This window comes from Allobosea sp. FBZP-16, from assembly GCF_002831785.1.
GTDB lineage: Bacteria > Pseudomonadota > Alphaproteobacteria > Rhizobiales > Beijerinckiaceae > Allobosea > Allobosea lupini.
Map to the genome: position 1 here is coordinate 1 of NZ_LNCQ01000007.1, position 55323 is coordinate 55323.

A 55323-nucleotide genomic window follows, 5' to 3' on the forward strand; every position below is an offset into this window, starting at 1 on the left:
ACCGGGCCGCCGACCACCGCGCCGCCGACAGCACCCGCGGTCGCGCCGCCGACGATGCCGCTGGCCGCGCCGCCCTGGGCGCCGTCCGGGTTCTGGGCGAAGGCCGCAGCCGGGACGATGGCAAGGGCGGTGACGAGAGCAAGCTTCTTGAACATATCCGTTCTCCTTCCAGAGTGGGAACCTCGGGGAGGGAAACGGGAAGCTCTGCCTCAGGTTCCGCGCAGGCGGTCACGAGGTGTGAACAATCGTGACAAGCGTTAGGGGTTTGCCAGCTCGAACAAGGCGTTGGCGTCGATCACGAGCTCGATGCCGGCCGCTTGAAAATCGTGAACCTGGGTGCGTCGGGTGGCGCGGCCGGGATTGTCGAACAGCTCGTTCACCGTCGCTTCCTCCGACAGGAACAGGAAGTCGGCGTGGCTGCCGTGCTCGGGATAGGCGTCGATCGCGTGCCAGGTGCCTCGGTGGAACAGCACGCCTTCGCCGTCGAGCCGGAAGGCGCGCAGCGTCTCGGGCGCCGGCGGTGTGTCGGAGGGCTCGGCGACGACGATGATGGCGGGCGGTCCGCCAAGCGGCTGGCGCGCCTCGGTGACGTGCAGATGCCGCTCGATCAGAGCGACCACGAAGGGACGTGCATGGTAGCGCACGATCTGCAGCCGCGGCCGGCTTTCGGCGGCGAAGGGCTGGATCCAGATGTCGTAGCCCTCGCGGCCAGTGTCGCGCTCTCCCGATGGAGACAGGACACGACCGTAGGGAGCGAAGGCTTCGGCGGAGAGCGGGGAGATGGGCAGGGCAACGCGGCGCATGCCGCATCCTAGTGCGCCAGGGCCAAAAGAAAACGGCGGGCCGTGAAGCCCGCCGTCGATAAGCCTTGTCGTCTACCGATTCACTGCTTCGGCGCGGCGGACAGCACCGGCGAGAGCTTGTCGGCATCGCGCTTGATCAGCGCGGCGAAGCCGGCCGGGGTGCGCTCTTCCTTGGTCGGCAGCACGGTACCGAGATCGAGCAGGCGCTTCTTGACAGTCTCGTCGTTCAGCGCCTTGTCGAGCGCGTCGACCAGCTTGTCGACGGCCTCCTTCGGCAGGCCCTTCGGAGCGGCGATGCCGTTCCACGCTTCGATCTGGTACTCTGGGAGCCCGGCTTCCTTGGTGGTCGGCACGTCCGGCAGGGCAGGCGAGCGCTCCGCCGAAGCGACCGCATAGGCCTTGATCGTGCCGGCCTTGATCTGCTCGGCGACGCTGACGATCTGGTCGCACATGAAATCGACCTGGCCGGAAACGAGGTCGTTCAGCGCCGGACCCGTGCCGCGATAGGCGACCGAGTTCAGCTTCGGCACGCCGAGCTGGCCCTTGAGCAGGGTGCAGGTCGTCCAGGATACCGAGCCCACGCCGGCATGGGCTTCGTTCACCTTGTCGGAGTTCGCCTTCACATATGAGACGAACTCCTTGAGGTCCTTCGGCGCGAAGGCCTTCTTGGCGACGATCAGGATCGGCGTGCCGCCGGCGAGGCCGATCGTCTGCATGCCGTTGATCGGGTCGTACTTCAGGCCGGGATAGGTCGCCGGAGCCGCCGAGAAGGTACCGAGGTGCCCCATCGCGATGGTGTAGCCATCCGGCGCCGCGGTCACCGCACGGGTGATGCCGGTGGTGCCACCGGCGCCGGCGACGTTCTCGACCACGATCTGTTGGCCGAGCGTCTTCGACATGTTCTCGCTGACGATGCGGGCGATGATGTCGGTCGGGCCGCCGGCGGCGAAGGGCACGATCATGGTGATCGGGCGCTCCGGATATTTGGACTGGGCCTGCGCCGGCAGCGCCAAGGCGAGCGCTGCGGCGAGACCGAGGGCGAGTGTTTTCATGGGTAGTCCTCCCTGACGCGATACAATGAAGATGGTGGAACGGAGTTGAGCGACAACCCCGTCATTCGGTGAAGACCTCGTCGCGCTTCTTCGACATCGACGGCAGCAGCGCGATGACGAGGATGGCGACGGCGACCAGCAGCAGGCCGGCCGAGATCGGCCGCTCGATGAAGGTCATGAACGAGCCGCGCGAGATGATCAGCGCCTGGCGCAGCTTCTCTTCCATCAGCTTGCCGAGCACGAAGCCGAGCAGCATCGGGGCCGGCTCGAAGCCGAGCTTGATCAGGAGATAGCCGAACAGGCCGAACAGCGCGGTGAAGGCGACGTCGACAGGCTGGTTGTTCACCGAGTAGATGCCGATCGAGCAGAAGATCAGGATCGCCGGGAACATCAGGCGATAGGGCACCTGCAGCAGCTTCACCCAGACGCCGACCAGCGGCAGGTTGATGATCAGCAGCATCAGGTTGCCGATCCACATCGAGGCGATCATGCCCCAGAACAGGTCGGGGTTCTTGGTCATGACCTGCGGGCCGGGGATGATGCCGTGGATCGTCATCGCGCCGACCATCAGCGCCATCACCGCATTCGGCGGGATGCCGAGGGTCAGCAGCGGGATGAAGGCGGTCTGCGCGCCGGCGTTGTTGGCCGATTCTGGCCCGGCGACGCCCTCGATCGCGCCCTTGCCGAAGCGCGAGGGATCCTTGGCGAGCTTCTTCTCGATCGTATAGCTCGCGAACGGCCCGAGCACCGCGCCGTTGCCCGGCAGAATGCCGAGGATGCCGCCGATGAAGGTGCCGCGCAGGCATGGCGCCGCCGACTGCTTGATGTCGTTCCAGTCGGGCAGCAGCTTGCCGATCTTCGACTTGACCACGTCGCGCGCTTCCGGATTCTCGAGGTTACGCAACACCTCGGCGAAGCCGAACACGCCCATGGCGAGCACGGCGAAGTCGACGCCGTCGGAGAGCGGCGGGAAGCCGAAGGTCATGCGCTCCTGGCCGGTCTCGAGGTCGGTGCCGACGGTCGAGAGCAGCAGGCCGAGCATGATCATGCAGAAGGCCTTGAGGATCGAGCCGCGCGCCAGCACGACCGCGAAGCACAGGCCCATCACCATCAGCGAGAAGTATTCGGCGGGGCCGAACAGCAAGGCGAGCCGGGTCAGCGGCGCGCCGAGCGCGGCGATGATCACGGTCGCGACGCAGCCGGCGAAGAAGGAGCCGATCGCGGCGGTGCCGAGCGCGACGCCGGCGCGGCCCTGCTTGGCCATCTGATGGCCGTCGAGCGTGGTGACGACGGCGGTGGCCTCGCCGGGGATGTTGACCAGGATCGCGGTGGTCGAGCCGCCATACTGGGCGCCGTAGTAGATGCCGGCGAGCATGATCAGCGCGCCGACCGGGTCGAGGCCGAAGGTGATCGGCAGCAGCATCGCGATGGTGGCGACCGGGCCGACACCCGGCAGAACGCCGATCAGCGTGCCGACCAGGCAACCGACGAAGCAGAGCGCGATGTTCTTCAGCGTCAGCGCGACGCCGAAACCCAGCGAGAGGTGGGCGAGCATTTCACTCATGGATCAGATCCCCAGCAGCCAGGGCGCCAGCGGGATCGGCAGACCCAGCGCGTATTTGAACATCAGGGCGCAGCCCGCCGTCATCGCGATCGCGAAGATCACGAGCTCCTTGAGCTTCACATCCTCCGCCGCAAGGCCGGAGATGATCACGACGAGCGGACCGGAGACCAGCATGCCGAGCTGCGGCACCTTGAGCGGGCCGATCTCGAAGCCGCGGATGGTCAGGCCGAAGACGACCGCCGCGCCGAGCACGAAGATGACGCCGCGCCAGGACCAGCCGGCCAGCTTCTCGCCATTGTAGCGCAGCGAGTTGAAGGCGAGCACCGCGCCCAGGCCGGCGCAGATCCAGGCGAAGGCCTTGGGCAGCATGCCCGGGCCGATCTGGCGGAGCGTCCCGGTCGGAAGGTCGCTCGACAGGATGAGCGCCAGCGCAGCGAGCGCGATCATGAACAGGCCGGCGGCCAGGTCCTGTGTCGAGCGGATACGCCAACCTCGCGCCGCGTCGATCTTGTTCAGACTCATCAATGTCCTCCGGCTCGGGTGGTTGCTGTGCGTGCGGCAGGCTTCCTGCCGCGCCCGGTTACGCTGAACGGCAGGACGTTGCCGTCGTCGATCAGGGTCACGCTCTCGCGCAGAATGGCGAGGAAATCATCGCGGGCGACGAGTTTCTGGTGCGGCCGCCAGGCGACGCCGACGAGGGCGCCGGGCGGCGGCGGGTCGAGCAGCGCGCCGCGCAGGCGCCGCATGGTGACGCCCGGGAAGCTCAGCCGCGAGACCCAGTCAGGCGCGAGCGCCATGCCGAGCCCGGCCGCGACCGCGGACATCATCGCCGGCTTCTCGGTCGCCTCGATGGTGACGTTGGGCACCGCGCCGACGCTCTCGAAATAGGCCATGACGAGATCGTAGGCGAAGGGGCGGATACGCTTCGAGGGCACCACGAAAGGCTCGCCGACAAGGTCCTGCATGGTCAGGTGCTCGCGCGCTGCGAGCGGGTGGTTCTCGCTCAGCACCACGATCGGCCGCTCGACGCGCAGAATCTCGAAGGCGCAGTCGGTCGGCTTGCGCGGCGGGCGCAGCAGAGCGAGATCGAGCTTGCCGGCCTCCAGCATCTGCACCAGCGGCGCCGTCATCGCCTCGACGAACTTGATCTCGATGCGGGGATGGCGCGAGCGGAACGTCACCAGCGCTTCCGGCACGAAGCTCGACGAGGCCGCGTCGATCGCGCCGACACGCAGGACCTTGCTCGAGGCCAGCGACGCTTCGCGCACCGAGCGCGATGCGCGTTCCATCCGGACGAGGATGGCCTTGGCTTCCTCGAGCATGATCAGGCCGGCGCGCGTGAGCGCGACCTGCCGGGTGGTGCGCGTCAGCAGGCTGACGCCGAGCTCGTCCTCGAGCGCGCTGATCTGGCGTGAAAGGGCTGGTGGTGCGAGGCCGAGCCGCTCGGCCGCCCGGCCGAAGTGCAGCTCTTCCGCCACCGCGATGAAACATCGCAGTTGCCGCAGGTCCATGGTTGTCGCGCTCCCCTCTGGCGTATCGCTTTTTGTGATATCTGCCAGTTGTTTCGGTTATGCCCTTTAGCGCTATCCGCCGGTTTTGCGACCCTAGAGCAATTCATAATTTATTGGCAACAAAGCTTGCTGCAACGGGAAGGGTGTCCACAGGGGGGAACGCCGCTCGCATGCTTGAGCCGAGCGCAATGAATTGATTTTACAGGAGTTTATGGACGCCGGCCGAAGCTGGTCAAGCTGTCGGCAGGTTCGCCCGCCGCCTGCTCCATAACCCGGCCACGCGGCCGTCGATCAGGGCAAGCCCGACAAAGATCGCCGCCATACCGGCGAAATGGCGGGGCAGAAGCTCTTCGCCAAGAAGCCCGGAGCCGAGCAGTATGGCGCTGACCGGGATCAGGAAGGTCACCAGCATGACGTTGCTGGGCCCGGCTGTGCGCATGATCCTGAAGAAGAGGATGTAGGCCAGCGCCGTCGAGATCAGGGCGAGGCCGACCGCCGCAAGGATCGCCTGCTGCGAGGGCACCGGCAGCGTCCACGGCGGATGCAGGAAAAAGACGATCGGGACGATCATCACCGTCGAGGCCGTGAGCTGCCCCGTGGCGGCGACGAGCGGCGGCATGCCGCGGAAGCGCCGTCCGAACAGGCCGGAAAAGGCATAGGACACCGCGGCGAGGACGCAGGCGAGCTGCGCCGCCAGGTTGGAGCCGAGGCCTCCGAGTGCATCGGGACCCATCAGGATGCCGACGCCGACGAGACCAGCCAGGACGCCGCCGAGCTTCAGCCCGGTCGCCTTCTCATTGGCGAAGCAGTGCATCACCAGCACCGAGAAGATCGGCGTCGTCGCGTTCAGGATCGAGGCGAGGCCACTGGCGATCTGCTGCTGGCCCCAGAGAAACAGGCTGAACGGGATGAGGTTGTTGAGGATGCCCATCCCGAAGAAGGCCAGCCAGACGCTGCGGCCGACCGCCATCGAGTGCCCGGTGATCCGCACCACCAGCAGCAGCGCCAGCGCCGCCAGACCGACGCGCACCTGCACGACGGCGAAGGGTGGCCATTCCGCCACGGTGAGCTTGTTGAAGAAGAACGAGCCACCCCACAGGATCGAGAGGGCGACGAGCAGGAGCCATTCGGTCGGGCCCATGCGGAGCGAGGGAGCAGAGGCTGGCTGTGTCATGGCGCAATCAGTCCTCGCAGGGCCGGTCATCCTGCGTCAGTAGGTGGCCGGGCAGGACCCGGCCACCCGATTTCCGCCAGAGCGTTATGCCGGCTCCGCATCGCGCGCCGCCCACATCGCCTTGAAGGCGGGGCGCTGGTGCAGCTTGTCGAGCCAGGCCTTGACGTTCGGCGCGGCATCGAAGAGCTGCGTTGCCGGCTTGGCGTAGCGGATGACCTCGCCGACATTGATGTCGGCGACGGTGAAGCGCCCGCCCATGACATAGCCGCCGCCGTCCGCCAGGGCCTTGTCGAGCACGGCGAATGGCGCGGCCAGCGCCTCGAGCGCCTTGCTGACGATGGCCGGGTCACGCTTCTCCGGCGGATAGGCGGCGAGATGATAGGTCAGGTTGAGCGCGTTCGTCTCGCATTCGGTCGCGGCCCAGAGTGCCCACATCGCGGCGAGCCCCTCCTCCTGGACGTCCTTCGGCGCGACCGGGCCGCCATGCTTGCGGGCGAGGTAGAGGTTGATCGCCAGCGATTCGTGCATGACGAAGCCGTCATCGTCGATCGACGGGATATGACCGTTCGGATTGACCTCGAGAAACTCGGCGCTGCGGGTATGCACGGGGGCATCGGCCGCCTTCGGATCGGGCAGGCGATAGGCCTGGATCACCGGCACATGCTTGAAGGTGATGCCGAGCTCGTTGGCGAGCCAGACATTGCGCGTCGCGCGCGAGCGATAGCAGCCATAGATGGTCAGGGACATGGGCGTTTCCGGCAGACGGGGATGGGCTCCGAATCCAGCGGATGCGGAGAAGAAAATTCTACGAAGCTCAGCCGAGCTGACGCAAGGTCTCGCGCGCGATGATCAGGCGCTGGATCTCGGAGGTTCCTTCGTAGATCCGGGTGATGCGGGCGTCGCGCGCATAGCGCTCGACCGGGAAGTCGCGGCAATAGCCGGCACCGCCATGGATCTGGATCGCCGTATCGGTGCAGCGATGTGCCGCCTCCGAGGCGAAGAGCTTGGCCATCGAGGCCTCCTTGGCGAAGGGTTCGCCACGATCCTTCTTCGCGGCGGCATCGAGGATCAGGAGGCGCGCCGCGTGCAGGTCGAGCTCGCGGTCGGCGATCATCCACTGCAGGCCCTGGAAGTCGGAGATCGCCTGCCCGAACTGCTTGCGCTCGCGGGCATAGGACTTGGCGGCGTCCATCGCGGCGCGAGCGATGCCGAGCGAGACGGAAGCGACGCCGATGCGCCCGCCGGCGAGTTCGCCGACGGCGACGCGGAAGCCGTCGTTCTCCTTGCCCATCAGGTTGGCGGCGGGGATGCGCGCGGCGTCGAAATGGATGGTGTTGGTCGCCGAGCCGGTCTGGCCCATCTTCTTTTCGGCCTTGCCGATGCTGACGCCGGGCGTATCGGCCGGCACCAGGAAGACCGAGATGCCCTTGCCCTTCGGCGCCTCGGGATTGGTCACGCCCCAGACGACGAAGAGTCCGGCATATTCGCCGGAGGTGATGTAGATCTTCTGGCCATCGAGGACGTAGCTATCGCCGTCGCGCCGGGCGCGCAGCTTCATGCCGGCGGGGTCGGAGCCCGCCCCTGACTCGGTGAGGCAGAAGGCCCCGGCCGGATAGGTGCCATCAGCCAGCTTCGGCAGATAGGTCGATTTCTGCGCCTCGTTGCCGACGGCCTGGATGACTTCGCCGACCATGTTGGTCACCGACGTCGTGACCGCAGTCGAGGCGCAGGCGGCGGCGAGTTCCTCCAGCGCCAGGGCGAAAGAAACGGTGCCGGCCTCGGTTCCGCCGAACAGGCCCTTGACGTTGAGCGCCATGAAGCCGTTTTCGGCGAGCAGCTTGAGGTTGGCAAGGAACTCGGCTCGGCCCTCGCCGCGGTCGAGCTGCTCGGCCAATGGCGCCAGCCGGTCCGCCGCGAGCTTGCGCGCGCTCTCGCGGATGAGTTCTTCTTCTTCGCTGAGCGCGAACTGCATGCGGATGCTCACCGATCGGGGGCAGGGGCGCGAAGTCTAGAGCGAGCTGCGCCGTGCGCCAATGCGCGGCTCCGCTTTCCCCGGCGTGCGCATTGAGGCGCTGTCCGCGCAGTTGAGGCTCAGCTTGCCAGCACCCGTTGCGGCGGGAAGGTGACCTCGACCAGCGTCCCTTCCTTCTTGACGCTGGTGATGGAGAGCGCCGCGCGGTTGGCTTCGACCAGCGCCTTGGTCAGGGGCAGGCCGAGGCCGGTCCCACCCGATCTGCGCGTCGTCGGCACCTGCCGGAACGGCTCCAGCGCCAATTTAATCTCGTCATCGTCCATGCCGATGCCGGTGTCGCGGACCCGCAGGATCGCCTCGCCCTGATCGCCGAGCGCGGTCGAGACGATCACCTGTCCGCCGGCATCTGTGAACTTCACCGCATTGGAGAGCAGGTTGATCACGATCTGGCGCAGCGAACGCTCGTCGGCGACCACCGGCGGCAGCTTCGGCGCGAGACCGGAACGCAGCACGACACGGCCGCGCTGGGCTTCCGGCTGCAGCAGATTGACGGCCGAGAGCGCGATCTCGTTCAGGTTGACGCTGACGAAGTCGAGGTCGAGCTTGCCGGCCTCGATCTTGGCAAGGTCGAGCAGATCGTTGACCAGGCTGATGACGTAGCCGCCCGACAGGTGGATGTCGCGCAGATACTCCTTGTAGCGCTCGTTCTCGATCGGGCCGAAGCGCTCCTCCGCCATCACCTCGGCGAAGCCGATGATGGCGTTGAGCGGCGTGCGGATCTCGTGGCTGATCTTGGCCAGCACGTCCGATTTCTGCGCGCTCGCCTTCTCGGCGCTCTTGCGCGCTTCGACCAGCTCGCCCTCGGTCTTCTTCCAGGCGGTGATGTCGCGCAGGACCGCGCAGAACTTGCTGTCCGGCCCTTCGGCGATGCGGCCCATGGTCATGAATAGCGGGATGCGCCCGCCCTGGCGCACGCGGCCGATGACCTCGCGGCCATCATTCATCAGCGAGGCGACGCCGCCGCCGATCAGCCCATCGAGATAGTCGAGGGCGGGCGAATGACTCTCCGGCGCGAAGAGCAGCGTGAAGAGCTCGCCGGCAACCTCGCGCTGGTCATAGCCGAACAGCGCCTCGGCGCTCTTGTTGAGCGACAGAATGCGCCCGCGCCCGTCGACGGTGACGACGCCATCCGTCGCGGTGTCGAGCATCGCAGACAGCTCGGATACGCGAGCGTCGTTGGCCTGTCCCTCCAGCCGCAGCTGCTCGACGCGGGACGTGGCCTCTTCTTCCTCCGCCGCGAACTCGGCCGCGAGCTCCTGCTCTTCCGCCTCCTCGGGCGTCAGCATCCTGAGGTCGCCGCCCGGCACGCTGTTGCGGAAGGCCATCAGCGTCGCGGGCTCGCCCTGCCAGCTCACGCTGGAGAGCCGGCCGTCGACGCTGATCAGCCCGCCCTTGCGGTCGACCAGGATCATCGCGCCGTCGCTGCTGCGGCTCACGCCCCTGATCAGCGTGCTGATGCCGCCCGCCGCCGAGAGATCGTCGAGATCGGCATAATCCAGCAGGTCGAGCAGGGTGCGGTTTGCGTAGAGTGCCGTCTCGTCGCGATTGACCAGCACGGCGATCGGGAGTCGGTCCAGAATCTCCGCATGGGCGTTGGCGACGCGGGGGCGCCCTTCCGGAGCCGAGGGCTGCACCGGCGCAGCAGTCGAGGGAATCGCGGCAGACGATTCGTCCTTGGCGTCGTTCGCCTCCTTCTCTCGCACGCGCAGTTGCGCCGCGACCGGCAGACGCGGGCCGCCTGGCTCGTCTTCTTCGCCGGCGATGCGGGCGCCGAGCGCCTTGGCGATCTCGCGGAAGGCATTGCGTTCGGCCGAGGAGAGCAGGGTCTTGGACGGCTCGAGCACCGGGCGAACGGCGGCCAGATGGCCATTGCGCAGCGGCACGACATTGGCCGGCGGCGCTTCGGCAGCCGGCGGCGGTTCGCTGACCTTGGCAGCCTCGCCTCCGTCTTCGGCTTGCTCTGTCGTGGCATCGTCATCCGACGCTTCGGTCTCGGCTGGCGCGTCTTGCGCTTCCACGGTTTCGTCCGGCTCGGAGGACGCCTCGGCGGGCGCCTCCGGATCAGTCGGCACGCCATCGGTCTCGTCGTCGCCGGCCTCTGCCCGGGCCGGCTCGATCGGCGCCGCCTCGGCGGTTTCGATCGAAGGAACTGCGGGCGTGGGGGCTTCCGCAATGGCTGCGATCGGCGGTTCTGCCGCCGGGATATCAGCTTCCGGAACTAAGGAAGCGACGTTCGCTTCAGGCGTTTCGCGCCGCGGAAAAGTCTCGTTGGCGGGCGAGCGGGCGAGGCCGAAGCCGCGGAAGCCGGCGGGATTGCGCTCACTATCGAACAGCGGGAAGCCGGACAGCTCGACGCGTGCGCCTTCGTCTGGGGAAACGCGCCAGAGCACGGCCCGGCCGCTCCAGGTCGAGGAGGTCGCGAGGCGTGTCGCCAGGTCGCCCTCGAGATCGACGACGTCGCTGGCGAGCAGCGCGGACCAGTTGCGTCCCTGCGTTGCGCTCGCGACCTTCTGGCCGACCAGCGCCGCGAAGTCCTGCGACAGGCTGACCAGCGTCCCGTCGAGGTCGCTTTCCCACAGGAAGCGTAGATTGGCGCGGCGCGGCTGCTCGGGTGATTCGCCGGTGGTGCCTGCCACGACAGGCGCCGCCGAGGGCGCGGCAGGAGAGGGGGCAGCAACCGCCGCCGGCTCGTCCCTCGGCACGGTGATGCCGAGGCGGCGCAATTCGGAGGCGGTGACGCCGATCGCCAGCGCCAGGCCGGAGCCGGTCTCGATGCGCTTGCAGCCGCAGGTCACGAGCCCTGCGAGAGAGGCGCCGAGCCGCAATCGTTCCAGCCTCAGCGCCGTCGGTGAGGCGAGCCCGCCGGCAAGCAGCCGTAAACGCTCACGAGTCGCCGCGGGAAGCTTGGCGGCTCCGCCGAACGCGTCGAGCAGGGCCCGGCCGCCGGCGTTGGCGAAGGCCGGGGCGTCGCCGTCGGCGGGCCAGAGCAGCAGCGCGCCGTCACGGGCAAAGCCCGCGAGCGCGGGATCCAGCGCCAGGGCGCCGGTGAGGCCGTTCCAATCCTGTCCGGATTCGCTCATCCTGCTCCGCTCTGCTGCTGGCGACTCCAGCCCGCGCGAATATGCCTAACAAATCTTTAATAACTGCGCGAGCGGGGTGAATCCATGCGGGAACCCGGCCTCTCCCCTGACGTTTCAAAACAGCGTTAATATGCCGCCGCCGCCGTCTCGGTGGCGGCATTGTCATTGCACTGCAATAATGATATTGCAGTGCACAATAGGAGCGCGGCGCCGGAGACGGCGCGGACGCTTGGCTCGGTCGCAGGAGGACCTACCATGGACGGCAAGCTTCCCTACGAAGTTCCCACCGAGATGCGCGATTTCGCCGAAAAGAGCGTCGATCAGGCGCGCAAGGCCTTCGACGGCTTCATCGGTGCCGCCCAGAAGGCGGTCGACAGCGCCCATGGCTCGGCCGAGTCGGCCCGCGTCAACGTGCAGGACATGACCAAGAAGGCGATGTCCTATGCCGAGAACAATATCGCGGCCGCCTTCGATCTCGCCGACAAGCTGGTCAAATCCAAGGACATGAACGAGGTGCTCCAGCACCAGTCCGAATTCCTGAAGGCGCAGGTCGCCGCGCTGCAGGCGCAGCTCAAGGAAGTCGGCGCGAGCGTGCAGGATGCGGCCAAGAAGACGGCCGAGACCGCCGCCAAGGCGACCAAGCTGAAGTGAGGCCTTGAGCGCCGCGAGCGCGGAGCAGGCTTTCACGACCAAGCGGCCGGGCCGGTGCGTGACTCTTTGTTGGGGCGAGACTCGCCCTGCCGGAGTTCGCTCGTGCCCGGCTCCGTCTATCGCGCAGGCATGTCCTGCCGAAACCGTGAAGGAGAGATCCGATGGCTAAGCAGACGATCCCCGGCAAGGCGCCGGTCAGCCTCGCGCCGGTCAAGGCGCTGAGCGAGCCGAAGCCGGTTGCGCCGGCCGTGCAGGCTGCGCCCGTCAAGGCTCCGGAGGTCAGGCCGCTGGAATCCAAGCCGGTGGAAATCAAGCCTGTGGCCGAGGTGACGCCCGTTGCCGATCCGGTCGCGGTTGCGCCCGCTCCCAAGGTCGAATCGAAGTCCGCTGCCGCTGCTCCCAAGCCCGCTGCTCCCAAGCCCGCTGCTCCCAAGCCTGCTGCTACCGAGCCCGCCGTCCCGCAGCCGGTGGTGAAGCCCGCCCCGGTCGTTGCCGCCGCGCCCGCAGCGAAGCCTGTCGCAAAGCCTGCGGCCGAGCCCACCAAGCGTGTCGCCCCGCAGAAGACCAAGATTGCGAGGCCCTCCGCCAAGGTCGCTGCTCCGGCCCTCAAGCCCGCGCGTGCCAAGGTCGCTGCCGAGCCGGTCAAGGCGCAGCCCGCTCCCGCCAAGGTCGAACCCGCTGCTGTAAAGCCGGTGGCTCCCGTTGCGGCCAAGGTCACTGAAGCCGTTCAGCCAGCCAAGCCCGTTGCGGCGCCTGTGGCGATCGCCCCCGTTGTCGCCAAGCCGGTCGAGGCGCGGAAGCCGGCTCCCATCGCCGCTTTCTCGGCAGCCGTCTGGATCGAGCCGGCCCTGGCACTCACCCGCGCCTTCGGCGTCGTCCAGGCCAAGGTTCTCGACCATGCCTGCGCCGAGCTCAAGGCGACGCTGGGCGAGGTCGAGACCCTGGCGCGCACGCAGAGCACTGCAGATGCGGTCGCGCTCCAGACCAAGGCCTTCCGCCGCAGCTACGAATCCTTCGCCGCCCATCTCGGCGATCTCGCCGCGACGGCGCGCCAGGAACTGCCCCGCCGCTGATTTTGAAGGCCGGCGCGGTTTTCCACGCCCGGCCCTGTATTTGCCGTTGCATTCGGCGAGGCGTGGCACTAGGTTCCGCGCCGTCGCCGGATCGGTTCCAAGGTCGCGACTTCGGCGCGAGCCGTGCAGCCATAGCTCAGTTGGTTAGAGCGCTAGATTGTGGATCTAGAGGTCCCCCGTTCAAGCCGGGGTGGCTGTACCATCGCGATATCCCCGGATTATCGTTCTGAATAGGACCGGCGTAGTTCCGACCCGGTTGCGTCCTGGTGTGGCCAGCCGGACGCTCGATTGCCATGCCCTCGCTCATGGCTTCCGCAGTCCTCCACGAAACATTCGGCATGGGCCCGGGCGGTTGGGCTTTGCTCCATCAATCCGACTGCAACCTATAGTAGATTATTGTACTGGATAATATCCAGACAGAGCGCAAAAACTCTGGGCGCGAGCCTTGGCCCCGTTCCGCGTAATGCTTTGCTAACGATCTTCATTAAACGTCATTGACGTTGCGGCATTAACTTTGCGGTCAAGGGGCGGCCTGAATGAATCTTTTCAAAAAGAGCGGGACACAAGCGACTGCCGAGGCGATGTCGATTCGACGTTGGCAGGCCGTCATCGAATTTGATCTCGACGGCAAGATCATCGAGGCAAACGATCTGTTCCTGCAGGCTGTCGGTTACCAGCGTTCCGAGATCATCGGGCAGCATCACTCCATGTTCGTGCCGCCCGAGGAGAGGGCTACGGAAGCCTATCGCAGCTTCTGGCAGGATCTGAGCGGGGGCAAGGCGTTCCAGGCGCAGTTCGCGCGCGTTGCCAAGAGCGGCAAGCGGGTCTGGCTTCAGGCGACCTACACGCCGATCTGCGGAACCGACGGCAAGCGGCCGTTCAAGGTGATCAAGTACGCCAACGACATCACCGGCATCAAGGAAGCGGTGTCGAATGCTGAAGGTCAGCTCGCGGCGATCAGGAAGGCGCAGGCGGTCATCGAGTTCGATCTGACGGGCAAGGTTCTCGACGCCAACGAGAACTTCCTGAGGGCGCTGGGCTATACGATTGGTGAAGTCAAGGGACAGCACCATTCGATGTTCGCGCAGCCGCTCGAGCGCGACACCGAGGCTTACGCCCGGTTCTGGCAAAAGCTCGCATGCGGCGAATACGACGAGAACCAGTATCTGCGGATCGGCAAGGGCGGCCGCAAGGTCTGGATCCAGGCGAGCTACAACCCGATCCTCGATTCGCTGGGTAAGCCCTACAAGGTCGTCAAATACGCCACCGACATCACGGCCAGCAAGCTCGCCACCGCGGCGCTCGAGGCAGCGGTGGAGCAGACGCGCTCCGTCATCGTGGCCACGCAGGCGAAGGATTTGACGCAGCGCGTGCCGCTGGATGGCAAGTCCGGAGAGATCGGCGAACTCTGCAACGGCATCAATGAGCTTCTGGATACGTTCTCGAACGTGATTCAGACCGTCACCGGAATTTCCGAGCGCATCTCCGTCGGATCGCGTCGCATTGGTTCGGACAGCAAGGATCTTGCTCAGCGCACGGAAGAACAGGCCGCATCCCTCGAAGAGACCGCCGCGACCACGGAGGAGCTCGCGGCTTCCGTGAAGCAGAGCTTCGAGCGCGCTCGCGAGGCGGCTGAACTCGGGGCCGTGGCCAATGGCGTCGCCAACCGAGGCGGAGCCATCGTGGGCGATGCGGTGATCGCGATGGAGCGGATCGAGAAGGCGTCCGGCGATATCGGCGAGATCATCCGCGTCATCGACGACATCGCGTTCCAGACCAATCTGCTCGCCTTGAATGCGGCCGTCGAGGCGGCGAGGGCGGGGGATGCCGGCAAGGGCTTCGCAGTCGTCGCATCGGAGGTGCGCACGCTGGCGCAGCGCTCCAGCGATGCGGCCAACGACATCAAGAAGCTGATCACCAATTCCACTGCCGAGGTTGCAGGAGGCGTCAGGCTCGTCCAGCAGGCTGGGTCGGCGCTGGGAGAGATCGTCACCTCCTCGACCAGCGTCTCTGCCGCGTTGGATGAGATCAAGAGCGCCTCGCGCGAGCAGGCGAACGGGATCGAGGAAGTGGCGAAGGTTGTCGCCCATATGGACGAGATGACCCAGCGCAATTCGTCGATGGCCGATCAGAGTGCGAGCGTCGCAGCAGAGCTGCAATTGGCAACCGACTCGCTGCAGGGGCTCGTGGGCGGCTTCCGCGTCGCGGGCGTGGCGACGAAAGGCGATCGCACGGTCGAAGGCGTGGCTCAGTTGCGGCAAGCGGCCGCCCAGATGGCGCGCCCGGCTTCCGCCCCGGTGTCCCGTCAGGCAGGTTCAAGTCAACGCCGGGTCTCCAATGGCTCTGCGGCGGGCTGGGAAGAGTTCTAAGCCGGCGACTGCACGCGCCGGCAGATCGGCGAGCGCAACCGACTTCTGACCGTGTCGGGCTCACAGGGCGCGCTGGCGACAGTGCGCCCTGGTCCGGTCATGCCGCTCCCGGGCATTTGCACATGCTGCCCCGCAGCCTCTAGCCTGCGGCCGGATCGCGCGGCGTTGCGCGCTCCAGCCTCGGGAGCCGCCCATGCCCAGCAAGATCGATCTTCTCAATCCCGCTTCGCTCTCTCCGCCGACCGGCTATTCGCACCTCGCGATCGTCGAGGCCGGCAAGCAGGTGCATGTCTCCGGCCAGGTCGCTTACGACCCGATGGGCAAGGTGGTCGGGGAGGGTGATATCGCCGCCCAGGCCGAGCAGGTCTACGCCAACCTCGCCGCCGCCCTGGGCGCCGCCGGCACCGACTTCTCGAAAGTGTTCAAGCTGGTGACCTACGTCGTCGGGCTCAGCACCGAGAAGGCGGTCGCCGTACGCAAGGTGCGGATGAAGTATCTCGGCGATGGTCCCTATCCGGCGAGCACCATGGTCGGCGTCACCGCGCTCGTCGATCCGCGCCTGCTGATCGAGATCGAGGCGATCGCGGCGCTGGATTGAGGCGTCGTCCGCAGGGCTTGCGGCGGCACGCGCCGCTCGCCATATCTCAGTCACGCGGTTGGGTTCGCCTTTCGCGTGCGGGGTGCTGCGCAAGCGGGCTCCGATAGTTCCAGAGGCGCCTTTTCAAGGGCTTCGTGATGACGCGTCCGCCTAGCCTGTCGCATCCCTTCCTGCTCGGCTTCGACGATATCGAGCGGGCACTCGACCGTGTCGCCAAAGGCGCCGGCGATGGCTATCCGCCCTATAATATCGAGCGCATGCCGCGCACGGAGGATGAGCCCGACAAGCTCAGGATCACGCTCGCCGTGGCCGGGTTCTCGCGCGACCAGCTCGAGATCACGCTGGAGGAAAACCAGCTGACCATCCGCGGCCGGCAGGTCGACGACAAGACGCGGCATTTCCTGCATCGCGGCATCGCCGCGCGGCAGTTCCAGCGCTCCTTCCTGCTCGCCGACGGCATGCAGGTCCTGGGGGCTGATCTCTCGAACGGGCTGCTCGCCATCGATCTGGCCCGTCCGGAACCGGAACGGCTCGTCAGGCGTATCGATATCATGAGCCGCGACTAGGCCCCTGAGGGCTACAGAAGGTCTTTACGAGAAAGGCATGCGGTTTGCCTTCCGTTCATGATCAAGGATGCACAATCAAACGGCCTCGCACTGCTCTGAAGGAGGGCGCGATGACTGAGACCAGAAACAACCCTCTGACCACGGCCGAATTCGCCGCTCTCGGCAACGGCCAGGTCGCCTATCTCAAGCCGATCATGTCGGATGAGCTGGCCCGCATCTTTCCGCAGGCACCGGATATCGAACCCGGCCTGCAGCTCTTCGCGCTGCTTGCAGCCGACGGCGCGCCGATCCTGGTGACCGATTCCCGCGAGGCCGCGACGGCCAATGCCTGGGAGCACGATCTCCGGATGGTCAGCCTGCACTGACCCGAAACGTCTATGCCGTCGTGGGCGCGATGCCCTCGACGGCGGCGACGAGGCGCGCGATGTCCTCCGGCGTCGACAGGCGATGGTCGCCGTCCTTGACAAGGGTCAGCACGACCGGATCGTGCGGCAAGTGCTCGACCAGCTTGAGCGCCTGGCCATAGGGCACGTCGGGGTCCTTCATCCCCTGCAGGATATGGATGGGGCAGCCGGTTTCGAGCGGGTGCCCGAACAGGAGATGGTTCCGTCCGTCCTCGATCAGCGCCCGCGTGATCGGCATCGGTTCGGGAGAATACTCCGACGGCCGCTGCCAGACGCCGTCCCTGAGGATCGTTTCGCGGATCACCTCCGGCATCTGCGCCCACATCAGCTCTTCGGTGAAGTCGACCGCCGGCGCGATCAGGACGAGGCCGGCGGGCTGCAGGTCCGGTGCGGTGTTGCGCAGTTTCAGCGTCGTCAGCAGCGCGACCCAGCCGCCCATGGACGAACCGACCAGGACGGCAGGACCTTGCGTTTGGGCGGCGAGGACAGCCTGCGCATCCTCGATCCAGTGCGACATCGTCCACCGCGCGAACTCGCCGCCCGATTCGCCATGGCCGGCATAGTCGAAGCGGATGAAGGCGCGCCCGGTGCGCTCCGCCCAGGCGGCCAGCGCCTCGGCCTTGGTCGCGCGCATGTCTGAACGCAAGCCGCCGAGCCAGACCACCGGCGGGCCCTTGCCGGCTTGCGTCAGCACTGCGATCTCCCGGCGTTCCGCGCCGGAGCCGACGCTCAGAAATTGCGGCTGGGGCCTCGTCACTTTAATCTCTCCTGTGATGAACCGGGCGAAAGCAGGTATAACCCTGCTGCAATCCCGCCCGATTTTGTGATCATCACGACCCCGATAGCATCGGCGAGTCGCCAAGCAGAAGGCCCTTTCGAATAGTGAGCATCTCCCTGCGTTCCGGCGCGCACCTCTCCCTGCCGTCGACCGAGACGCATCCGCTGGCCGGGCGCACCGTGCTGCAGATCATCCCGGAGCTGGAAGCCGGCGGCGCCGAGCGCACTGCGGTCGACATCGCCGCTGGGCTGACCGAGGTCGGCGCGCGGGCGCTGGTCGCGACGGAGGGTGGGCGGCTCGTCGCCGAGCTGCAGGCCAAGGGCGGCATCTGGCTGCCGTTTCCGGCGGCGGCCAAGAACCCCGTCTCGATGCTGCTCAACGTGCGGACCTTCGCCCTGCTCTGCAAGCGCGAGCGGGTCGAGCTCGTTCACGCCCGTTCGCGGGCGCCGGCCTGGGTCGCGCTGGCGGCGACGCGGGCGCTGAAGCTCCCCTTTGTCACCACCTATCACGGCTCCTACAATGCCCGCTCGGTGGTGAAGAACCTGTACAATTCGGTGATGGCGCGCAGCGACGTCGTCATCGCCAACTCCGGCTACACCGCCGACCTGATCCGCGCCCGCCACCCCTTCGCCCGCGACCGCATCCGCGTCGTCCATCGCGGTACCGATTTCTCCGCCTTCGCGCCGTCGGCGGTGAGCCCGGAGCGGATCAGCGCCCTGCGCAGCGCCTGGGGCGTCGAGCCGCATCAGCGCATCGTGCTGCTGCCTGGCCGGCTCACCGGCTGGAAAGGCCAGAAGGTGCTGATCGAGGCGGCGCGCCAATTGCGTGATGCCGGCGATGAGGACACCGCCTTCATTCTCGCCGGCGACGCTCAAGGCCGCGATGGCTATGTCCGCGAGCTCGACGACGCCATTGCCAGGGCCGGGCTCGAGGGCCGGGTCCGCCGCGTCGGCCATTGCTCGGACATGCCGGCCGCCTTCCTGGCGGCGGCCGTGGTGGCGGTCCCCTCGACGGAGCCGGAAGCCTTCGGCCGTGTCGCAGTAGAGGCGCAGGCCATGGGCACGCCGGTCGTCGTCTCCAACCTCGGCGCCGTGCCGGAGACGGTGCTGGCCCCGCCCCAGGTCGCGCCGCAGGAACGATCCGGCTGGCATGTCCCGCCCGATGATGCGGCGGCGCTCGCGCAAGCCCTGCGCGAGGCGCTGGCGCTGCGCCCCTCCGCCCGCGATGCGCTGGCGCGCCGCGCCCGGCTGCATGTCGAGCGCCACTTCTCATTGGCCTCGATGGTCAATGACACACTCGATGTCTATTGCGCCCTGCTCGGGCGCTGAAACCGGCCTGATCCATTGACAACGCTTCGCGTTGTGCAATGTGTCTCACCAACGGCGCGATGCGCGCCATTCACAGGAGAATACAGCCATTCGTCGTCCATTCCGTGCCGCACCAGCCCCCGTCAAGGACGGTCCTCGCGCCAACCGCGACATCCGTGGCGTCCGCGACGTCCAGCTCATCGACGATACCGGCGCCAATCGTGGCGTGGTCTCGTTCTTCGAGGCGCTCAAGATTGCCGAGGACGCCGGTCTCGATCTGGTCGAGATCGCCCCCAATTCTGTGCCTCCGGTCTGCAAGATCCTCGACTACGGCCGCTTCCGCTTTCTCGAGCAGAAGAAGGCGTCCGAGGCGCGCAAGAAGCAGCGCACCATCGAGATCAAGGAAATCAAGCTTCGCCCCGGCATCGACAAGCACGACTACGACGTGAAGATGAAGGCGATGCACGGCTTCTTCGAGGAGGGCGACAAGGTGAAGGTCACCTTGCGCTTCCGCGGCCGCGAGATGGCGCACCAGGACCTCGGCGTGAAGGTGCTGGAGCGCGTCAAGGTCGATACCGTCGACGTCGCCAAGGTCGAGAGCGACTGGCAGCTCGAAGGCCGCCAGATGGTCATGGTGCTCGCGCCTCGATAAGGCGCGGGCGTCACGAAGACGTGAAAAAGGGCGCACTGCCGGTGCGCCCTTTTTCGTTCAGCCCAGCAGGCGTTTCAACTTGCGGACCGCGCTGTCCGGCGTTGTCAGCACCGGCTTGCCCGTCATCTCCGCCACCGCCGATGCGGCCCGTGCCAGGCTGAACTGCGCCAGAGCGATTGCGTCGCACCCCGCCAGATCGCTAGCCGCCAACGCCGCCAGCCGGTCGTGCTCGGCCCCGTCGCCGCGATCGAGCGCGGCGAGCGCGCCCTCCGCCAGCTTCGGCGTGACAGTCAGCGATCCCGGAAATTCCGGCGGCATCGACTGCAGCGTCGGCCCGAAGCTGGCGAGCAGGCCGATCCGGCCACCGATCGCCATGGCTTCCTCGATCATCGCCTCGTTCGGCTTCAGCACGGGCAGGGGAGCCAGCGCGCGCTGCACCGCCTCGATGCAGGGGCCGAAGGCCGAGCAGGTGAAGAGGATGCCGTCGGCGCCGGTCGCCCGCGCATAGCTGGCGAGGCTGAGGAAGCGCCCGGTCATCGCCTCGGTGATCCGCCCGTCGCGGGAGAGATCGGCCGAGAGGCTGTCGTCGAGCAGGTTCATCAGCGTGACTTCTGGCCACAGCCGCGCGAACGCCGCCTCGATCGGAGGCGGCGAATGGCGCAGCGCATGGATCAGCGCGATCCGCATCAGCGAATGGGATGCGGGTATTGCAGCCCGCCCTTGGAGGCGAGGTCGTTCAGCCCCCGCTTCAACTGCAGCTTCGAGCCCCCACCGACATTGCGCTCGAAGCTCTCGCCGTAATTGCCGATGTGCTTGATGACGCGATAGGCCCAGTCATTGCTCAGGCCGAGGCCCTCGCCGAACTTGCCTTCGACGCCGAGCAGCCGCTTGATCTCGGGATTGCCCGATTTCAGCTGCTCGTCGACATTGGCCTTGGTCACGCCGAGCTCCTCGGCGTTGAGCATGGCGTAGTGCACCCATTTCACCAGCGCGACCCAGCTCTCGTCGCCCCGCTTCACCGCCGGGCCGAGCGGCTCGCGCGAGATCAGCGTCGGCAGGATGACGAAATCGTCGGGCTTGGAGAATTTCAGGCGCTCGGCGGCGAGGCCCGAGGTGTCGGTGGTGAAGGCGTCGCAGCGCCCGGCCTCCAGCGCCTTCACGCCCTCCTCGTTGGTGGCGAAGCCGATGATCTCGTATTTGAGTTTGTTGGCGCGGAAGAAGTCGGCGAGGTTGAGCTCGGTCGTCGTGCCTTGCGTCACGCAGATCGAGGCGCCTTCCAGCCCCTTCGCCTCGGTGACTCCGAGCGACTTGCGCACCATGAAGCCCTGGCCGTCGAAATAGTTGATGATCGGCCAGGACATGCCGGCCGAGGTGTCGCGCGACATCGTGTAGGTCGCGTTGCGGGCGAGCATGTCGACCTCGCCGGACTGGACCACGACGAAGCGCATCTGCGGCGTCGTCGGCACGAACTTGACCTTGTTGGGGTCGTTGAAGATCGCGGCAGCGACGGCGCGGCAGAGATCGATGTCGAGCCCGTCCCAGCGCCCGTCCGCCCCCTGGATGCCGAAGCCGGGCAGGGCGATATGGTTGCCGCACATCAGTTCGCCGCGCGCCTTGACGCGGTCGAGCGTGCTGGTCTGGGCGCTGGCAGCGCCGGTGAAGCCGAGCGCGGCGAGCCCGGCAAAAGCCAAATGTTTCAGTCGTTTCATGATCGTTCCCCTGTTGTGGAAGCACCGGGCTCTTGTCGGCCCGGATCCTGGTTGAGCCTTTAGGCCGGTTGGGCCGAGGCCAAACTCGCATCGAGCGCGTCGCCCAGCCGCTCGACGATGGTGTCGACGGTCGCCGCGTCGATGATGAAGGGCGGCGCCAGCAGGACATGGTCGCCGGCGGTGCCGTCGGCCGTGCCGCCCATCGGGTAGACCAGCAGGCCGCGCTCCTGTGCCGCCTGCTTGATCCTGGCGTTGAGTTTGAGCGCCGGGTCGAAGGGCGTCTTGGTCGAGCGGTCGGCGACGATCTCGACGCCCCAGAAATGGCCGCGCCCCCGGATGTCGCCGACATGGTGGTGATTGCCGAAGCGCTCGCGCAGGCGCTGCTCCAGCCGCGCTCCTTGCCTGCGGACATTGGCGAGCAGGTCGTCGCGCTCGATCACCTGCTGCACCGCCAGCGCGGTGGCGCAGGCGAGGGGATGGCCCACATAGGTCTGGCTGTGCGGGAAGACGCCCGAGCCCTGCCGGACCGTCTCGACGATCCGCTTCGAGGCCAGCATCGCGCCGATCGGCGCATAGCCGCCGCCGAGCCCCTTGGCTATCGCCATCAGATCGGGGGCGATGCCCTCCTGCTCGCAGGCATGCAGTGTCCCGGTGCGGCCCATGCCGCTCATGACTTCGTCGAGGATCAGCAGCACGCCGTGGCGGTCGCAGATCTCGCGGATACGCCTGAAATAGCCGGGCGCGGCCGGCACTGCGCCGAGCGTCGCGCCGACCACCGTCTCGGCGACGAAGGCGCAGACCGTCTCAGGTTCGAGCTCCAGGATCTTGTCCTCGAGCTCGTCGGCGACGCGTAGCCCATACTCTTCGCTGGTCTCGTCGGACCGGCGGCCGCGATACTCATAGCAGGGCGAGATATGGTGCCCCTGCATCAGCATCTGCTCGAAGGGTGCGCGGTCCTTCATCCGCCCACCGACCGAAAGCGCGCCGAGCGTGATGCCGTGATAGCTCTGCCGGCGCGAGATGAAGTTGACGCGACGCGTCTCACCCTTCTCGACGAAATAATGCCGGGCCAGCTTCAGGCAGGCCTCGATCGCTTCCGAGCCCGAACTGCAGAAATAGACTGAACCCATGCCGGCAGGCGCCCGTGCGATCAGATGGTCGGCGAGCTCTTCGGCCGCGTCGGTGGTGAAGAAGCTGGTATGGGCGTAGGCGAGCTTGTCGATCTGCGCATGCATCGCCGCCAGCACGTCGGGATGGCCATGGCCGAGACAGGACACCGCGGCGCCGCCCGAAGCGTCGATATGCTCGCGCCCGTCGCGGTCGCGCAGCACCATGCCCTCGCCGCCGGCCGCGGTCGGATAGGTCTTGCTCAGCATGCGATGCAGGATGTGGCTCATCGATGGCCTCGCCTGGTGGATCGGGGAGTGAGGAAGGTGCCGGCCGCGTCGAGCGCGGCTTCGTGGCGAGCAATCGCGTCGAGCGCGGCCTTGCCCTTGCGCGCCGTCATCAGCGCCGCCAGGCATTCGACTGCGGCGAAGGCCGGCGTCATCGTGTGGAAGAAGGAGGGCGTCTCGGTCCGCACCAGCAGTGCCACATCGGCGATGGCGGCGAGCGGAGAGAGAGCGCTGTCGGTCAGCGCTATAACCTTTGCGCCGCGCTCCCGCGCTATCTCCGCAGCCTGCACGGTCTGGCGCGTATAGGGCGCGACCGAGACGGCGAAGAGCGCATCGCCCGGCCCGATCCGGCGCAGCGCGTCGATGCCGCGCCCGCCGGCGCCGTCGGCCAGCACCGAGCTCGCCCCGATCAGATCGCGGATGTAGTCGAGCATGAAGGCGGCCGGAAAGGCCGAGCGCAGGCCGAAGCAGAACACCGTCTGCGCCTCGCTCAAGAGGTCGGCGGCCTGCTCGAAACGGGCGAGCGCCTGTGGTTCGCGCAATGCCTTGAGATGTTGGGCCAGTGCCGCGAACATGTCCTGCGCGATCGCGCTTGGACCCTCGTCGCCATGGCGCTGCATCAATTCGCCGGCGCGGCCGGCAAAGCCCTCCGGCCGCCGCCGCAAGGCTGCCGCATGGACGGCGCGCAACTCGTCATAGCCCTTGAGGCCGAAGCGCTGCGCCAGCCGGGTGAGGGTGGCGGGCGACAGACCGGCGCGCTTGGCCTGCTCGCGCGTCGTCAGCAGCGCGACATCGGCCGGATGGTCCAGTACCCAGCGTGCCGCCGCCTGCAATTGCTGCGGCAGCTGTTCGAAGCTCTCGGTGAGGCTTGCCGTCAGGCCGGATTTGTCCATGCGCCCGAGCTTAGCAGGGGTGCGCACACTATGAAACATATTATTTGATATGACAGATATGAAACAATCGTTTCACATCTTGCGACGCCACCCGCGACCGCCGAGTTCGGCTCAGCTCCGAGCCAGGAGCCCGTCGAGCATCAGGTTGAAGGCATCGATCGCCTTGCGCGAGATCGCTTCCGGCTCAGGGGCGTTCGCGATCCACTGCGCCGCATATTGCGTCGCCCCCGCGATCAATCTCGCGGCTGCCTCGGGATCGATAGAGGCAATGACGCCGGTCTCGGCCAGCTTCGTCAGGCTTTCCGTCATGGAGCGGATACACTCGCTCAGCGTCGGCCAGTCCCAGGGATCGCCGAGGACGGCTGGGCCGTCGCGCAGCATGATGCGCTGGATTTCGGGATCGAGCGCCAGCTCGATATAGGCGGTGCATTCGTCGCGGAAGCCGGTCCAGGGGTCGCCGGCCTTCGCCGAGACCGCCTGCATATGGGCGTTCATCTCGCCGTCGATCTCGGTGATCACCGCGACCAGTAGGCCCTTCTTGTCGCCGAAATGATGATAGAGCGCGCCGCGCGTCAGCCCGGCCGAGGCGGTGAGATCGTCCATCGAGGTCTGCGCATAGCCGACCGTGCCGAAGGCGGCGCGCGCCGCGGCGATCAGCTTGGTCCGCGTCTCGACGATCATCTGGCTGCGCGGCTTGCGCATCGTCCATGTTCCTTTCGCATACGGTGCGTATGTGAATTGACATACGTTGCGTATGTAATTACTCATGTCACATACGCAACGTATGTCAATTACGCTTTGATGTGACGGAGACGTCCATGCCTAATCCCTATCGCGAAATTTTCCGGGCTCCCGGCTCGATCGGCTTTTCAGCCGCCGGCTTCATCGCCCGCATGCCATTTTCGATGGTGACGATCGGCATCGTCACCATGCTCTCCCAGGCGCGTGGGCAATACTGGCTCGCCGGTGGCGTCGCCGCGACCTTTGCTCTCGCCAATGCGCTGATCGCGCCGCAGATCTCGCGCCTGGTCGACCGCCACGGCCAGAGCAAGGTGCTGATCCCTGCCACACTCGCGACCGTCGTCGCGCTGACCGGACTGATGCTGGCGACGCGCCTGGAGGCGCCGAACTGGGTGCTCTTCCTGTTTGCCGGCCTCGCCGGATTGACGCCCAGCATGATGGCGATGGTGCGCGCCCGCTGGACCGAGATATATCGAGACACGCCGCATTTGCGCACTGCCTTCGCTTTCGAGTCGGTGGTGGACGAGGTCATCTTCATGCTCGGCCCGGTGATCGCGATCGGCCTCAGCGTGGTCTGGTTCCCGGAGGCCGGGCCGCTCGCGGCGACGATCCTGCTCGCCGTCGGCATGGCTCTGTTCGTGGCGCAGCGCGCCACCGAACCGCCGGTGCATGCCCATGAGGCCGGTGCCCGCGGCTCCGCCATCCGGCTGGTGCCGGTGCAGATCATCGCGCTGCTGATGGTCGCGCTCGGCGTCGTCTTCGGCACGGCCGAGGTCACCGCGGTCGCCTTCGCCGAGGCGCAGGGCAACAAGGCAGCGGCGAGCCTCGCGCTCGCGGCCTATGCCGCCGGCTCTTTCATCACCGGCCTCGTCTTCGGCGCGCTGCGCCTGCGTATGTCGCTCGCCATGCAATTGCTGCTCGCGATCGGGCTTGCCGCGGCGACGACGCTGCCGCTGCTGATCGTCTCGTCGCTCTGGATGCTGGGCATCGTGCTGTTCATCGCCGGCGCCTCGATCTCGCCGACCGTCATCGTCGCGATGGCGCTGGTCGAGCGGCATGTGCCGGCCGCGAAGCTCACCGAGGGGATCACCTGGGTGATGACCGGCATGGGCATCGGCATGGCGGCCGGCTCGGCCGCCTCCGGCTGGCTGATCGACGTCTATGGCGCGAGCGCCGGCTTCTACGTCTCGGTCGCCGGCGGGTTCTCGGCGCTGGCGATCGTCACGATCGGGTTCTGCCTGATCGCCGAGCCGCGGCGCGAGCCTGAGCCGGCCCTTGCCTGATTGGATAAGGAAGGCCGCGCTTGCAAGGGCGCGGCTTTTCTGTCATAGGCGCCACCTTCGATCGCCCGGCTGATAAGGGCTGCCGTGGCGGTCGTTCTTTGCTTCCCAAAGCAAAATTGAAGCGGCGCATTGTTCGCGCTCGCGACCTATGAGGAGCTGAAATGCCCAAGATGAAGACTAAATCGGCCGCCAAGAAGCGGTTCAAGGTCACCGGAACCGGCAAGGTGCTCTACGCCCAGGCCGGCAAGCGTCACGGGATGATCAAGCGGACCAACAAGCAGCTCCGCAATCACCGTGGGACGAACGTTCTTTTCGAAGGCGATGCCGCCAACGTGAAGAAGTACTTCCTCCCCAACGGCTGACGTCCCCTAACTTTTCCGGAGATCAAACATGGCTCGCGTGAAACGGGGCGTTACGTCCCACGCCAAGCACAAGAAGACATTCAAGGCCGCCAAGGGCTTTTACGGCCGCCGCAAGAACACGATCCGCGCCGCCAAGGCGGCCGTCGATCGGTCGATGCAGTACGCCTATCGCGACCGCAAGAACAAGAAGCGGACCTTCCGCGCGCTTTGGATCCAGCGCCTGAACGCGGCGGTGCGCGAGCACGGCCTGACCTATTCGGTCTTCATCGGCGGGCTCGCGAAGGCGGGCCTCGAGCTCGACCGCAAGACCCTGTCGGCGCTGGCCATCGACGACGCCGCCGCCTTCGCCGCGGTGGTCGAGACGGTCAAGGGCGCACTGGGCACCGAGGCCCAGGCCGCCTGAGCGGTCTGACCCGATCGGAATGCAAGAGGCCGGCGGAAACGCCGGCCTTTTTCGTTTCCGTTACCTTTCTGGTCATCCCGGACAAGCCGCGAAGCGGCGCCGATCCAGGATCCATTCCGGAGCCTTTCCAAGAAAGGTTCAGGAATGGGTCCTGGGTCTTCGCTGCGCTCCGCCCGGGACGACCGCGGTGAGATGTGACGGGCTTTACGTCTGCACGTTGTCCACCGCCTTCGGCGCCCAGCTCTCGCCGGCACCCTCGACGATGCGCTGATAGGCGTCCTCGGGGCTGTCGGCGTAGCAGAACAGCTTCAGATCCTCCGGCCGGATGAAGCCGGCCTCGGCCATCCGCGCGAGATTGATCAGCCCCTGCCAGTAGGCGCTGTCGTAGAGCACGATCGGCACCGGCGGCATCTTGCCGGTCTGCACCAGTGTCATGATCTCGAAGAGCTCGTCGAGCGTGCCGAAGCCGCCGGGAAAGACCACCAGCGCCGCCGCCCGCATCGCAAGGTGCATCTTGCGCATTGCGAAATAGTGGAAGCGAAAGGTCAGGTCCGGCGTCGACCAGGCGTTCGGCTCCTGCTCGTGCGGCAGGGTGATGTTGAAGCCGATCGAGACCGCGCCGGCCTCGGTGGCGCCGCGGTTGGCGGCCTCCATGATGCCGGGCCCCCCGCCGGTGGCGATGACATGGCGCTTGCCGCTCTCCTTGCCGTCGAGCGCGCCGCCGCGCTCCGAGGCGATTTTGCCGAACTCCCGCGCCGCCTCGTACCAGGGATTGCCCTCGCGCACCCGTGCCGAGCCGAAGACGACGATGGTCGAGACGATGCCGCGGGCGCGCAAGGCATCCTCGGCCTTCTGGTATTCGAGCATGAAGCGCGTCCCGCGCATCGAATCGCCGAGCAGAAAATCCTGATCGAGCGCGGCGAGCCGGTAGGAGGGCGAATTCTTCTGGGCGGTGTTGTCGGGCATGGTGGCCTCCCGGCTGGCGCGTCGTCGGTTGGACCGGCTCTGGTCGAACGGATCGGGCTCGCGCCGACTCAATCGGCTCTATCTGGCCCAACTCGGCACGATCACGACAGGTATTTGCGCAGCACGGCCGCCATGCGCTCCGGTGACGTTTTGTGCGGCAGCAGGGTCAGGAAGCGGCCGTCGGGACCCATCAGATAGGTCAGGGAGCCATGGTCGATCGTGTATTCGCCGTGACCGTGATGGGCCTGCGTCAGCTTGCGACGGTGGACCTTGTAAGCTTTTGCCGTGGCTGCGACCTCGGCCTCGCTGCCGGACAGCCCGATCAGGCGCGGATGGACGTTCGCGACATAGGTCGCCATCACGGCCGGCGTGTCGTTCGCCGGGTCGACGCTGATGAACAGCGGCGCGATCCTGTCTGCGGCCGGCCCGAGCGCGTCGAGCGCTTGCGCGATCACCGGCAGGTCGACCGGGCAAGTGTCGGCGCAGCGGCTGAAGCCGAAATAGACAAGCATGAAGCGGCCGCGGAAGTCGACGTCGGTCACGCGCTTGCCGGTGTGGTCGAGCAGCGAGAACGCGCCGCCGAACTGCGTCGCCAGCGGGTCGCGCGCAGGAGGGGAAGCGGGGGCCGCCTTGTGGTCATGGCCGAGAGCCGGCACGGCCAGCATGATGGCGAGGCCGGCGAGCAGGTCTCGGCGGGCGAGCTGGCGGTTCACGGCTTCGGTTTCGGCTGGAGACCCTTGATGCCGAACGGGCCGTCCGCGGCGATGATCCGGTTGGCGTCGGGATCGGCCCGCCACCACTCCTCGGCCTTGCCGTTCTTCGCCTCCCACCCGGCCTTGAAGCGTTCGGCCGCGATCCAGTCCTGGCCGGGATTCTCGCGAATGCGCTGCACGAAGAACAGGGTCACCGCCGGGTTCTCGATCAGCAGGCCGTCTGCCTCGACCTCGCGACCGCAATAGGGTGAAAGATCCGCGGTCGCCCCGGCGAAGTCGATGTTCGATTTCGCCACGAGGCGAAACGTGCCATCGGCGAGCACGAGCCCGAGTTGCCGTCTGCCGCCGCCGCAATCGGGCGCGCAGCGGCCCTTGAGCTGACAGAGCGCATCGATGACGCGGCCCTTCAGCACCGCCTGCTTCTCATGCGGGATGTTCCAGGGCTCGGCGGAGACGGCAGGTCCCGCCGCCAGGCCGGCCGCGACGATCAGTGCGTTGACGCCGCCTCGCATGGCTTCAGTTCCCGAACGGCTGGATGCCGTGTTCCTCATGCGTCATCGTGATGACGCCCTTGTCGTCGGCGATGCGGTCGACCAGCAGGTATTTCACGCCGTCGCGTTCCAGCAATTCGCCGTCGACCGTGACCTCGTGCGTCGCCAGTTTCGCCACGCGCGGATTGCCGGCGCTCTCCTCGTCGTCGCCGATCTTCAGGATCAGATAGAGATTGCCGCCGGCGTCGCGGATCGCGACCGGGATGCCGCCGAGCGCGCACCAGATCGCGCATTGATGATGGGCTGTGCCCTTGGCGAACATCAGCCCGCTGATCGTGCACCAGCTGTCGCTGATCTCGCCGGTGACGGTGACGCGCTGGCCGCTTTGCTGGGCGGATGCCGGCACCGCGGCTGCGAGCAGCCCGGCAAAAGCCGTGGACAGGAGTGCGCGACGCCGGACTTGAGACAAGATTGTCATCTTCGCACGCGATCCCGCAATTCGGGTGGCATTTCCGTGCCGGCGAGATGCTTTGCCAGCACGATTGCCCCTAGCCTCTCCGCCGCCGACACCATAGAAGATGCCTCGCAAACGGACCAGAGCAGGCATGAACGACATCGACACCCTTCGCGATTCACTTGTCGGTGAGATCGAGGCGGCGAGCGACGAGGCGACGCTCGAGCAATTGCGCATCGCGGCGCTCGGCAAGTCCGGCTCGGTCTCGGGCCTGCTGAAGACGCTCGGCACGATGACGCCGGAGGAGCGCAAGGAGCAGGGCCCGCGCATCAACGGCCTGCGCGACACGGTCCAGCAGGCGATCGCCGCCCGCAAGGACGCGCTCGGCGAGGCGGCGCTGGAAGCGCGGCTCGCGAGCGAGCGGCTCGACATCTCGCTGCCGGTACGCGAGGGGCCGGAGGCGCGCGGGCGCATCCACCCGATCAGCCAGGTCATCGACGAGATCACCGCGATCTTCGGCGATATGGGTTTCTCGGTCGCCGAAGGTCCGGATGTCGAGACCGACGACCTCAACTTCACCAAGCTCAACTTCCCGGTCGGCCATCCCGCCCGCGAGATGCACGACACCTTCTTCTTCGCGCCCGATGCCAATGGCGAGCGCAAGCTGCTGCGCACCCATACCTCGCCGGTCCAGGTGCGAACGATGATGTCGCAGGAGCCGCCGATCCGGGTGATCTGCCCGGGCCGGACCTACCGCATGGATTCCGACCAGACCCACACGCCGATGTTCCATCAGGTCGAGGGCCTCGTCATCGACAAGAAGACCCATTTCGGTCACATGAAATGGGTGCTGGAGGAGTTCTGCAAGGCGTTCTTCGAGGTCGAGGGCGTCAAGATGCGCTTCCGCCCGTCCTTCTTCCCGTTCACCGAGCCGTCGGCCGAGGTCGACATACAGTGCTCGCGCAAGGATGGCGAGATCCGCTTCGGCGAGGGGGAGGATTGGCTCGAGATCCTCGGCTGCGGCATGGTCCATCCGAACGTTCTGAGGAATTGCGGGCTCGACCCGGACGTCTATCAGGGCTTCGCCTGGGGCATGGGCATCGATCGCATCGCCATGCTGAAATACGGCATGCCGGACCTGCGGCCGTTCTTCGAGGCGGATGTCCGCTGGCTGTCGCATTACGGCTTCCGTCCGCTCGACCTGCCGACCCTGACCGGCGGTCTGACCTCTTAAACCTCATCCTGAGGGGAGACGCATGAACGGCGCGCAATGGGCTGGGCTGATCGCGGCGCTGATGGTCGCCGCCAATCTGCTGTGCTTGGCCGTCGCCTTCGTGCGCCTGCGTCGCAAGCAGGCACCGTCACGCCTGCAGAAGCTCGCGCCGCCGGTGACGATCGTGCGCCCGGTCTGCGGCATCGAGACCTTCAGCCGGGAGACGCTGACCTCGGGCCTGGAACTCGACTATCCCCACTACGAGACGATCTTCTGCGTCGCCGACGGCCATGACCCGATCGTGCCATTGATCGAGGAGCTGATCGGGATCTACGGGGCCGATCGCGTCCGCCTGATCGTCGGCGATGTCGCGGTCAGCGCCAATCCCAAGCTCAACAACTGCGTCAAGGGCTGGGAAGCGGCGCGTCATGACTGGGTGATCCTCGCCGATTCCAACGTGTTGATGCCGAAGGACTATGTCCAGCGGCTGATGGCCTCCTGGCGCGAGGACACCGGCCTCGTCTGCTCGACGCCGGCCGGCTCGCGGCCGGGCTGCTTCGGCGCCGAGGTCGAGTGCGCCTTCCTCAATACCTTTCAGGCGCGCTGGCAATATGCCGGCGAGGCGCTCGGTTTCGGCTTCGCCCAGGGCAAGTCGATGCTCTGGAACAAGCCCTTTCTCGACGCCAATGGCGGCATCGCCGCGCTCGCAGCGGAAATCGCCGAGGATGCGGCGGCGACCAAGCTGGTGCGCAAGGCCGGCAAGCATGTCCATCTCGTCGGCCAGCCCTTCGAGCAGCCGCTTGGACCGCGCAATCTGCGCGATGTCGTCCAGCGCCAGTTCCGCTGGGCGCGCCTGCGCCGCGTCACCTTCCTGCCCTTCTTCGCACCGGAGATCCTGGTCGGGCCGCTGGTGCCGGCCGTTCTCGCCGGCTTCGGCGCGCCGGGCTTCGGCTTTCCCGCCTGGCTGGGTGTGCTGGCCGTGCTCGCGTTCTGGTATGCCGGCGAGATCGTGCTGGCCAGGAGCGTCGGCTGGTTCCTGAACTGGCGGACGCCGCTCGCCTACCTGGCGCGCGATCTCGCTTTCCCCGGCATCTGGGCCTATGCCTTCGTCGCGCGCGAAGTCAGCTGGCGCGGCAATGCCATGAAGATCAAGGCCGATGGCGAGGACGAGCTCAATCAAGCCGTCCCGGCACTCTCGGCAGTCACGATGCGTAGCGACGGAAGACCATGAAGTTCACCCTCTCCTGGCTCAAAGAGCATCTCGACACCACCGAATCGCTCGACACCATCACCGAGACGCTCACGCGTGTCGGTCTTGAGGTCGAGGGCGTCGAGGACAAGGCCAAGGCGCTCTCGGCCTTCACCATCGCCTATGTCATCGAGGCCAAGCAGCATCCGAACGCCGACCGGCTGCGCGTCTGCATGGTCGACACCGGCTCGGGCGAGCCGGTCCAGGTCGTCTGCGGCGCGCCCAATGCCCGCACCGGCATGAAGAGCGTGTTCTCTCCGCCCGGCACCTATATCCCCGGCAAGGACATCACCCTCGGCAAGGGCGTGATCCGCGGCGTCGAGTCGAACGGCATGCTCTGTTCGGCCGCCGAGCTGCAGATCTCCGAGGATCACGACGGCATCATCGACTTGGCCGAGGATGCGCCGGTCGGCCAGCCCTACGCGACCTATGCCGGCCTCGACGACGCCGTGATCGAGATCGCGGTGACGCCGAACCGCGCCGATGCGCTAGGGGTCGCCGGCATCGCCCGCGACCTCGCCGCCGCCGGCCTCGGCACGATCAAGACCCCGCCGGTCCAGCCGGTGCGCGGCTCCTTCCCGTGCCCGGTCGTGCTCAAGCTCGATTTCGCCGAGGAAGACCGCAATCTCTGCCCGGTCTTCGCGCTCCGGCTGGTGCGCGGCGTCAAGAACGGCCCGTCGCCGGAATGGCTGCAGGCGCGCCTGCGCGCCATCGGCCTGCGGCCCATCAACGCGCTGGTCGACATCACCAACTTCATGACCTTCGATCGCAACCGGCCGCTGCACGTCTTCGACGCCGCCAAGGTCAAGGGCGACCTCGTCGTCCGCCGCGCCAGGGATGGCGAGGAGGTGCTGGCGCTCGACGGGCGGACCTATGGGTTGACCTCCGACATGGTCGCGATCGCCGACGACAACGGCGTCGAATCGATTGCCGGCGTGATGGGCGGCGAGCATTCCGGCTGCGACGAGAGCACCACCGACGTGCTGATCGAGAGCGCGGTCTGGAACACGCTCAACATCGCCCGCACCGGCCGCACCCTTGGCATCAACTCCGACGCGCGGTACCGCAACGAACGCGGCATCGATCCGGACTTCACCCGTCCCGGCCTCGACATGGCCACGCAGTTGATCATGACGCTCTGCGGCGGCGAACCCTCCGAGGTGGTCGTCGCCGGCGAGCTGCCCGAGAGCCCCCGTGCGATCGACTTCCCCTGGTCCGAGGTCAAGCGCTTGACCGGGCTCGACCTGCCTGTGGTCGAGATGCAGCTGGCGCTGACCTCGCTCGGCTTCCACGTCTCCGGCGCCGGTGATCGCGTCAAGGTCGCGCCGCCGTCCTGGCGCGCCGATGTCGAGGGCAAGGCCGATCTCGTCGAGGAGATCCTGCGCATCGCCGGGCTCGATCGCGTCGCCCCGGCGCCGCTGCCGCGGATCAAGGGCGAGGTGATCAAGCCGGTGCTGACCGTGCTGCAGAAGCGTACCCGCGCGGCCAAGCGCCTGCTCGCCAGCCGCGGGCTGGTCGAGGCGGTGACCTGGTCCTTCATCTCGCATGATGCCGCCAAGCTCTTCGGCGGCGGCTCGCGCGAACTCGTGCTCGCCAATCCGATCGCGGCCGATCTCTCCGACATGCGCCCCTCGCTGCTGCCGGGGCTGATCCGCGCAGGCCAGGCCAATGCCGATCGCGGCTTCGGCGACATCGCTTTGTTCGAGGTCGGCCAGGTCTTCCAGAGTGACGAGCCGGAAGGCCAGCTAATTGCCGCCGCCGGCCTGCGCCGCGGCACCGCGAAACTGGAGGGGGCTGGCCGTCATTGGGACGGCGCTGCGAAGTCCGTCGACGCCTTCGACGCCAAGGCCGATGTGCTCGGCCTGCTCTCCGGGCTCGGCATTGCCGTCGGTGGCCTGCAGGTCGTCGCCGGTGGTCCGGCCTGGGCCCATCCCGGCCGTTCGGCGACGCTGCAGTTCGGGCCCAAGGGCGTGATCGGCGCTTTCGGCGAGGTGCATCCGCGCGTGCTCAAGGCGCTCGACGTCAAGGGCCCGCTGGTCGCCTTCGAGATCCATCTCGATGCGCTGCCCCTGCCCAAGTACAGGCCGACCAAGGTCAAGCCGAAGCTTGCGCTTTCCGACTTTCAGCCGGTGACGCGCGATTTCGCCTTCATCGTCGACAAGGCGGTGGCGGCCGGCGAGATGGCCAGGAGCGCCCAGAATGCCGAGCGGGCGTTGGTTGCCGAGGTGAACGTCTTCGACATCTACGAGGGCACGGGCGTCGAGCCGGGCAAGAAGTCGGTGGCGCTGGCGGTGACGCTGCAGCCGACGCAGAAGACGCTGACCGACGCCGAGATCGAGGCCGTGGCGGCCAAGATCGTCGCCGAGATGGCCAAGCGTTACGGCGCGGTGTTGCGCGGGTAAGAATTTGCGTCATGGTCGGCCTTGAGCCGACCATCTCTTTCCGGAAAGGCCGCCAGGCGGCGCCCGCTCGTCACGAGTTTCTCGGGTCTGCGCTGCGCTACGCCCGAGAATGACGTCCGGGAGTCGCCCGCCTCGCTCTGCGTTATTGACCAGAATTATGAAATAATCGGCGCACGAAATCGTCTGAAAATCCGGGTATCGGCTCTGATTGTTGCAATCTGTGAGGCCTGATGTCGCTGGTCGAGCTCCCTGTCGCGGACGATCTGTTTCCCGGCTTCCGGTTGTTCGACGTCACGACGTCAGGTGCGCGCATCCGCGTTCGCACCGGCGGGGAGGGGCCGCCGCTGCTCCTGCTCCACGGCTATCCGCAGACGCACATCATGTGGCGGCGTATCGCTCCGCAACTGGCGCAGCACTTCACTTTGGTCTGCCCGGATCTGCGCGGCTACGGCGATTCGGAGAAGCCGCCGAGCGCGGCCGATCATGCGCCTTATTCCAAGCGCGCCATGGCGCAGGACATGGCCGAAGTCATGACCGCGCTCGGCCATGACCGATTTTTCCTCGGCTCGCATGATCGCGGAGCCCGCGTTGGCCACCGCCTGGCGCTCGACCATGGCGAGCGGGTGCTGAAGCTCGCGACCCTGGATATCGCCCCGACGCGTGAAATGTATCGCGACACCACCGACGCCTTCGCCCGCGCGTATTGGCACTGGTTCTTCCTGATTCAGCCGGCGCCGATGCCCGAACGCATGATCGGCGCCGATCCGGAGTTCTACTGGACCAGCCGGCGCGCCTCCGACATGAAGCTGTTCGAGCCGGCGGCGCTCGCCGAATATCTGCGCTGCTTCCGCGATCCTGCGATGATCCATGCCAGCTGCGAGGACTATCGCGCCGCGGCGACGATCGATATCGCCCATGACGATGCCGATGGCGGGAAGAAGGTCGCTTGCCCGCTGCTGGCGCTGTGGGGCGATCGCGGCGCGGTCGGAAAGTGCTTCGATGTGCTCGCCCTCTGGCGCGAGCGCGCGGAAAACGTCCAAGGCCGGGCCCTGCCGGGCGGGCATTATCTGGCGGAGGAGATCCCCGATCTCGTCGTCGCCGAATTCTCGGCCTTCTTCGGAGAGAACACATGAGCCGCACCAATCGCGTCTACCGCATCGCCGCCATCGCCGGTGACGGCATCGGCAAGGAGGTCATGCCCGAGGGCCTGCGCGTGCTCGAGGCGGCCGCAAAGAAGTACGGTTTCGAGCTCCGGCTCGACGAGTTCGACTTCTCCTCCTGCGACTACTACGCCAAGCACGGCAAGATGCTGCCGGACGACTGGAAGGAGCAGATCGGCGGCCACGACGCCATCTTCTTCGGCGCAGTCGGCATGCCGGCCCAGGTGCCGGACCATATCTCGCTCTGGGGCTCGCTGCTGCTGTTCCGCCGCGAGTTCGACCAGTACGTAAACCTGCGCCCCGTGCGCCTGATGCCGGGCGTGCCCGGCCCGCTGGTCGGCCGCAAGCCGGGCGATATCGACTTCTTCGTCGTGCGTGAGAACACCGAGGGCGAGTACTCCTCGGTCGGCGGGCGCATGTACGCCGGCACGGAGCGCGAGATCGTTATTCAGGAGACGGTGATGAGCCGCGTCGGCGTCGACCGCGTGCTCAAATACGCCTTCGAGCTGGCCCAGCGCCGGCCGCGCAAGAAGCTGACCTCGGCGACCAAGTCGAACGGCATCTCGATCACCATGCCGTATTGGGACGAGCGGGTGAAGGAGATGGCCAAGAACTATCCCGATGTCGCGGTCGACCAGTACCATATCGACATCCTGACCGCGCATTTCGTGCTCAATCCCGACCGCTTCGACGTGGTCGTCGCCTCGAACCTGTTCGGCGACATCCTCTCCGATCTCGGTCCGGCCTGCACCGGCACGATCGGCATCGCACCATCGGGGAACATCAACCCGACCGGCGAATTCCCGTCCCTGTTCGAGCCCGTGCACGGCTCGGCGCCGGATATCGCGGGGCAGGGCATCGCCAATCCCGTCGGCCAGATCTGGTCGGGGGCGATGATGCTCGACCATCTCGGCGAGCACGAGGCGGCCAAGGGTATCGAGGCGGCGATCGAGCGCGCGCTCGGCGATGCCCGCACCCGCACCCGCGATCTCGGCGGCAGCCTCAATACCGAGGCTGCCGGCAAGGCGATCGAGCAGGCGCTGGCTTGACGACGACGCCGGCGCTGACCACAAGCAGTGGTCGGCGCCGAAAAAGACGTAAGACTTAAGGAGGGGACCAAGGTGCCTGATCTGACGTTTTCGCTGCTCGACGCCGCTCTCTGGGGCAAGCTCTTCGAGATCATCGCGCTCAACATCGTGCTGTCGGGTGACAATGCGGTGGTGATCGCGCTCGCCTGCCGGGCTTTGGCACCCGAGCAGCGCGCCAAGGGCATCGCGCTCGGCGCCGGCGTCGCCGTGCTGCTGCGCGTGGTCTTCACGGTGCTGATCGCCTCCCTCCTCAACATGCCGTTCCTGCACATCATCGGTGCGCTGCTGCTCGTCTGGATCGCGGTCAAGCTGATCATCGAGGATGGCGAGAGCGACGAGAACGCTGTCGCCGCCAGCAGCAAGCTCTGGAAGGCGGTGCAGACCGTCGCCATCGCCGACATCGTCATGAGCCTCGACAACGTGCTCGCCATCGCCGCCGTCGCCAAGGATTCGATCCCGCTGCTCGTCGGCGGCCTGATCATCTCGATCCCGCTGATCGTGCTTGGCGCCTCGCTGATCACCTCGCTGCTGACCCGTTTCCCGATCCTGGTTTGGGCCGGCGCCGGCCTGCTCGGCTGGGTCGCGGGTGAGATGTTCGAGACCGATCCCTGGCTGATCGGCAAGCTCGGCGAGACGCTGGCACACCAGCTCGAATATCCCGCCGCGATCCTGGGTGCCGTTCTGGTGCTCGGCCTTGGCTATTTCCTCAAGCAACGCCGGCCAGATCCGGCCCTTTAAGACAGGGACTGACCGACCTATGGATTTCTCATCTTCAGCCTTCTGGACATCATTGCTCCAGATCATCTGGATCGACCTTCTGCTCTCGGGCGACAATGCGGTCGTCATCGCCCTCGCGGTGCGCTCGCTGCCGGAGAAGCAGCGGAAGGTCGGCATCCTGCTCGGCGCCGGCGCTGCTGTCGGCCTGCGCATCCTCTTCGCGGTGGTCGTCACCTACCTGCTCGCCGTCCCCTTCCTAAAGGTCGTCGGCGCGCTCCTGCTGTTCTGGATCGCGATCAAGCTCGCCAAGGGCGAGGAAGAGGCGCATGGCGACATCCAGGCCTCCGACAACCTGTGGAAGGCGGTGCGCACCATCGCCATCGCCGATGCGGTGATGAGCCTCGACAACGTCCTCGCCATCGCAGCCGCGGCGCGCGGTCATTTCGAGCTCTTCATCTTCGGCCTGCTGCTGACGATCCCGCTGATCGTCTACGGCGCCCGCCTGCTCTCGACGGTTCTCGAGCGCTTCCCGATCCTGATCTGGCTCGGCGCGGCGCTGCTCGGCTGGATCGCCGGCGAGATGCTGCTTGGTGACCTGGCGGTGCTGCAGTGGCTGCAGGCGAACATGCCGAACTGGGTCGTGAGCGTGCCGGTCTCCGACACCAACCCGATCGGTCTCCTGCCCGCCAAGGTGCCGTTCTATACGGCGGCGACTCTCGGCGCGCTGATCGTCGTCGTCGCCGGCTATGTCCTGAAGAAGAAGCCGGTCGACCAGCCCGGCTGAACAATCAGGCTCGATCGAGAATGATGAACGCGGCGGCCATGCTTTCATGGCCGCCGTTTTTCGTGAGGCGGATGACCCCGGCGGCTCGGCGGCCAGTCTCGTCATCGTTGACGGTGAAGCGCTCGGCGCCGTCGAGTTGCACCGAAAAGCTCTCGGGCTCCCGCGCGAAGCCGGTGCCGAGCGCCTTCACATAGGCTTCCTTCGCGCTCCAGAGCTGGGCGAAAGCCAGCGGCCTGGCAGAGGCGGGAAGACTCTCCAGCCAGAGCTGCTCGTCCGGATGCAGCATCGCGAACGGCGGCTCGCTCGCGAGTGCGACCCGCTCGACATCGATGCCGACCGAGTGATGCGCCAAGGCTACCGCGACAAGGCCCGCGCGCGTTGCGAGCGACAGGTGCAGGCCTGAGGCGCGCGGTCGAAGGATTAGCGGGCGTCCTTCGGGCTCATGCCCGATCTCGACAGCAGCTTCCGCTAGACCGAACTGGCGGGCCAGCAGCGTGCGGGCGAGTGAGCGTCGCAACGCCGAGCGCTCGGGCAGATTCGCAGGTTGCGCCTGCGTCGCGATCAGCCAGGCTGCGGGCAGGGCAGGGGCGGTCTGATCGATGGAGGAGAGCCAGAGCATATCGCGGTTCTAGAGCAGCATGCTCGCGTGAAAAAGGAGAGGGTCGGCCCGCCCTGCGCGGCGCTCATGGAGGCCCGGAGCTTGCAAGATGTTGACGTGAGCCAATGAAACCGGTTCGAGGACGCATGCCTTCCTCCGACGACAATTCCGACCCGCCGGCCGCGGCCCAGCTCACCCTCGCCGGCATGCGGCTCGGCCTGCGCCGCGTCTCGGTGCTGATGCCGGGCGTCGTCGTCTTCGCCGTCGCTTTCGGCGCTGCCGCCTCGGCCAAGGGCCTCACCCTGTTCGAGGCGGTGTTGATGAGCGCGCTGGTCTATGCCGGCGTCTCCCAGCTCGTGGCGATGGAGCTCTGGCGGCCGGAATGGACCTGGGGGGCGATCGTCGCGCTGGCCTTCGTGACGGCGACGGTCAACGCCCGCACCATCCTGCAGGCCGCGTCGCTGCAGCCCTGGTTCTCGCGCTATCCCTGGTTCGTGACCGCCTTCCAGCTCTCCTTCTTCACCGATGCCAACTGGCTGGTCGGCACGCGCTACCATGGCGAGGGCGGCCGCGATCTCGGTGTCGTCCTTGGCGCCGGCCTTGCGCTCTGGGTCCTCTGGGTCGCCATGACCGTCCCGGGCTACCTGCTCGGCACCCTCGTCGCCGACCCCCGCAGATACGGCATCGACATGGTCATGCCGATCTTCTTCGCGGCGATGATCGTGCCGCTCTGGCGCGGCAAGCGCGCGATGCTGCCCTGGATCATCGCCGGCGTCGTCGCGCTGGTCACCGCGCGGCTGGTCGACGGCTATGCCTTCATCATCGTCGGCGCGCTCTCCGGCGCCGTGGCGGGAGCCTTGCTCGATGACCCCGCCTGAACCGGGAAGCTGGGGGCCCTATCTCGCCATCCTCGGCATGGCGCTGGCGACCTATCTCTGCCGCATCTCCGGCGTCGTGCTGATGAGCTTCATCCCGCTGACGCCGCGGGTGCGGCGCGGGCTTGCCGCCCTGCCGGGCTCGATCGTGGTCGCGACCGTGCTGCCGCTGATCGAGCGCCTCGGCCTCGCCGCCGGGCTCGCTTTGCTGGCCGCGATCGCCAGCATGGTGGTCAGGCGCAGCGAACTGCTGGCGCTCGTGACCGGCATGGTGGTGGTCTCGCTGATGCGGGCCGCAGGCTTTTGAGCCCCGGCCGCGATCGCGCAGGCCTGTGAACGAAGTTGCGCCTGCCGCCGCGATCCATCACCGGCTACGATCGCATCCATCACAGCAATCGTTCGTCGGCATGCGGCGGGCATGTTGACGTCGCCCTGCCTGCGGCAGACGGTGCCGGCCAGAAGCACTGGCGATTGGAGCGCATGATGGCCTGGTATTCGCAGACATGGACCTGGTTCGACGGTGAGTGGCGCGAGGGCAATCCCGGCATCATGGGGCCGCGCACCCACGCCGCCTGGCAGGCCTCCTGCGTCTTCGACGGTGCCCGCCATTTCGACGGCGTCTCGCCCGATCTCGACCGGCATGCGGCGCGCGTGAACCGCTCCGCTCTCGCGCTCGGCCTGAAGCCGACCGTCTCGGCCGAGCAGATCGTCGCCAAGACCGCCGAAGGCGTGAAGAAGTTCGCGGGAGGCACCGCGCTCTACATCAAGCCGATGTACTGGGCCGAGGCCGACGGTCCGTCCACCATCATCGGCGACCCCGAGTCGACCCAGTTCGCGCTCTGCCTGTTCGAGGCTGCGATGGGCGATCCCGGCAAGGGTTTTTCGGTGACCAAGGGCGCGTTCCGCCGCCCGACCCTGGAGAACGCCCCGACCGACGCCAAGGCCGGCTGCCTCTATCCCAACAATGCCCGCGTGCTGCGCGAGGCCAAGGCCAGGGGCTTCGACAACGCGCTGGTGCTCGACATGCTCGGCAATGTCGCCGAGACCGGCACCTCCAACATCTTCCTCGCCAAGGACGGCGTGGTGAAGACGCCAGCCCCGAACGGTACCTTCCTCAACGGCATCACCCGCCAGCGTACCATCGCCCTGCTGCGCCAGGCCGGCGTCGCCGTCGAGGAGACGACGCTGCGCTATGAGGATTTCGAGCAGGCCGACGAGATCTTCTCCTCCGGCAACTATTCGAAGGTGATGCCAATCTACAAGATCGACGATCGCGAGCTGCAACCCGGCCCGATGTTCCGCAAGGCACGGGAACTCTACATGGAGTTCGCCCACAGCAAGGGCGCCTGAGGCCTGATGGCCCGGCTGAACGCGGGCGTAGGATCGATCGCCGGCTGAACCACGCGGTCTTTCCGGGGCAGGCCGAAGGCCTGAGCCCGGAACCCATGAACACGACCCCTTCGTCATGGTCGGGCTTGTCCCGACCATACACGTCTTTTTCACGCTGACCACATGTGGTGTTCAAAACCTGGATGATCGCCACCAGGGCGAGCATGACGTACGGGAGCCGCGTCGTAGTCATGGGTTCCGGGCCTTTTCGCTGAGCGAAATCCCGGAATGACGGCGGCTGCTAGCGCAGAAGCCGCCAGAGCCCGGCCGATCTCAATCCCCCAAGCGCCACCACACCATAGATCCCTGCCGCGACGAGGCTGAGGATGGCGAGCGCGATCAGGCGTGGCTCGACAGGGAATCGGATGAGCAGCCCGTAGAGCGGCTCGGCCAGCAGCCGGGCGACCAGCGCGGCAAGGCCGGCAGCGACGCCGACGATCACGATCAGCAGCGGCAAGGCGCGATCGGGGTTGGTCCAGCCGCGCTTCAGCGCCAGGCCGTAGAGCGCGCCGAGATTGATCCAGGCGCCGACGGCAGTGGCGAAGGCGAGGCCGGGCGCGCCATGGCTGCGCCAGAGCAGCAGCTTCAGCCCGACATTGGCGGCGATGGCCGCGAGCGAGACCAGCATCGGCGTCGTCGTGTCGCCGCGCGCCTGGAAGCTCGAGACCTGGGCGCGGATCAGCACGATCGCCGGCAGGCCGATCGCATAGGCGAACAGCACGGCGCCGGCAGCCTGCGTCGCCGCATCGTCGAAGCGGCCGCGCTCGAACAGGGCCGCGACGATCAATTCGGGAATGGCGAGGAAGGCGGCGGCGAAGGGCGCGGCAGCGACCAGGGTCAGCGCGATCGCGCGGTTCTGCGCCGCTTCCGCCTTGGCTTCGTTACCGTTGGCTATGGCGCGGCTCATCGTCGGCAGCAGCACCGTGCCGACACCGATCGCGATCACGCCGAGAGGCAGCTGGTAGAGGCGTTCGGCATAGTACAGCGCCGAATAGGCGCCCGCCGGCAGCAGCGAGGCGATGATCGTGTCGGCGAACAGGGCGATCTGCACGCCGGCCGAGCCGATCACCGCCGGTCCGAAGGCCTTGAGGAAGCCCCTGACCTCGCCGTCGAGGCGCGGCCGGGTCAGCGCCGCCGACACGCCCGCCTGCCGCGCCGCGATCCATAGCAGCAGCCATTCGAGCACGCCGGCGACGGCGACGCCCCAGGCGGCGGCGTGGGCCGCGCTCGGGAACAGGAAGGCGACGAAGAGCGCCCCGATCAGGCAGACATTCAACAGGATCGGGGCGGCGGCCGCCGCGGCAAAGCGATCGACGGCGTTGAGATTGGCCGAGAGCAGCGTCACCAGCGTGACGAAGAGCAGATAGGGGAAGGTGATCCGCGTCAGCGTCACCGCGAGGTCGAAGCGGGCGGGATCGCCAGCGAAGCCCGGCGCCAGCAGCCGGACCAGCTCCGGCATGAACGGGATGGCGAGCCCCGCCAGGACGAGCTGGACGAGGAGGTTGAGCGAAAAGACGCGGTTCGAGAACTGTGCTGCGGCGGCTTCGCCCGATTGCTCGCGGATGCGGCTATAGGCCGGGATATAGGCCTGGTTGAAGGCGCCTTCGCCGAAGATGGCGCGGAAATGGTTCGGCAGGCGCAAGGCCACCGAGAAGGCGTCCATCAGCCCGCTCACGCCGAGCGTTGCCGCCAGCACGGTGTCGCGGAGGAAGCCGGACAGCCGCGAGAGCAGCGTGAAGCCGCTGACGGAGAGGATCTTTCTCAGCATCGCGCCACTCGGGCCCGCCACGGTCGGCGCTCCCCTTTGCAGGTAGCCGCATAGCTGCGTCGCGGGAGATGGTCCAGCACTGGGCTTGCTATGGCGCCTACCCGATCCCGGGCGGCAGCTCATCGCCGCGCGGTTGGGCGTTGTCCTGCTTGCCGAATCCGACCCGCTCGCCGACCAGATAGAGCGGCCGGCGCTTCACCTCGGCGAAGATGCGCCCGACATATTCGCCGATCATCCCGAGCGAGATCAGCTGGATCCCGGAGAAGAACATGATCGAGACGATCAGCGAGGGAAAGCCCGGCAGGTCGGTGCCGAAGAGCAGCGTCCGGACCATGAAATACAGGCCCGTCAGGGTCGCTACGATAGCGATCAGCACGCCGAGCCAGGTCGCAATCTTGAGCGGCACGGTCGAGAACGAGGAGATTCCATCGAAGGCGAAGCTGAACAGCTTGCGGAAGCGGAACTTGCTCTCGCCATGGGCGCGGTCGGCGACCGTGAAGGGCACGCCGGTCGCCCGGAAGCCGACCCAGGCATAGAGACCCTTCGAGAAACGCGCCCGCTCGGGCAGGGCCCGCAGCGCCTCGACCACGCGCCGGTCGAGCAGGCGGAAATCGCCGGCGCCCTCCGGCAACTCGGTCTCGCCGAAGCTGGCGAAGAGCTTGTAGAACGCCTTGGCGAAATTGCGCTTCAGCGCGCTCTCGCCTTCGCGGTCGGTGCGTTGGCCGTAGACATTGAGGAAACCCTCGCGCCATTTCGCCAGGAAGGCGGGGATCACCTCCGGCGGATGCTGCAGATCGGCATCCATGATCACCACGGCGTCGCCATTGGCATGGTCGAGCCCGGCGGCGATTGCGACTTCCTTGCCGAAATTGCGGCTGAACGAGATGGCTTGGATCCGGCTGTCCTGCGCATTGAGGGCCCGTAGCGCCGCCAGCGTGCCGTCGCGGCTGCCGTCGTCGACGCAGACGATCTCCCAGGAGGCGACATGGGCGTCGAGGATCGGCTCGAGCCGCGCGATCAGCGGCGCGAGATTGTCGGCCTCGTTGTAGACCGGCACCACGATCGAGAGCTCCGGCCGTGGAGCGAGGGCCGGCATCGTGGCGGAGGCGGAGCTGGGCGCAATCGCGGACAAGGCTTTCGGGACCTTCGTTGCTCGGCTAGAGCCGGATCCAATCAGATTGAGTCAATCTGATTGGTGAATCCGTCTCTCATTTCTAGTTTAGAGACCGTTTTGCCGATCAGCTTGCGATGCAAGCTGATCGGAACGGGCTCTAGGGCTGTGGAACCAACCGCAGGCTCCATATACCAGCGCTGATGAATAGGGGGTAACAGCCGGCATGACCCGCAGCTTCGTGCTCTGCGCCGATGATTTCGCCATGACCGAGGGTGTCAGCCGCTCGATCCTGGAGCTGCTCGCCGCCGGCAGGCTCTCAGCCACGGGGGCGATGACCAACCGGCCGCACTGGCCGCGCCTTGCCGGCGAGCTTGCGGCCTTTTCCGGCCAAGCCGATCTCGGCCTTCACCTTAATCTGACCTGCGCCGCCCCGCTCTCGCCGATGCCGACCGTCGCGCCATCAGGCACCCTGCCGAGGCTCGGCGGGCTCGCGCCGCTGGCGCTGCGCTCCGGCGCGGCGCGTGCCGAGATTACGGCCGAGATCGCCCGCCAGCTCGACGCCTTCGAGCAGCATCTCGGCCGGGCGCCCGATTTTGTCGACGGCCACCAGCACGTCCACGTCCTGCCCGGCGTCCGCCATCAGGTGCTCGACGCGCTGGCGGCGCGCTATCCCGCCGGCTCGGTCTATCTGCGCGATCCCTCCGATTCGATCGCGGCGATCCGGGCCCGCGGCACCGCGGTCGGCAAGGCGCTGACCGTCGCCGGGCTCGCCATGGGGCTGCGCCGGGCCGCGGCCCGACGTGGCATCCCGACCAATCGCGGCTTCTCCGGTTTCTCGCCTTTTGATCCCGAGCGCGATTTCGCTGACGATCTCGAGGCCTTCCTCATCCGGCCGGGGCCGGCGCATCTGGTGATGTGCCATCCCGGCCATGTCGACGACGAACTCGTCGCGCTCGATCCTGTCGTCGCGACGCGCCCGCTCGAACATGCGGCGCTGATGGCGTTCGCCCCGCCGGGCCTGCGGATAGGCCGTTTCGCGGACATTGCCTGACCTGAGGTCTTGTCGCTGCGCGCGCGGGATGCGTCGACTGCAATCGAAAATTTACCCCGTCCGTTCACCTTGCGGAGTGACGGTCCCGGCAGCCTGGGAATGTCGGTGTCTGGAGTCCGTGGGAAGATGAGCGTGATGGCCTGGTTTCAGTCGCGGGCTCCGCGATCGTATGTGGCCGCGCCGCAGCTCGGCCAGGTCGAGAGGGTGACGCGCTCGCTCAGCAGCCGGATCGCCGGGGCTGCGGTCGCCATCGTCGCCATCGCGATTGCTTTCGTCGTCATTGCCGCCTCCCGCTACAACGAGACCAAGACGCGCGGCGATCTCGAGCAGAAGATGGCGGCGCTGACAGCGATGATCGCCCATGCCGCGCCGCCGATGATCCTGGCGCGCGACACCATCACCCTGACCTACATCCTGGAATCGCTGAAGCGCGATCCCGATTTCGATGCGGGTTTCGTCGCTGACGATTTGGTCGCGCTCGCTTCGGCCGGGCGCAATGACGAGGCGCGGCTATCGTTCACCCCGAACGGGCTCGGCCGGCAGCTCGGCCGGGAAGCCTGGAATCTCCTCGGCGAGCAGGACACGTTGCGGCTTGAGGACAAGACCTATGTGACGCAGCTGCTCTCGGTGAAGGTTGGCAGCTTCAAGAAGCAGATCGGCTATGTCGCGCTGCGCTTCGACAAGACCCGGCTCGTCGCCCGCGCGGCCTGGGAGCAGTTCCTGACGATCGGGATCGGCATCGCCCTGCTCGTCGTGCTCGGGCCGCTGCTCTGGATCTCGCTGTCGCGGACCATGCGGCCGCTGAAGAGCATGACCCGCGCGATCGTCGGCATCTCCGACGGCAAGCTCGACACGCCGATCGACGCGGTTGGCCGCCAGGACGAGATCGGGGCGATCGCCAGGGCGCTCGGCGTGCTCAAGCTGCGCCTCGCCGAGCGGGCGAGCCTGCAGCAGCAGCAACTGACGACCGAGGCGGACCGCCATCGCCACCAGAAGCATGTCGAGGAGGCTATCGCCCTGTTCCGCGGCGAGGTCGGCGTCGCGCTCGAGGCCTTCAAGAGCAATGCTGACCGGATGGGCGAGGCTTCGGACGGCCTGGCGCGGGTCGCGGCGGAGTCGTCCGAACGCGCCGCTCGCGCCGCCCAGAATTCACAAGGCGCGTCGGCCAATGTCGAGAACGCCGCCCAGGCGGCCGAGGAAATGGGCGCGGCGATCCGCGAGGTCGAGTTCCAGGTCCGCCGCGTCCGCACCGAGATCGTCGAGGCGGCCTCGGCCTCCCGCGACACGGCCGGCTCGGTCCAGGCGCTGGACGAGACGGCGCGGGCGATCGGCGAAGTCGTCAACCTCATCCGCGACATCGCCGCGCAGACCAACCTCCTGGCGCTCAACGCGACTATCGAGGCAGCGCGCGCCGGCGAGGCAGGTCGCGGCTTCGCGGTGGTCGCGGCCGAGGTGAAGAGCCTGGCCTCCCAGACCGCCGACGCCACCGATCGAATCGTCAGCCAGGTCGGGGCGATCCAGGGCGCGACCACCGAGGTCGTCGACGCGATCCAGAATATCGCTACCCGTATGGGCGCGATCGAGAGCTTCGCCAATTCGGTCGCGACCTCGATCGAGCAGCAGGCGATCGCCACCGGCGAGATCGCCAGCGGCGTCGCGATGGCGAGCTCCTCGGCCCTCTCGGTATCGAGTGATCTCAGCGTGTTGGCCGACAGCGTCGAGGAGACCGGCCGGTCTGCCGAGCAGGTCCGCCAGGCGGCCGGTGAGGTCTCGGCCCAGGCGATGCGGCTCGATTCGACAGTCGACCAGTTCCTCAAGCGCGTCGCGGCTTGAGCCTTGACCAAACGAGACGGGGCCCCGCAGGGCCCCGTCCGTCTTCATTGATCGATGTGACGATCAGGCCTTGGCGCCGTCATAGAGCTCGGCGACGTAGTCCCAGTTCACCAGGCTCTCCAGGAAAGCCTTGAGATAGTCCGGACGGCGATTGCGGTAGTCGATGTAGTAGGAGTGCTCCCAGACGTCGACGCCGAGGATCGGCGTGCCGCCATGGACCAGCGGGCTCTCGCCGTTCGGGGTCTTGCTGACGGCGAGCTTGCCGCCCTTGACCTCGAGCCAGGCCCAGCCGGAGCCGAACTGGCCGACGCCGGCGGCGACGAAGTCTTCCTTGAACTTGTCGACCGAGCCGAAGGAATCGGTGATCGCCTTCTCCAGCGCGCCCGGCAGCTTGCCGCCGCCATTGGGCTTCATCCACTTCCAGAAATGGAGGTGGTTGTAGTGCTGGCCGGCGTTGTTGAACACGGCGGGGTTCTTGCCATAGGAGCCCTTGACGATCTCCTCGAGAGACTTGCCCTCGAATTCGGTGCCCTTGATCGCGTTGTTGCCGTTGTTGACATAGGCGAGGTGATGCTTGTCGTGGTGGTACTCCAGCGTCTCCTTCGACATAAAGGGCTGGAGGGCGTCATGCGCATAGGGAAGATCGGGCAGGGTAAAGGACATGGGGCCTCTCCTTGGGCTGTCGAAATCGCGACGTGAGAATGGCTGCAATGACGCAACGCTTGGGCAATGATTGCCCGGCGGAACACCCGCCATTCGCCTGTTAGTTAAGCCCCTCGGCCGGCAGCGGCAACCGCCGTGGCCCGAGAAATCCGGCACGGCCAGCCAGCGTTCCGTTGGGAGGGCCGGCGCAGGCCGTTTGGTTGGCAATACCGGATGGTATCGATAGGTTAACCGCCGAGGCGGCAAGCTGTCGCAGCTCGTCTCGCCCCAAAGGAGCAAGCGTTGGTCAGGCTTTTCGTGGTTCTCGGGTTCGCGCTGCTGGCGGGCGGTGCCTATGCCATAGTCGATGGCTGGCCATATCGCGTCCTGGAGAGTGGCTTCACTGAGGTCATCCTCGGAGGACTGTCGGTGGTCGCCGGCTTGATCCTGCTCGCGCTCGCGGCGGTTCTCGCCGAGGTCCGCCGTCTCAAGGGGCTGGTCAGCGGCGCCGTGGCGGCGGTGGCACTGTCCGAGCCGCGTGTCTCCGAGCCGCATCTCGCCGAGCGTCCGGTGCCGGCCACCGCGCCTTCGCCTGCGGAGCCAGTGCTCGAGAAGGCGCCGGCGCCCGATGCCGGTTCTGTCGGCATCGCGACCACGCTGGCGGCCGGAGCCGGTGCTGCTGCAGTGGTCGGTGCGCTGACCAGCCTCGGCAAGGCTGAGGATAACCCCGACGAGAAGAAAGCAATCGAGGCGGCGGACGCCGCCGACAGGGCAGAGGGCGACGAAGGAGCCCGTTCCGCTCGTGCCGAGCCGCTCTCGACCGTCCTCGCCGAACCACCCCAGTCGCCCGCCGCCACGGCCGGCGACATCGATGACTGGCTTTTGCCGCCGGTCGCGCCGGTGTTCGATCTCGCCCCCGCGGATGTTCGCCCGGACGAGCGGGACGAAAACGATGAGGCGGACGAAAAGGCCGAGGACACGCAGGACAAGCGCAAGCCCCTGGACACCGTCGATATCGACGAGGCCTCGCACCCGACTGACGAGAAGGTCGATGACGCCGCCGAACCGGATGCTGCGGTCGATAAGCCCGAAGCCGGGCTGGGCGAGGATGAGCGCGACGATGCCCCCAAGCCGCAGACCGCGCCTGCGGCGAGCTCTGAGGAACAGCTGTGGTGGCCGCGGATCGATCACTCCGCGCGGTCGGAATCGTCTTCATTGGTCGACGACGAATTCAACGCGCTGCGCGATCAGCTCGCCGGGGTCGTCAATGCGCCGGAGGTCGCGCCGCCGCGGCGCGACCGTGATGACAGCGATGCTGCCGAGAGCTGGATAGCGCCGCGGCCCTGGCCGCCGGTGACGCAGCCGCGCGATCCCGGTGCCCTGGGCGAAGTCGAGGCCGAGGTCGCCGAGAAGGCGCCGTCTGAGGAGGCGAAGGGCGAGCCCGCTCCCCTGGTGGATGAACCTTCGCAGCCCGACCCGGAGCCGGAGTTGGCTGCCGAGTCAGCGCTTGCGACGGTAGACGAGTCGTCTGTCGATACAGCCGAGCCATCAGCGGCCGAAGCCGAGCCGGACGGAGCTCCGCCGGACGAAGAGCCCGCGGCGTCCAATGAGGGCGTGATCGGCGCCTATCAGGTCGGCGAGACGCAGTTCACCATGTTCGCCGACGGCTCGATCCATGCCCGCACGCCGGATGGCGACTATGTCTTCGCCTCGATGGACGAGTTGAAGACCTATCTCGCCAGCGAGAAGTCGCGGCTCGAACCGGGTGTATCATCCGCCTGAATCCGCATCAGATTGCCGTTCGTCCTTAATCGGACGGCGATCACCTTCGTCGAAGCATCGGATTCCTACGCTGAGGTGCTCAGCGGGACGTCGCAGCACCCGGCTGCGCCGTGAGGACGGCTTCGTCGCTGTCACCGTGTGTCGGGCCGTTCCGGGCGGCCGATGCGTCCGGAGGTGTCACGGTGGCGGGGCCGCGGGCTCGCACATTGGCCAGGCTGCCCTTGAGCGCGGCTTCCAGCAGCGCCTTCATGTCACCGTCCGGACCACCGAAATATCTGCGGGTGACGGGGTTGGCCGTCAATTGCATGCCCCAGATTCCGCGACTCTGCCGGTCGATGATCACGACCAGCTTGTTGTCGCCGCAGTCGTGCGGCTGGCACAGCTCGGCAACTGTCCAGCTTTTCCCCGACGCATCCCGCATGACGACCGGCGCCGATCCCACGCCGCCCAGACCCGGAATCCATTGGTCCCATTTCTTGAAGCTGGCCCCCTTGATCGCTTGCGTCCATTTCGCCTTGATCCAGGGTTCCTTCATCAGATCGGATGGATGCTCCTGGGAAAACGCTGCCGCCGGAAAAAGGCATGTCAGCAGGATCGCTATGAATCGAAGCATGGAGCGGGCCTGAGCTGGGCTGAAGTCTTCGCAGATGATGCATGCAGCCGGCACCATGTCCAGACGATGCTCGGCATGGCACTTCCGGGCAGGAACTGCGCTCAGCTCGATCCAGCGGCATCCCAGCCCCCGCCGGCCGCCGTGATGGCGAAGGCATAGGCGAGGGCGGTCTCCTTCATCGAATCAAAGCGTCCGGCCGCGCCGGCATGGCCGGCGTCCATATTGGTGTGCAGCATGATCGGGCCGCCGCCGGTCATGGTCGCGCGCAGGCGCGCCACCCATTTCGCCGGCTCCCAATAGGTCACGCGCGGATCGGCCAGGCCACCCGTCGCCAGGATCGGCGGATAGGCCTGCGCCTTGACGTTGTCATAGGGCGAATAGCCCAGGATCGTCCGGAAGGCGGCGACGTCCCGGATCGGGTCGCCCCATTCCGGCCACTCCATCGGGGTCAGCGGCAGGCTCTCGTCGAGGATGGTGTTGAGCACGTCGACGAACGGCACCTCGGCGATGATGCCGGCGAACAGCTCCGGTGCGAGATTGGCGACCGCGCCCATCAGCATGCCACCGGCGCTGCCGCCCTCGGCGACGATGCGGCCCCGGCTGGTGAAGCCCTCGGCTGCGAGCATTTCGCCAGCGGCGATGAAATCGGTGAAGCTGTTGGGCTTGTTCTGGCGCTTGCCGTCGAGATACCAGCCCCAGCCCTTGTCGGTGCCGCCGCGGATATGCGCGATGGCGTAGACGAAGCCGCGATCGACCAGGCTGAGCGGACGCGTCCGGAACGAGGCCGACATCGCCGCGCCATAGGAGCCGTAGCCGTAGAGCAGGCAGGGCGCCGAGCCGTCGAGCTTGAGATCGCGCCGATGCAGCAGCGAGACCGGCACCCTGGCGCCGTCCTTGGCCGTCGCGAAGATGCGGCGCACGACGTAAGCCTCGGCATCGTGGCCGGAGGGCACCTCCTGGCGCTTCACCAGCGTGCGCTCGCCGGTCGCGAGGTCGTAGTCATAGGTCTCGGCTGGCCGCGCCATCGATGCGTAGATGAAGCGCAAGCGGTCGGTTTCGAACTCGTAGCCGGCGTCGACGCCGAGCCCATAAGCCTCCTCGTCGAAGGCGATGCTGCTTTCCGTCCCGCTCTCGAGGTCGCGGATGACGATGCGCGGCAGCCCCTCCTCGCGCTCCAGGCGGATCAGCCGGCCAGCGAGGCAGATATGGCTGAGGATGAGCCGGCCGCGCTTGTGCGGCACGAGATCGACCCAGTTGGACGGCGAAGGATCGCTGAGCGGCGCACGCACGATCTTGAAGTCTTCGGCGCCGTCGGCATTTGTCAGGATCAGCAACTCGTCGCCGTGATGCTCGACGCTATACTGGCGGCCCGCCAGTCGCGGCGCGACCAGCCTGGGCTTGCCCGCCTTGTCGGCGAGGTCGACCAGGCTCACCTCCGAGGTCTCGTGGTCGCTGCTGGAGATGAGCAGGAGCCGGCGCGACTGGGTCTGGTCGATATCGGCGAACAGGCCGGGATCGGTCTCCTCATAGAGCAGTTCGTCCTCGCTCTGCGGCGTGCCGAGCCGATGGCGCAGCACACGCGTCGGGCGGTGGTCGTCATCGAGGGCGACATAGGTGAAGGCGCTGGAATCGGCTGCCCAGATCATTTCGCCTGAGGTATCGGCGATCGCGTCCGGCAGGTCCTGGCCTGTGGCGAGATCACGAACCCGGATCAGGAACAGCTCCGAACCGGCTTCGTCGGCGCTCCAGGCCAGCAGGCGGTGGTCGGGACTGTGCTCGGCGTCGCCGAGATCGAAGAACTCCTTGCCCTCGGCCAGCGCGTCAGCGTCAAGCATGACCTGTTCGCGGCCGGGCTTGCCGCCTTCGTTCGCCTGTGGCTTGCGGCAGATCAGCGGATGCTCACCGCCACGCCGATAGCGGCTGTAGTAGAGGAACGGTCCGTCCGGCTGGGGCGGCTCGCTGTCGTCCTCCTTGATGCGCCCGCGCATCTCCTTGATCAAGTCGCGCTGGAGTGCTTTGGTCGGCGCCATCAATGTATCGCACCAGGCGTTTTCCATCTCGATATGCTTGCGGATCTCGGCTGGCAGCGTATCGGGATCGCGCAGCACGTCGCGCCAGTTCTCGGCGCGCAACCAGGCATAATCGTCGTTCAAGGTGACGCCGTGGACGACGCGGCTTTGCGGACGGACCGCGGCAATCGGCGGCGAGGCGACCTTGCTTCGGCTAGTCATACTTGGTTCCCAGGCTCGGTTTGATCATTTCCAAGGAGGCGATCGATATAGCGATCGTCCTATCTTTGCCGATGACGACAGGTAGAGGTCGGGGTAGACACTGACAAGGACAACTTTTTGGCGCAAATGCTGCAGCGCAAAGCGTCATGGTTACGATCTAAGCTCGCAAAATAAGCAATAATATGTCTCGATGAATGTATTCGAATCCTTGTCCAGCCACTTGCGATATTGAAGCGTATGGCTTAGACGAGTGCCGGCTGGTCCGTTTTGCATGATTCTATTCCGGCGGAAATTCGACCGTTCGTCGGCGGCGATCAGGGAGGGCGCTCGCGCCTGGAAACAGAGCTGGGCGCAGTCACCGCTATGACCGGTCAATATAACAATGGAGCAACGCCATCATGGCTGACCAAGACGGTTCCGATTTCATCGAGCTCACGGCAGATATCGTTTCCGCCTACGTGTCGAACAATTCTGTCCCGGCATCGGACTTGCCGTCGCTGATCAGCGACGTTCACGCCGCCCTCAATCGTGTTGTCGGCGGTGCCGCCCCGATTGTTCCGGTCGAGGCACCGAAGCCTGCCATTGCGGTGAAGAAGTCGATCACGGCCGACTATCTGATCTGCCTGGAGGACGGAAAGAAGTTCAAGTCGCTCAAGCGTCATCTGCGCACGCAGTACAACATGTCGCCCGAGCAGTATCGCGAGAAGTGGGGCTTGCCGCCCGATTATCCGATGGTCGCGCCGAACTATGCCGAGGCGCGCTCGCAGCTTGCCAAGAAGATGGGTTTGGGCCAGCAGCGCCGCAAGCGTCGCTGAGTCACAGCAGACCAAGCTGCATCACCGCCTATGCAGTGAAGCCGCCGGATTGCCGGCGGCTTTTTCTTTTGGGGCCACCTCCCTTCGCCGATGGCTTCGGGGCGCTGTGCGCCAGGTGCCTTCCACCCAAACATGTCAGGAGCCTGTCGGGATGGGCGACTTCAGGCTTGCAGTGAGGAAGTGTAGGAATATATACCTGTAAGCGTCGCGGTTGAATTCGGGGAGGCAATGCCCGTAATGGAACATATCATGAACATGATGATTGCCAAGCGGTCAGACGTGATGCGGTGGAGGGCGCCGGCGAGCTTGGTCGAAGCCGCGGTTTGCGGCGCGATGGGCCTGCCTGCCGGGGTCCTTCGAACCGGGCGCGGCCAGCGCCGGGTCGCTTTCGCCCGCCAGCTCGCGATGTATCTGACCCATGTCGGCTTCGGCCTGACTTTGACGCAGGTCGGCGCCTGCTTCGACCGCGACCGTACCACCGTGCGCCATGCCTGCGCCCTGGTGGAGGACCGGCGTGATCAGCCGGCCTTCGACCTCGCCGTATCAGCGCTCGAGACAGGGCTGGCGCATTTCGCCTTCGGCCTGCAACTGGGTTTAGCCTCGGAGTCTGCATGATGAGCGCTGACGATCGCGACCAGTCGCCATCTCGCCTGCTGCGGCATCTGAGCGAGCCGGGCGCCTATGGCGTCGAATCCCCGCTCGGCTGTGGCCGGATCGCGCTCTATCGCCGGGGTGCCGGTGGAGCCACGCTAGGGGCCGGCTATGTCGAGGCCGCCGAGGCGCAGGCCCTGGTCGCGGCCGGCTTCGCCGGCTGGATCACGGAAGCGGGCAAGCGCCGGTTGCGCCTTGCCGACGCGGAGCCCGACAGGCCGCGGGCGACCGCGACGATGATGGTGGACGGGCAAGCGCAGCAGGTCGTGCTGGACGAGCGCGAGAGCCCGCTGCTCTGGCTCCATCGCCGTCCGGGCAAGGACGGGCAGCCGCAGATATCCGCCGTCGAGTTCGCCGCCGGCGAGCGCTTTCGTGCCGATCTGACCCTGGCGCAGATGCTGCCGCGGGTGACGGTCAACTGGGATGCGGGCCTTGCCGCCGGCACCCATGCCGCGGTGCGCGGGCCGGCGGTAGCCTCCGATTCCAGCCTGGCGGCGCGCCAGCGCGTGCGCTTCGCCTGCAAGCGCCTCGGCCCTGAACTGTCGGGCCTGGCGATCGATGTCTGCGGTTTCCTCAAGGGGCTCGACCAAGTCGAGCGCGAGCGCAAATGGCCGGCGCGCTCTGCCAAGGTCGTGCTCCGGCTGGCGCTGTCGGCGCTGGTCGAGCACTACGGGCTCGGCGCAAAGCAGGAACGACTGGTGGGCAATGCCTGGCGCGCGTCGGATGCGCGCCCGACGATCCAGGCTCCGTCGGAACCTCGCGATTAGGCGAGCGCCGCGCGGGCGTCGTTCTTGATCCGCTCCATCATGGCGCGCACGCCGTTCGAGCGCTGCGGCGTCAAATGGGCGGCGAGGCCGAGGCGCTCATAGATCGCGAAGGCGTCCGTCGCCAGGATCTCCTGCGCTGTGTGGCCGGAATGGATGGCGATGGCGAGCGCCACCAGCCCGCGCACGATATGCGCGTCGCTGTCGCCGCGGAACGAGAGGCGCGTCGCCGCGCCGGGACCGCCCTCGCTCTTGGTCTCGAGCCAGACCTGGCTGGCGCAGCCACGCACCTTATTGGCGTCGTTGTGTGCCTCTTCAGGCAGCGGCGCCAGCGTCCGGCCTAGCTCGATCAGGTAGCGATAGCGATCGTCCCACTCGTCAAGCAGCTCGAAATTGGCGACGATCTCATCGAGGCTCTCGCTCATGAATTCCGCTGTCGGCCTCCGGCTCATCCCGCCGGCCCTGGGGCGGGGATGGCGAAGCTCTTCGGCCTGCCGCGCGGCGAGGTCAAGCCTCAGCGGTGTCGCGGCGACGTTTCGCTGCTGCGGGTTGCGGCGCTCGCGGCCAGGGCTAGCACCCGGGCGCGCGTCTCCGGCTCCAGTCCCGCCAGGACTTCCGCGGCTTCGCGTATGCTGGCAGCGCCTTGCAGCGCCGCCTTCGGATCGATCTTGGCGAGGATGGCGATCGCCGCCTTCGCATCGATCATGAGCGCATCGGGCTCGCTCTTCGTGCCATACACGGGCGAGTTCAGCGCGATCACGCCGACGATCGCCATGCTGCGCAGAAGATAAGCCATCTTGGTCCCCATCCGGTTGCGGGCTCCCAAGCCCACGGACGAGCGAACCATAACGCCTGGGTCGAAAGATCGGGTGTCGGCGACAGCATCGATTTGAATCAAAGGCGGTGTCTCCTCTTCAGCTTCCATTCACCTTGCCGCGAACAACAGCCTGGCGCGGGCAAGCGCGCTGCGGGTCTCGCAATTCATTGAAAAGAAAAGTCTATTTGTGCTGTCGTCGGCAAAAGGCCCGGTTTCCGGCGCTCTCGCCTTAAGCCCCGCTTAAACGGCAGCCGCGAGGATCGGCTCAACAAGGCGAGGCGAAAGTGCCGACGGCCGGCAGAGGTGCGCGTTGCGGTTTTCCAATTTGATGACGGCGGTGAGGGCGCAGGTCGCGGCGATGGTCCATCCATCGGCGCTGGCCGATTCGCTCGAACGCATGCGTCATGAGCGCTTCATGCTGAGCAGGCTGGCCGCTTCGGTCGCGGCGCTCAGCCTGATGCCGGCCTATATCGCCTGGCGCGGCCGCATCGGCGCGCTCGAACTGCTCGTGCTCGTCGCCATGGCGATGCCGCTGCTGGCGGTGTTCCTCCTCTCTCGCACCGGCCGGCTGGATCTCGCGCATTGCCTGTCCGGCGCGGCCCTGACCTTGCTGGTCACCACGCTCGCCTGCCTGACCGGAGGCGCTGCCTCGCCGCTGCTGCTCTGGCTGGCCGCAGTCCCCGCCGAAGCGATGTTCTTCGGCTCCCGGCCTTATGTGGCGCGCGCCAGTGCGCTCGCAGTGAT

General features: G+C 66.8%; 55 protein-coding genes and 1 tRNA gene (1 of these 56 only partly in view). 29 read left to right on the top strand and 27 right to left on the bottom strand.

Annotation, left to right across the window (positions count from 1 at the left end; translation table 11 throughout):
- Positions 1-257: 257 nt before the first annotated feature.
- The 9 genes from CXY91_RS01815 to CXY91_RS01855 form a co-directional block, all read right to left on the bottom strand.
- Entirely contained in the window at positions 258-803 is a 546-nt protein-coding gene (locus CXY91_RS01815) for an ureidoglycolate lyase (RefSeq protein WP_100959073.1), read from the bottom strand.
- Between the two features lie 80 nt (positions 804-883).
- Positions 884-1855 carry a tripartite tricarboxylate transporter substrate-binding protein gene (locus tag CXY91_RS01820; RefSeq protein ID WP_100959074.1) on the bottom strand — a complete coding sequence of 324 codons (972 nt, stop codon included), beginning with the start codon at positions 1853-1855 and terminating at the stop codon, positions 884-886.
- A gap of 61 nt (positions 1856-1916) precedes the next feature.
- Positions 1917-3419 (bottom strand): tripartite tricarboxylate transporter permease, encoded by a 1503-nt coding sequence (locus CXY91_RS01825; RefSeq protein ID WP_100959075.1) that lies wholly within the window; start codon positions 3417-3419, stop codon positions 1917-1919.
- A gap of 3 nt (positions 3420-3422) precedes the next feature.
- On the bottom strand, positions 3423-3941 hold the full coding sequence (locus CXY91_RS01830) for a tripartite tricarboxylate transporter TctB family protein (RefSeq protein ID WP_100959076.1): 519 nt from the start codon (positions 3939-3941) through the stop codon (positions 3423-3425).
- Positions 3941-4930, bottom strand: a complete 990-nt coding sequence (locus CXY91_RS01835; RefSeq protein WP_100959077.1) for a LysR family transcriptional regulator — start codon at positions 4928-4930, stop codon at positions 3941-3943. The genes CXY91_RS01830 and CXY91_RS01835 overlap by 1 nt, the downstream gene beginning before the upstream one ends.
- 232 nt (positions 4931-5162) lie before the next feature.
- A complete protein-coding gene (locus tag CXY91_RS01840; protein WP_248307315.1) occupies positions 5163-6104 on the bottom strand; it encodes a DMT family transporter in 942 nt (313 codons plus the stop codon).
- Positions 6105-6188: 84 nt separating this feature from the next.
- The gene (locus CXY91_RS01845) at positions 6189-6851 is read right to left on the bottom strand and encodes a glutathione S-transferase family protein (RefSeq protein WP_091831731.1); all 663 of its coding nucleotides are present in this window, start codon (positions 6849-6851) and stop codon (positions 6189-6191) included.
- A 67-nt stretch (positions 6852-6918) separates the two neighbouring features.
- Positions 6919-8076: an acyl-CoA dehydrogenase family protein gene (locus tag CXY91_RS01850; protein ID WP_091831729.1), complete on the bottom strand. Its 1158-nt coding sequence runs from the start codon at positions 8074-8076 to the stop codon at positions 6919-6921.
- A gap of 119 nt (positions 8077-8195) precedes the next feature.
- Positions 8196-11216, bottom strand: coding sequence for an ATP-binding protein (locus CXY91_RS01855; protein WP_100959079.1), 3021 nt, complete (start codon positions 11214-11216; stop codon positions 8196-8198).
- A 255-nt stretch (positions 11217-11471) separates the two neighbouring features.
- Here CXY91_RS01855 and CXY91_RS01860 point away from each other — a divergent pair, with 255 nt between their 5' ends.
- The 7 genes from CXY91_RS01860 to CXY91_RS01890 all read left to right on the top strand — a co-directional run bounded on the left by CXY91_RS01860 (position 11472) and on the right by CXY91_RS01890 (position 16838).
- A complete protein-coding gene (locus CXY91_RS01860; protein WP_091831724.1) occupies positions 11472-11867 on the top strand; it encodes a phasin in 396 nt (131 codons plus the stop codon).
- 161 nt (positions 11868-12028) lie between these two features.
- Positions 12029-12940 carry a hypothetical protein gene (locus CXY91_RS01865; RefSeq protein ID WP_100959080.1) on the top strand — a complete coding sequence of 304 codons (912 nt, stop codon included), beginning with the start codon at positions 12029-12031 and terminating at the stop codon, positions 12938-12940.
- 125 nt (positions 12941-13065) lie between these two features.
- Positions 13066-13142, top strand: a tRNA-His gene (locus CXY91_RS01870).
- 334 nt (positions 13143-13476) lie between these two features.
- Entirely contained in the window at positions 13477-15309 is a 1833-nt protein-coding gene (locus CXY91_RS01875; protein WP_100959081.1) for a methyl-accepting chemotaxis protein, read from the top strand.
- Between the two features lie 193 nt (positions 15310-15502).
- On the top strand, positions 15503-15907 hold the full coding sequence (locus tag CXY91_RS01880) for a RidA family protein (RefSeq protein ID WP_100959082.1): 405 nt from the start codon (positions 15503-15505) through the stop codon (positions 15905-15907).
- 137 nt (positions 15908-16044) lie between these two features.
- Complete coding sequence (locus CXY91_RS01885; RefSeq protein ID WP_091831716.1) at positions 16045-16473, top strand: Hsp20 family protein; 429 nt, start codon at positions 16045-16047, stop codon at positions 16471-16473.
- Between the two features lie 110 nt (positions 16474-16583).
- Positions 16584-16838, top strand: a complete 255-nt coding sequence (locus CXY91_RS01890) for a BQ00720 family protein (protein WP_091831714.1) — start codon at positions 16584-16586, stop codon at positions 16836-16838.
- Between the two features lie 10 nt (positions 16839-16848).
- On the opposite strand, the gene CXY91_RS01895 is transcribed toward CXY91_RS01890, so the two are convergent.
- Positions 16849-17634, bottom strand: a complete 786-nt coding sequence (locus CXY91_RS01895; protein ID WP_199777333.1) for an alpha/beta hydrolase — start codon at positions 17632-17634, stop codon at positions 16849-16851.
- A gap of 131 nt (positions 17635-17765) precedes the next feature.
- On the opposite strand from CXY91_RS01895, the gene CXY91_RS01900 reads away from it, so the two are divergent.
- Together CXY91_RS01900 and infC are read left to right on the top strand one after the other, a co-directional pair.
- Complete coding sequence (locus tag CXY91_RS01900) at positions 17766-18983, top strand: glycosyltransferase family 4 protein (RefSeq protein ID WP_248307317.1); 1218 nt, start codon at positions 17766-17768, stop codon at positions 18981-18983.
- 88 nt (positions 18984-19071) lie between these two features.
- On the top strand, positions 19072-19614 hold the full coding sequence (gene infC / locus CXY91_RS01905) for a translation initiation factor IF-3 (protein ID WP_091832415.1): 543 nt from the start codon (positions 19072-19074) through the stop codon (positions 19612-19614).
- 57 nt (positions 19615-19671) lie between these two features.
- Here the strand turns inward: infC and CXY91_RS01910 are convergent, their stop codons facing one another.
- From CXY91_RS01910 to CXY91_RS01930, 5 genes are all read right to left on the bottom strand, one after another.
- The gene (locus CXY91_RS01910; protein WP_100959083.1) at positions 19672-20301 is read right to left on the bottom strand and encodes an aspartate/glutamate racemase family protein; all 630 of its coding nucleotides are present in this window, start codon (positions 20299-20301) and stop codon (positions 19672-19674) included.
- Positions 20301-21323 carry an amino acid ABC transporter substrate-binding protein gene (locus CXY91_RS01915; protein WP_100959084.1) on the bottom strand — a complete coding sequence of 341 codons (1023 nt, stop codon included), beginning with the start codon at positions 21321-21323 and terminating at the stop codon, positions 20301-20303. Before CXY91_RS01915 ends, CXY91_RS01910 begins: the two co-directional genes overlap by 1 nt.
- A 59-nt stretch (positions 21324-21382) precedes the next feature.
- Entirely contained in the window at positions 21383-22720 is a 1338-nt protein-coding gene (locus CXY91_RS01920) for an aspartate aminotransferase family protein (RefSeq protein WP_100959085.1), read from the bottom strand.
- Complete coding sequence (locus tag CXY91_RS01925) at positions 22717-23610, bottom strand: MurR/RpiR family transcriptional regulator (protein ID WP_158673229.1); 894 nt, start codon at positions 23608-23610, stop codon at positions 22717-22719. Before CXY91_RS01925 ends, CXY91_RS01920 begins: the two co-directional genes overlap by 4 nt.
- Before the next feature lie 111 nt (positions 23611-23721).
- Complete coding sequence (locus CXY91_RS01930; protein ID WP_100959087.1) at positions 23722-24312, bottom strand: TetR/AcrR family transcriptional regulator; 591 nt, start codon at positions 24310-24312, stop codon at positions 23722-23724.
- Between the two features lie 116 nt (positions 24313-24428).
- Here CXY91_RS01930 and CXY91_RS01935 point away from each other — a divergent pair, with 116 nt between their 5' ends.
- The 3 genes from CXY91_RS01935 to rplT all read left to right on the top strand — a co-directional run bounded on the left by CXY91_RS01935 (position 24429) and on the right by rplT (position 26399).
- Positions 24429-25634: an MFS transporter gene (locus CXY91_RS01935; RefSeq protein ID WP_100959088.1), complete on the top strand. Its 1206-nt coding sequence runs from the start codon at positions 24429-24431 to the stop codon at positions 25632-25634.
- A 161-nt stretch (positions 25635-25795) separates the two neighbouring features.
- Positions 25796-25996 carry a 50S ribosomal protein L35 gene (gene rpmI, locus CXY91_RS01940; RefSeq protein WP_091831700.1) on the top strand — a complete coding sequence of 67 codons (201 nt, stop codon included), beginning with the start codon at positions 25796-25798 and terminating at the stop codon, positions 25994-25996.
- 28 nt (positions 25997-26024) lie between these two features.
- Positions 26025-26399 (top strand): 50S ribosomal protein L20, encoded by a 375-nt coding sequence (rplT, locus tag CXY91_RS01945; RefSeq protein ID WP_100959089.1) that lies wholly within the window; start codon positions 26025-26027, stop codon positions 26397-26399.
- Between the two features lie 204 nt (positions 26400-26603).
- Here the strand turns inward: rplT and CXY91_RS01950 are convergent, their stop codons facing one another.
- The 4 genes from CXY91_RS01950 to CXY91_RS01965 form a co-directional block, all read right to left on the bottom strand.
- On the bottom strand, positions 26604-27365 hold the full coding sequence (locus CXY91_RS01950) for an LOG family protein (protein WP_100959090.1): 762 nt from the start codon (positions 27363-27365) through the stop codon (positions 26604-26606).
- A 101-nt stretch (positions 27366-27466) separates the two neighbouring features.
- Positions 27467-28078: an SCO family protein gene (locus CXY91_RS01955; RefSeq protein WP_199777334.1), complete on the bottom strand. Its 612-nt coding sequence runs from the start codon at positions 28076-28078 to the stop codon at positions 27467-27469.
- Entirely contained in the window at positions 28075-28590 is a 516-nt protein-coding gene (locus tag CXY91_RS01960; protein WP_100959091.1) for a hypothetical protein, read from the bottom strand. Before CXY91_RS01960 ends, CXY91_RS01955 begins: the two co-directional genes overlap by 4 nt.
- A gap of 4 nt (positions 28591-28594) precedes the next feature.
- Complete coding sequence (locus CXY91_RS01965) at positions 28595-29047, bottom strand: hypothetical protein (protein WP_100959092.1); 453 nt, start codon at positions 29045-29047, stop codon at positions 28595-28597.
- A 127-nt stretch (positions 29048-29174) separates the two neighbouring features.
- Here CXY91_RS01965 and pheS point away from each other — a divergent pair, with 127 nt between their 5' ends.
- From pheS to CXY91_RS02000, 7 genes are all read left to right on the top strand, one after another.
- Positions 29175-30257, top strand: a complete 1083-nt coding sequence (gene pheS, locus CXY91_RS01970; protein WP_091831686.1) for a phenylalanine--tRNA ligase subunit alpha — start codon at positions 29175-29177, stop codon at positions 30255-30257.
- 22 nt (positions 30258-30279) lie between these two features.
- Positions 30280-31467, top strand: a complete 1188-nt coding sequence (locus CXY91_RS01975) for a glycosyltransferase (RefSeq protein WP_100959093.1) — start codon at positions 30280-30282, stop codon at positions 31465-31467.
- Complete coding sequence (gene pheT / locus CXY91_RS01980; protein ID WP_100959094.1) at positions 31464-33887, top strand: phenylalanine--tRNA ligase subunit beta; 2424 nt, start codon at positions 31464-31466, stop codon at positions 33885-33887. Before CXY91_RS01975 ends, pheT begins: the two co-directional genes overlap by 4 nt.
- A gap of 230 nt (positions 33888-34117) precedes the next feature.
- The gene (locus CXY91_RS01985) at positions 34118-35020 is read left to right on the top strand and encodes an alpha/beta fold hydrolase (RefSeq protein ID WP_100959095.1); all 903 of its coding nucleotides are present in this window, start codon (positions 34118-34120) and stop codon (positions 35018-35020) included.
- On the top strand, positions 35017-36096 hold the full coding sequence (locus tag CXY91_RS01990) for a tartrate dehydrogenase (protein WP_100959096.1): 1080 nt from the start codon (positions 35017-35019) through the stop codon (positions 36094-36096). Before CXY91_RS01985 ends, CXY91_RS01990 begins: the two co-directional genes overlap by 4 nt.
- A 72-nt stretch (positions 36097-36168) precedes the next feature.
- Positions 36169-36873 (top strand): TerC family protein, encoded by a 705-nt coding sequence (locus CXY91_RS01995; protein ID WP_244543745.1) that lies wholly within the window; start codon positions 36169-36171, stop codon positions 36871-36873.
- Positions 36874-36892: 19 nt separating this feature from the next.
- Positions 36893-37636, top strand: a complete 744-nt coding sequence (locus CXY91_RS02000) for a TerC family protein (protein WP_091831676.1) — start codon at positions 36893-36895, stop codon at positions 37634-37636.
- A 4-nt stretch (positions 37637-37640) separates the two neighbouring features.
- On the opposite strand, the gene CXY91_RS02005 is transcribed toward CXY91_RS02000, so the two are convergent.
- On the bottom strand, positions 37641-38255 hold the full coding sequence (locus CXY91_RS02005; protein ID WP_100959097.1) for a 4'-phosphopantetheinyl transferase family protein: 615 nt from the start codon (positions 38253-38255) through the stop codon (positions 37641-37643).
- 125 nt (positions 38256-38380) lie between these two features.
- Between CXY91_RS02005 and CXY91_RS02010 the strand changes: the two genes are divergently transcribed.
- The 3 genes from CXY91_RS02010 (at position 38381) to CXY91_RS02020 (ending at position 40459) form a co-directional block, all read left to right on the top strand.
- A complete protein-coding gene (locus CXY91_RS02010; RefSeq protein WP_100959098.1) occupies positions 38381-39112 on the top strand; it encodes an AzlC family ABC transporter permease in 732 nt (243 codons plus the stop codon).
- On the top strand, positions 39099-39416 hold the full coding sequence (locus CXY91_RS02015) for an AzlD family protein (RefSeq protein ID WP_100959099.1): 318 nt from the start codon (positions 39099-39101) through the stop codon (positions 39414-39416). The genes CXY91_RS02010 and CXY91_RS02015 overlap by 14 nt, the downstream gene beginning before the upstream one ends.
- Before the next feature lie 176 nt (positions 39417-39592).
- Positions 39593-40459 carry a branched-chain amino acid aminotransferase gene (locus CXY91_RS02020; protein ID WP_100959112.1) on the top strand — a complete coding sequence of 289 codons (867 nt, stop codon included), beginning with the start codon at positions 39593-39595 and terminating at the stop codon, positions 40457-40459.
- Positions 40460-40739: 280 nt separating this feature from the next.
- On the opposite strand, the gene murJ is transcribed toward CXY91_RS02020, so the two are convergent.
- Both murJ and CXY91_RS02030 read right to left on the bottom strand, forming a co-directional pair.
- A complete protein-coding gene (gene murJ, locus CXY91_RS02025; RefSeq protein ID WP_100959100.1) occupies positions 40740-42266 on the bottom strand; it encodes a murein biosynthesis integral membrane protein MurJ in 1527 nt (508 codons plus the stop codon).
- Positions 42267-42363: 97 nt separating this feature from the next.
- Entirely contained in the window at positions 42364-43362 is a 999-nt protein-coding gene (locus CXY91_RS02030) for a glycosyltransferase family 2 protein (protein WP_100959113.1), read from the bottom strand.
- A 241-nt stretch (positions 43363-43603) separates the two neighbouring features.
- Here CXY91_RS02030 and CXY91_RS02035 point away from each other — a divergent pair, with 241 nt between their 5' ends.
- Both CXY91_RS02035 and CXY91_RS02040 read left to right on the top strand, forming a co-directional pair.
- Entirely contained in the window at positions 43604-44431 is an 828-nt protein-coding gene (locus CXY91_RS02035) for a ChbG/HpnK family deacetylase (RefSeq protein WP_100959101.1), read from the top strand.
- Between the two features lie 171 nt (positions 44432-44602).
- The gene (locus CXY91_RS02040; protein WP_158673230.1) at positions 44603-46264 is read left to right on the top strand and encodes a methyl-accepting chemotaxis protein; all 1662 of its coding nucleotides are present in this window, start codon (positions 44603-44605) and stop codon (positions 46262-46264) included.
- A gap of 63 nt (positions 46265-46327) precedes the next feature.
- On the opposite strand, the gene CXY91_RS02045 is transcribed toward CXY91_RS02040, so the two are convergent.
- Entirely contained in the window at positions 46328-46927 is a 600-nt protein-coding gene (locus CXY91_RS02045; protein WP_091831660.1) for a superoxide dismutase, read from the bottom strand.
- 282 nt (positions 46928-47209) lie between these two features.
- Here CXY91_RS02045 and CXY91_RS02050 point away from each other — a divergent pair, with 282 nt between their 5' ends.
- Entirely contained in the window at positions 47210-48688 is a 1479-nt protein-coding gene (locus CXY91_RS02050) for a hypothetical protein (protein ID WP_100959103.1), read from the top strand.
- Between the two features lie 79 nt (positions 48689-48767).
- Here the strand turns inward: CXY91_RS02050 and CXY91_RS02055 are convergent, their stop codons facing one another.
- Both CXY91_RS02055 and CXY91_RS02060 read right to left on the bottom strand, forming a co-directional pair.
- Entirely contained in the window at positions 48768-49358 is a 591-nt protein-coding gene (locus tag CXY91_RS02055) for an Ivy family c-type lysozyme inhibitor (protein ID WP_100959104.1), read from the bottom strand.
- A 44-nt stretch (positions 49359-49402) separates the two neighbouring features.
- The gene (locus CXY91_RS02060) at positions 49403-51532 is read right to left on the bottom strand and encodes a S9 family peptidase (RefSeq protein WP_100959105.1); all 2130 of its coding nucleotides are present in this window, start codon (positions 51530-51532) and stop codon (positions 49403-49405) included.
- A gap of 398 nt (positions 51533-51930) precedes the next feature.
- Between CXY91_RS02060 and CXY91_RS02065 the strand changes: the two genes are divergently transcribed.
- From CXY91_RS02065 to CXY91_RS02075, 3 genes are all read left to right on the top strand, one after another.
- Complete coding sequence (locus tag CXY91_RS02065; RefSeq protein ID WP_091831652.1) at positions 51931-52347, top strand: Ros/MucR family transcriptional regulator; 417 nt, start codon at positions 51931-51933, stop codon at positions 52345-52347.
- A gap of 249 nt (positions 52348-52596) precedes the next feature.
- On the top strand, positions 52597-52962 hold the full coding sequence (locus tag CXY91_RS02070; RefSeq protein ID WP_248307316.1) for a helix-turn-helix domain-containing protein: 366 nt from the start codon (positions 52597-52599) through the stop codon (positions 52960-52962).
- Entirely contained in the window at positions 52962-53765 is an 804-nt protein-coding gene (locus tag CXY91_RS02075) for a DUF6456 domain-containing protein (protein ID WP_100959107.1), read from the top strand. The genes CXY91_RS02070 and CXY91_RS02075 overlap by 1 nt, the downstream gene beginning before the upstream one ends.
- Here CXY91_RS02075 and CXY91_RS02080 read toward each other — a convergent pair.
- Together CXY91_RS02080 and CXY91_RS02085 are read right to left on the bottom strand one after the other, a co-directional pair.
- A complete protein-coding gene (locus CXY91_RS02080) occupies positions 53762-54187 on the bottom strand; it encodes a SufE family protein (protein ID WP_091832406.1) in 426 nt (141 codons plus the stop codon). The genes CXY91_RS02075 and CXY91_RS02080 overlap by 4 nt on opposite strands.
- A gap of 89 nt (positions 54188-54276) precedes the next feature.
- The gene (locus tag CXY91_RS02085) at positions 54277-54687 is read right to left on the bottom strand and encodes a hypothetical protein (RefSeq protein WP_158673231.1); all 411 of its coding nucleotides are present in this window, start codon (positions 54685-54687) and stop codon (positions 54277-54279) included.
- A gap of 202 nt (positions 54688-54889) precedes the next feature.
- Between CXY91_RS02085 and CXY91_RS02090 the strand changes: the two genes are divergently transcribed.
- Positions 54890-55323, top strand: the 5' portion of a protein-coding gene (locus CXY91_RS02090) for a sensor histidine kinase (protein ID WP_158673232.1). The gene runs 1390 nt beyond the window's last position; only the first 434 of its 1824 coding nucleotides appear in the window; it begins with the start codon at positions 54890-54892; its stop codon lies off the right edge, out of view.

Coding starts and splice junctions, on each gene's coding strand:
- CXY91_RS02030 (WP_100959113.1), bottom strand. CDS start 43,362: ATGCCGGCCCTCGCTCCACGGCCGGAGCTCTCGATCGTGGTGCCGGTC.
- CXY91_RS02060 (WP_100959105.1), bottom strand. CDS start 51,532: ATGACTAGCCGAAGCAAGGTCGCCTCGCCGCCGATTGCCGCGGTCCGT.
- CXY91_RS02000 (WP_091831676.1), top strand. CDS start 36,893: ATGGATTTCTCATCTTCAGCCTTCTGGACATCATTGCTCCAGATCATC.
- CXY91_RS02020 (WP_100959112.1), top strand. CDS start 39,593: ATGGCCTGGTATTCGCAGACATGGACCTGGTTCGACGGTGAGTGGCGC.
- CXY91_RS01990 (WP_100959096.1), top strand. CDS start 35,017: ATGAGCCGCACCAATCGCGTCTACCGCATCGCCGCCATCGCCGGTGAC.
- CXY91_RS01890 (WP_091831714.1), top strand. CDS start 16,584: ATGACTGAGACCAGAAACAACCCTCTGACCACGGCCGAATTCGCCGCT.
- CXY91_RS01920 (WP_100959085.1), bottom strand. CDS start 22,720: ATGAGCCACATCCTGCATCGCATGCTGAGCAAGACCTATCCGACCGCG.
- CXY91_RS02035 (WP_100959101.1), top strand. CDS start 43,604: ATGACCCGCAGCTTCGTGCTCTGCGCCGATGATTTCGCCATGACCGAG.
- rplT (WP_100959089.1), top strand. CDS start 26,025: ATGGCTCGCGTGAAACGGGGCGTTACGTCCCACGCCAAGCACAAGAAG.
- CXY91_RS01885 (WP_091831716.1), top strand. CDS start 16,045: ATGACGCGTCCGCCTAGCCTGTCGCATCCCTTCCTGCTCGGCTTCGAC.
- CXY91_RS01985 (WP_100959095.1), top strand. CDS start 34,118: ATGTCGCTGGTCGAGCTCCCTGTCGCGGACGATCTGTTTCCCGGCTTC.
- CXY91_RS01930 (WP_100959087.1), bottom strand. CDS start 24,312: ATGCGCAAGCCGCGCAGCCAGATGATCGTCGAGACGCGGACCAAGCTG.
- CXY91_RS01960 (WP_100959091.1), bottom strand. CDS start 28,590: ATGCGAGGCGGCGTCAACGCACTGATCGTCGCGGCCGGCCTGGCGGCG.
- CXY91_RS02045 (WP_091831660.1), bottom strand. CDS start 46,927: ATGTCCTTTACCCTGCCCGATCTTCCCTATGCGCATGACGCCCTCCAG.
- CXY91_RS02005 (WP_100959097.1), bottom strand. CDS start 38,255: ATGCTCTGGCTCTCCTCCATCGATCAGACCGCCCCTGCCCTGCCCGCA.
- CXY91_RS01950 (WP_100959090.1), bottom strand. CDS start 27,365: ATGCCCGACAACACCGCCCAGAAGAATTCGCCCTCCTACCGGCTCGCC.
- CXY91_RS02065 (WP_091831652.1), top strand. CDS start 51,931: ATGGCTGACCAAGACGGTTCCGATTTCATCGAGCTCACGGCAGATATC.
- CXY91_RS01850 (WP_091831729.1), bottom strand. CDS start 8,076: ATGCAGTTCGCGCTCAGCGAAGAAGAAGAACTCATCCGCGAGAGCGCG.
- CXY91_RS02055 (WP_100959104.1), bottom strand. CDS start 49,358: ATGGTGCCGGCTGCATGCATCATCTGCGAAGACTTCAGCCCAGCTCAG.
- CXY91_RS01925 (WP_158673229.1), bottom strand. CDS start 23,610: ATGGACAAATCCGGCCTGACGGCAAGCCTCACCGAGAGCTTCGAACAG.
- CXY91_RS02080 (WP_091832406.1), bottom strand. CDS start 54,187: ATGAGCGAGAGCCTCGATGAGATCGTCGCCAATTTCGAGCTGCTTGAC.
- CXY91_RS01855 (WP_100959079.1), bottom strand. CDS start 11,216: ATGAGCGAATCCGGACAGGATTGGAACGGCCTCACCGGCGCCCTGGCG.
- CXY91_RS01880 (WP_100959082.1), top strand. CDS start 15,503: ATGCCCAGCAAGATCGATCTTCTCAATCCCGCTTCGCTCTCTCCGCCG.
- CXY91_RS01915 (WP_100959084.1), bottom strand. CDS start 21,323: ATGAAACGACTGAAACATTTGGCTTTTGCCGGGCTCGCCGCGCTCGGC.
- CXY91_RS02085 (WP_158673231.1), bottom strand. CDS start 54,687: ATGGAAGCTGAAGAGGAGACACCGCCTTTGATTCAAATCGATGCTGTC.
- CXY91_RS01835 (WP_100959077.1), bottom strand. CDS start 4,930: ATGGACCTGCGGCAACTGCGATGTTTCATCGCGGTGGCGGAAGAGCTG.
- CXY91_RS02075 (WP_100959107.1), top strand. CDS start 52,962: ATGAGCGCTGACGATCGCGACCAGTCGCCATCTCGCCTGCTGCGGCAT.
- CXY91_RS02015 (WP_100959099.1), top strand. CDS start 39,099: ATGACCCCGCCTGAACCGGGAAGCTGGGGGCCCTATCTCGCCATCCTC.
- murJ (WP_100959100.1), bottom strand. CDS start 42,266: ATGCTGAGAAAGATCCTCTCCGTCAGCGGCTTCACGCTGCTCTCGCGG.
- pheT (WP_100959094.1), top strand. CDS start 31,464: ATGAAGTTCACCCTCTCCTGGCTCAAAGAGCATCTCGACACCACCGAA.
- CXY91_RS02010 (WP_100959098.1), top strand. CDS start 38,381: ATGCCTTCCTCCGACGACAATTCCGACCCGCCGGCCGCGGCCCAGCTC.
- CXY91_RS01935 (WP_100959088.1), top strand. CDS start 24,429: ATGCCTAATCCCTATCGCGAAATTTTCCGGGCTCCCGGCTCGATCGGC.
- CXY91_RS02070 (WP_248307316.1), top strand. CDS start 52,597: ATGAACATGATGATTGCCAAGCGGTCAGACGTGATGCGGTGGAGGGCG.
- CXY91_RS01830 (WP_100959076.1), bottom strand. CDS start 3,941: ATGAGTCTGAACAAGATCGACGCGGCGCGAGGTTGGCGTATCCGCTCG.
- CXY91_RS01975 (WP_100959093.1), top strand. CDS start 30,280: ATGAACGGCGCGCAATGGGCTGGGCTGATCGCGGCGCTGATGGTCGCC.
- CXY91_RS01845 (WP_091831731.1), bottom strand. CDS start 6,851: ATGTCCCTGACCATCTATGGCTGCTATCGCTCGCGCGCGACGCGCAAT.
- CXY91_RS01840 (WP_248307315.1), bottom strand. CDS start 6,104: ATGACACAGCCAGCCTCTGCTCCCTCGCTCCGCATGGGCCCGACCGAA.
- CXY91_RS01865 (WP_100959080.1), top strand. CDS start 12,029: ATGGCTAAGCAGACGATCCCCGGCAAGGCGCCGGTCAGCCTCGCGCCG.
- CXY91_RS01825 (WP_100959075.1), bottom strand. CDS start 3,419: ATGAGTGAAATGCTCGCCCACCTCTCGCTGGGTTTCGGCGTCGCGCTG.
- pheS (WP_091831686.1), top strand. CDS start 29,175: ATGAACGACATCGACACCCTTCGCGATTCACTTGTCGGTGAGATCGAG.
- rpmI (WP_091831700.1), top strand. CDS start 25,796: ATGCCCAAGATGAAGACTAAATCGGCCGCCAAGAAGCGGTTCAAGGTC.
- CXY91_RS01875 (WP_100959081.1), top strand. CDS start 13,477: ATGAATCTTTTCAAAAAGAGCGGGACACAAGCGACTGCCGAGGCGATG.
- CXY91_RS01820 (WP_100959074.1), bottom strand. CDS start 1,855: ATGAAAACACTCGCCCTCGGTCTCGCCGCAGCGCTCGCCTTGGCGCTG.
- CXY91_RS01965 (WP_100959092.1), bottom strand. CDS start 29,047: ATGACAATCTTGTCTCAAGTCCGGCGTCGCGCACTCCTGTCCACGGCT.
- CXY91_RS01815 (WP_100959073.1), bottom strand. CDS start 803: ATGCGCCGCGTTGCCCTGCCCATCTCCCCGCTCTCCGCCGAAGCCTTC.
- CXY91_RS01860 (WP_091831724.1), top strand. CDS start 11,472: ATGGACGGCAAGCTTCCCTACGAAGTTCCCACCGAGATGCGCGATTTC.
- CXY91_RS01910 (WP_100959083.1), bottom strand. CDS start 20,301: ATGCGGATCGCGCTGATCCATGCGCTGCGCCATTCGCCGCCTCCGATC.